This is a genomic window from Zhongshania marina (genome assembly GCF_002915595.1).
GTDB lineage: Bacteria > Pseudomonadota > Gammaproteobacteria > Pseudomonadales > Spongiibacteraceae > Spongiibacter > Spongiibacter marinus_B.
This window is the reverse complement of the sequence record NZ_PQGG01000035.1, coordinates 1-57,671: the sequence shown is the minus strand read 5'-3', so window position 1 is coordinate 57,671 and position 57,671 is coordinate 1. Positions and strand designations below refer to the sequence as shown.

The window sequence follows — 57,671 nt, the reverse complement described above, 5'->3', positions numbered from 1 at the left end:
CAAACACTGCGCCGCCGACTACGACAGGAAGGCTGTGATTACAGACTGATCAAAAACGAATTAATACGAGATACCGCGATTGGCTATTTGTTACACGACAACCGAGAGATCAAGACAATCTCTTATCAGCTCGGCTTCTCTGAACCCAGTGCATTTATTCGCTCATTTAAAAAGTGGACTGGCGTGACCCCGCACCAATATCGCGACAATCACAGCTTGGGGGCTGATTCACTCAAAAGCGGAGACAGAATTTAAATCGAGCATTGGTCAAAAATGCGACATGATCAGGCGAGAGAGCCGTGATAGAGAGCGCGAGTCCCTATAACCAACACCCAGTTGGGCACACTTATGGAACGCTTAGTTAATCTCATAGGCGCAATCGCCCGGCGCGGCCGTATGGCTTGGATATATATTTAGATTAAGCCTCAATCAAGCCAAGATGTTTAACGAAAGGTTTAAAGTCTTTATCTGAAAAAAGAAGAGGGAGTTTCTGATCAATGCAAAATGTCGCGATAATGACATCAGCGGTTTTACGCACAGTAATTCCTTTTTTTCTTAGTGTTCTAAAATTCTCTGCGCTCTTTATTGCCATTTTCTCTCCAAGCATGTCGAAAATTGTGACATCTTCAAAAACCCTGCGTGCAGCCTTGTAGTCTTTGTCGCTCCTAAAGCCCTGCAATACCTCAGTCAGAATCAGGTCACCTATAGCGACCGGCCTTATTCCAAGAATATTATCGAGCTTATCAGCTTCGGGAGAGTCCAATCCTGAGAAGTAATCAATCCATACACTGGAATCCACCAAAATCATGAATTGGCTCTCATATCATCAAGGTCACCTGTCCATTGCAGTTTCCCTCGCAGCTTCTTTATATTTTCCTGCTTATTTAGCTTAATCAAGGTCTTCAGTCCCAGCTCAACCACATCTTTCTTAGTCTTTAAGCCCGTAGCCTTCAACACCTCATTCATTAACTTATCGTCAATCTCAATATTAGTTCGCATAATTGGCCTCACGTTGCACAACCATAAAATGTGTATAAAGTATCAACTTTATACACAAATAAAGTCAAGCAAGTGTATGGGCCGACAAGGTATTTCTGAGAGATACAAAATGGGTATTCAAGGCAAGCATTCGCATTCGGTTGGCAGAGGTCACGGAATACGAGTTTAAAAGATAGACACTTACGGACAATTCGGTATCAAAGACACGTTCTAAAACCAGCGCTTAAGCATCGACACGCTTTAAGTAACTGGCATAACGCGGATTATCTATCGCCATCTTTGCGACGGTAATGCGCTCTAGAGCAGCAAGTAAATCATCTTGTCTCAGCGCTATATCTCCGCTGCGGATGTGTTCGAGCAGGCGCAGATTTACATCCCTACTTTCTGGTTTTAAGCATTCGGGATCATCGCCTAGAAACTCATTTAATTCTGATTGCTCTAAACGCCTAAAGCCTTCCCCCAGCTCTGACTCTCGCGCAATGATGCCCAATACATTCAGGGCGATTTTTAGTTTGTATTTAATGGCGTCGTCATCAACTGCCGGCGCCACCTCTGTAGTTAAAAATTCCTGTAAGGCATCACATAGCTGGCTAACATTGGGCTGATTTATTGGCATGGTTATTCTCCCCTCAATAAATCGAGAATATCTAATTCACATTCAGACACGCGGCGGCCAATTGCGACCCGTTCCAATGAACGCTCACGGCCGCTCAAGTGCATATCGCATTGATACAGGCAGATCACGCCCCACTTCAGCACGCCAAAGAGCTCCCAGAACCTTACTGCGTCGCGATCAACCTCACGACCACTTGCGCGGGCATAAGCAGAATACAAACTTTCTCTATCGCCAAAGCCACCCACGGGTTTGTCTATGCGGCCAAAGCGCCAAGAATTCACACAGAGCCAAGCCAAGTCTTCCATAGGGTCGCCGATATGAGACAGCTCCCAATCTAGCACTGCGCGAATGCCGTCTTCGCCGACCATTAAATTGCCATTGCGAAAATCGCCGTGCACCAAGGTCTGCTCACCACAATGGGGAATATGCTCAGCAATCCAGCGAAACGCATATTCAAATACCGGCAAGGTTTGCTGATAACCTCGAAATGCCTGCAAATAAAACGCGATTTGATCCGCCGCCGACGCCCGCCTTAACCCTTGCAAGGTATTTAATGGCACCGCATGAATCGTCGCCAGAATTTCACCACACTGGCCAGCCATTCGCTCTCTTGCGGCGCTGTATATCGGTGCTTTTAAAATCTTTTGCGGCAGGGTTTCACCATCGATACGCCGCATGAGAAAGCCTTCGCCCAAACCGTCGTTTGCCTGCAATTGGGCGATCACCGCTGGGGCGGGCACACCGGCGAGTACCGCCGCATTTAGCACCATGGCCTCTTCAGATTTACTCAATGCGCCACCAAATTGGCTGGCGTCATGCCCGCGCCGAAAAATTAAGCGGTGCTCGGCTCGTGAGTCAGCGGCATTAAACGACCAGGTTTGCGCCGCAGCACCACCGGTAAGACGGCGCAAGCCACTTATCACGACGGGCTCGCCCCACTCTCGCTCAAGCAGTTTTTGCAGCGGCAACTCCAGCTTTTCCGCCTCTTGGCTATCACTTTGCACCGCCGCGGCCTCCGTCACGGTGTATTTGCCCATTCGGCGTCGCGCTCACCAAAATCCCAGCCCCGACCCTTGTCGCGATAGCGTTTTAAAACCTGCTTTGCGACGGATTGGATATGCACTTCATCTGGGCCATCGTAAATCCTCGCCTCGCGGGCATGGCGATACATACGGCTGAGCGGCGTGTCGTCGGTAAGACCGGCAGCGCCGTAAACTTGAATCGCACGGTCTACAACATTGTGAAGCATGCGTGCACCAACCACTTTTATCGCGCCAATTTCTACCCGCGCCGCATCACCGCTATCTATGCAGCGCGCAGCGTGAAGTGTCAGCTGTCGGCAGGCCTGAATTTCCGCAAGACTATCAAACACATGCTGCTGCATGAGCTGCTTATCTGCCAAGCTGGAGCCAAATGCGCTGCGACTATGCAGGCGCTCACACATTAAATCGAAGGCCCGCTGAGCCTGCCCCAACCAGCGCATGCAATGGAAGATTCGACCCGGCCCTAAGCGCCGCTGGGCAATAACAAAGCCCTCGCCTCGGCCTCCCAAGAGATGATGCTCAGGCACGCAAATATCATTGTATTTCACCTCAAAATGGCCGCTATTCAGGCCGAGTAGAGGCGTATCCCGAAGGATCTCGTATCCAACACTGTCGGTGGGAACAATAATCATACTAAAGGCTTTATGATCCGGCGCATCTGGCTCGGTGCGGCACATAATGGTGGTGTAAGCCGCGATGTCCGCTCCAGTGGTAAACCACTTATGACCATTTATACGCCAATGCCCATCTTCTAAAACTGCGCGTGTTTGCAATTGGCTAGGATCAGAGCTTGCCAAAGCGGGCTCAGTCATCGCGAAACTCGGGCAAATTTCGCCAGCAACCAGCGGGCGCAAATACTGCTCCTGCTGCTGAGGTGAGGCGTATTGTTTAAGCATCAAGGAATCTTGCAAGGAATAGGTGCCGAACACTCGCTGTGCGTATTCAGAGCGACCGATCACCTCATTGATATACACATAATCGAGAAAAGGCATGCCCTGCCCACCAATCTCCTTGGGGTGCCCCAGGGCCCATAAGCCTTCGGCCTTTGCCGCTGTCATCAATTCAGCGAGCTTACGCTCCGACACTACTTTATCCGCGCCCTGCAATACTGCTTCGGCGGGGTATATACGCTGCTCTAAAAATTCTTTGGTACGCTGACGAACCTCAAACCAAGCAAGTGACTCGCTCACAAGCACTCCCCTATTTTTATATTTATAACTGCCAGCAATACAAACAAGATGGCTTTTTATTGTCAAGTAAATTGACTTTATATATGATGACTTTAATGCTAAACCCAACTAACAATAATGACGATAACAAAGACATCAGCAGCGAGATACCTATGACCTCTTCATTAAAGCCACTCAACAATATTCATCATGCCGCCTACCGCTGCCGCGACGCCGAGCAAACCCGCTGGTTTTATGAAGACATCATGGGCCTTAAATTAGCTGCCGCATTTGAGGAAGATATCGATTTTGGTGAAGGCCTTGGCCGCAATCGCAATTTTTTACACATTTTCTTTGAAATGGGTGACGGCAACTACCTCGCCTTTTTTGACGAACCTGGTATTTCGAAAGAAGAGGACTTTCGCCGCAAAGACAGCTTTGACATGCACTTGGCTTTAGAAGCAGAAAACATGGGGGACTTACTGGCTTGGCATAAACGCATTAATGACGCCGGCAAAACCTGTCTTGGCCCAGTCGATCACGGTTTTGTGCAATCGGTCTATATGTACGACCCCAACGGCATACAGGTAGAAATTACCTGTCGCGCCACCGATCCCTCTTTAATGCAAAAACACAGCGACGACGCCCGCAGCTCATTGGCGGCGTGGACCAAGAAAACCCGCCCGCTAAAAGAACAAACCTTTGGTGCGGCAAAAATAGACAAGCGAGCACGTTAAGGGCGCCACCCTATTTAACCGGGGGCACAACCACTATCGGCCCCCAGCCCTTGCTTAGCACCTGCTTGAGCTGTTTGAGTTGAGCCCTGCCAATTCGATTGGCGAGCTCATCTTCAATACCAATAACTGCTTTTTCGGCATCTTCACGAATTTTATCGGCGGCAGCGCTGAATTGAACAATCTTTGCACGGCGGTCTGCGGGATCGGGCACCAATTCCAATAAACCGTCGTCCCGCATGGCCTGCAGTAATTGATGGATAGCCTGGCGACTCACACCGAGATTGCGAGCCAAAAACGCAGGCCGGTTTATACCCACCGTCACACTAATCATGATCATTGATTTAGTGCGATTCATTCGCTCCCAGCCCGCCGCCTCGAGGCTGGCTTGTAAACTCTCATCCATCCAGAACAGGGCATAGGCCAAGGTTCCAATTAAAAAATCCTGATGTTCTGCTATTTTTTTCATTCAGTAATCCAGATATTTCCCTGATCTAGGAGGAGGCTTGAGAGAAGCATTCTATTGTATGCGCCACCCTCGCAAAACCCTTATCTTAGCAGCCTACATTTAGTAAAGATAATTGACATATATTCTGGGAATTGCTCTACTGCTCCTATACCAATTTACGCAGAAACAGCGGGTGTCGTTATGACCAATAAGAAGAAAGCCTACGAACGCATTCCCTATTTGATCTTCTACCAAGACAAAAGTCCGTTTAAAGAAACCTACGGCGGCCCAATGGATTTTGGCGCACTCAAATCACATTTATTGCGACCAGCAGAACCCAAAACAAACAGCGTTATTGTCTTTATGCACCCCGTAGGCGGTGGCGAATATTTACCAATGATTACCGCCCTCGCCTCTGCGGGCTACCCCGTTATCTATTGTCAAAGCCGTTATCCCGGCAATGACACGGCTCTGATTATGGAAAAAGTCGTGATAGACCTAGGTAATTGCATTCGTCATGCCAAGGAAAAATTTGGTTTCGACAGGGTGATTTTAGCGGGCTGGAGTGGCGGTGGTTCGCTGTCTATGTTTTACCAGAGCCAGGCCGAAAACCCGACAATCACAGAAACGCCAGCAGGCGATTCGGTTGACCTGACCATTCAAGGGCTGATCCCCGCAGACGGTATTATGATGCTAGCAGCTCACATCAGCCGCACGCACACACTAACAGAGTGGATAGATGCATCGATTCTGGACGAACAAGACCCAAGTCAACGGGATCCAGAATTAGATATTTACAACCCTCAGAATCCAAACCAGCCGCCCTATTCAGTAGCATTTTTAGAGCGCTACCGCGCTGCGCAAATTGTCCGCAATCGCAAAATAACTGCATGGGTGAAGGAAAAATTAGCAAACCTTAAAAGCAGCGGACGCCCCAACGATGAGTTCGCCTTTGTGGTACACGGCACGATGGCCGACCCACGCTGGCTTGACCCCACAATCGACGCCAACGACCGCCAGCCCCGCTGGTGCTATTTAGGCGACCCAGAAGTGGTCAACAACGGGCCAGTGGGCTTGGCGCGCTTTTGTACTTTACGCAGTTGGTTGTCGCAGTGGAGCTACGACGACTCCAATGCCGATGGCCTAGTTTGTGCAGAAACCATTACCGTGCCTGCGCTGGTCATTGGCAACAGCGCAGACGACGCCTGTACGCCCAGCCACACCACACGGATCTTTGAGGCCATTGGCCACAACAATAAAGAGATGCACGAAATTAAAGGTGCCACACACTATTATTTCGGCCAAGAACAGCAGCTTAAAGAGGCCATTGGGCTCTGCGCTGATTGGCTGGCGCGCAAAGCCTTGTTATAAACGGGGTCTAACCCACGCTCGCCATTTTCTCGCTCTGGCGCTTACTTTTGCACTGCGGAATTTCGATTTTCTGAACAGATAAGCGCCGCACCTTACCGTTTAACAAGGGCCACTCTATTTCATTGCCCTTGCGCAAACCTAGCAGAGCGCACCCCACCGGCGACAACACCGAAATTTTTAACTGCGTGACGTTGGCCTGCCAGGGCATGACCAAGGTAACTTTGGTTTGGCTTAGTAAATCCAAGTCGATAAACGTCACCTGAGAATCCACGCAGACAAAATCATTGTTGTAATCGCGGTCCGGCACGATTTCAGCCCGATCGAGTTCGGACTGCAAATCCTTGGCGGCATCTGAACGATTGCGAGCAATAAATTCTGTTAAGACCTGATAGTCGGATTGCTTTACAAAAATAGGGATATGCGACAAATCTTGCACTTTTTTCTCCATAGCAAAACTCAGTGATATTAAAAATATCAGCCACTAATTATTAAATGATTAGATTGGGAGTGTTGCGGGCGACTGAGTAAAACTCAATCGCCTTAAGAGAGGAAGGCGGCAAAAATCCCAGCGCAAACTGCGCCGAAATTGAAACCTTGAACTGTATATAACAAAGACCTTTTCATGAACCTGAGGTTAGCAGCTTTTAAAAACTTAGCAAGGCCTCAAAAGTCTTTAAAGCATATTGTTTAAAGACTTTGTGTAGGAATAAAAATTAAAGACAATATCTGCTGAATCTACTCACAAGAATCCAGAACATTTTCTTACAAATATTGCGGCAACACCGACTTACTGAGCCCTTCCAAAAAGCCTGCGGTGCTGCCTTTATTTTTTAATAATCAAAAACGTGCTCCAACTCAATGCCGGCGCTCTCTACATCCAATATCAATTGCGCCAACTCAGTTACCGCAACCATCAGGACAATGCGTTCGCGGCTGCCGTCTGACACCAAGCGCGAGCGAAACAGCTCCTGCGCCTGCAAACTGGATACATCTGCAGCCTTTGCTGCGAGCAGTGACACAGCGATTTGGTGATTTCCAGAAATATCGCTGATCGTCCACTCGGTATTGAAGAATTTAGGCATGATCTCGGTAAAACCACCCCAGCGCGGCACCGACATAATATAGTCTTCGCCACCGGTCGCCACTATCTCCGCACCCTCAGGCTCTTCTGGCAGACGAATGCTATTGCTCTGCACCCGCTGCGCAGTGAGGTAAATCCGCTTATCGGTTTCGCCATATGTAGATTGCGCGGCGTATTTAATTAATTTGGCGTATAGGGATTTCAGACCAAATTCGGCGCTAAAAAATAATTTGCGCTCCCATTTGCGAAAAGCGTGATCGCCCCACAGCGGGGTGTCAGACCATATACGATCCCGCCATGCGGCGAAGTCAAATTCATACCATGGCTCGTCAAAAATTAATTCGCTATAGGCGCGGTGCGCCCGCTGAATCAAAATATCTTCCGGGGTATCTTCGCCACCCGCCAGCCAGCGGCTAAAGCGGCCGACACTCGCCTCGTAAGCACCTTTTACCAGATACTCCAAGGTGGTACTGATGCCAATAACCCGCAACATGGTGCGGTATTCAGCATTTGCCGGATAGTTCTGCGCGCTTATCGCCACCACCCGATCATACAGAACCCAGTACTCATCAATGCTCTCAAAGAAGGGGAAGCGACTTGGGTCACTAGCAGCCGCCAAATAATCCGCGTACTCCTTGGGCTGAAACACCAAATACCACTCGGGAATGGTCAGCAGGGTTTGCTCTACAGGGCGATAATATTCCGCAATGTCCTTGCGTGTTTGGGCCATCAAATCGCTATTAAAGGGGTAGTACTTCGCCCAAAGCATATTCACAAAACGGTTGTTAGGATCGAGCCGCCATTTAAGCCCGAAATAGTCCTTGGCGCGGGGGTAGGCTGCAAGAAACTGCTCTTTGCTTGCCTGCAGTTGGTAGGGCAAGTAATAGGCGCCGCCAACCGCAATGGCCGCATCAATCATTTCGCGGCTCCATACGCCCACCGCCTGCTTGGCCTCGGCATCGGTGCCCTGCCGGTAATACACAACAAAGGCGAACACTTCAGAGCGCGCCCACGACAGCAATGTATTGGTATCTGCCTTGGCGTGCCGAATACTCACATTGATGATATTGGCCTTGTTACGCTGGAAAATTTCCCGCATTTTCGGCACAAATTCATCAAAACGCTCTACCGGCACGAAGTATTCACGCAGGCCGTAGGTGTATTCAGAGCGGTCATCTGGCTCAAGTTCAGCCACGTCATAACTGGCTTCGTAATTGCGCCATACGACTTTTTCGGGGTAATACAGTAGCGGATCGATAAGGTGCTGCCGGCTCCACTTGCCAAAGTCAGATCCTGCAACAAACTTCTCCAGCGCCACCTCTAAACGGTAATCTTGATCTGCCGGAATAAGGCGTTCGGTTTTGGTCACCGCCTTGTCGCTGGCGTACCAGCTCACATCGCGCAAATGAGTAAAATCTGGGGGATAGATATCTGCATTGTGAAAAACGACCTCGCCATTATCACGAATGGCATCATGAAAATAAGCCGCGTAATCCTCTACCGGCATCGTTCTCGTTTTGCGCTCTACTGGCAGATTGTCTTCTAACTGCAGTGTCGCCTCGACAATCACTCCCAGTCCGCCGTAGCCACCAATAGCGCCGTAAAATATATCGGCGTTCTCCTGTGGCGATGCCGCTATTATGGAGCCATCTGCCAGTACTAATTTAAGCCCCAACACCGACCCCACCAGCGGCCCCTCGCCAATATAGCGGCCGTGGACATTTACGCTGAGTGAGCCGCCAACGCTGAAGTTGGCGTAGGTTTGCATGATTTTGATCGACAAGTTATGGGGATCGATTTCGGACTGCAACTGCCGCCAGCTAATGCCCGTCTGCACCGTCACCTGCTTTTTAGCCGTATCTAGTGCCAGCACTTTATTAAAGTTACGCATATCAATATGCAAGCTGTCTGGATAAGCGGTTTGACCACCCTGACTATAGCGGCCGCCGCCAATCGAGACCCGACCATCGCTGTCGCGCAGTGCTTGCTGAATGTCTTCTACACTCTGCGGGGAAATTACCTCAGCCACCCGTACCGCGTTCAAGCGGCTTACATCGTTCACAAGCTGCGGGATTTGCGGCACCACAAATTCATCGTCACCGGAGCGCAACACCATAACCGTGGTCGCCACTCCCGCCAGCACTACTGCAAGAATCACCAGCGCTGCTACACTGCGAATTATTGTCCAACACACACCGAGGCTACGACGCCATTTTGATTTGGAAAATTCAGACAAGCTCAAACTCCCTTTTTAATGTATAACAGCAGAATTCCTGTTAACGCAGTGAGCGCATAAATGAATCATGTTTCACGACGACAATTTGTAAAATCGCTTTCGCTAGTATTTTCGGCTCTGGTGGCGCAGCGCTCACTGGGAAACAGTTCGGACAACACCGCCGCGCCCTTTCCAACAGTACCCTTATTAGTTGACGACAACTTTGGCGGCAACTTTTCCTATATTTACCGCAACAATGATTTACGCGAGCAATTCTTTAATTTTTTGGTCAACGTTTTCCACCTCTACCCCGAACACGAACTGCACGCGCTTATCCAAAGTTTTGCAGAATCCTATAGCGCAGACGAAAACGTCTATAAACAACTTCAACAGAATATTGGCAATATTAAGCCGTTTCTGTCGGAATTAACATTTGCCCTACCCGCCCTGAACAAACAAAAACGCGATATGCGCAGCCAAAGCTGCGAATTACTCGACACAAACCGTCGCTATGAAGGCTATTTAGAGATCGGTTCTACTGGCCGCTACCTCGACGCGCTTGAAGAACCCTTAGACATCGTCGGCGAGCGTTATTTCCTCGCCGAGCGAGCCCCAAACTACTCTTTGCCCGATATTCTTGATCGCGGCCAAATCATGCAGGCCGGTCACTACATCCCCTTGGCTGACTACGCCCCCGAGCTTGGCAAAGCCATTCCCGCCAATTCCTTAGATTTAGTGACGGTGTTTATTGGCTTTCACCATTGCCCCCTGCCGCTGCGGGAGCAATTTATTAGCGATATTCGCGACAGCATGAAGCTCGGTGGCTACTTAATTGTGCGCGATCACGACGCCCACAACGACGATATGCATGCGATGGTCGGCCTCGCCCACGACGTTTTTAATATGGGCACCAACGAAAGCTGGGAATACAACGCCAAGGAATTGCGCAATTTTTATAGCCTGGCATTTTTAGATGAATGGTTGAGCAATTCCGGCTTTCAGGGCAGCGGTGAAAAGCTCTATCAAGCTGGCGACCCAACCCACAATGCCTTGATGGTATATCGAAAGGTTTAGCCAGATCAGGCCAACGAGCCACCTAATTTCGGCTAAACTCAAGGAAGAACGAGGAGCGTGCATCATGATTGATATTCGCGACAACGAACACCGCGCAGAGATTATTCTGCGCCCCAACTGCTCCGCTAGCTGGGCCCAAAATCGCCGCCTCATTCTGGCGGTGATGACCGTCAACACGATATTCAGCGCGGGATTTCTCGCTATAGGCGCGTGGTTGGTGCTACCGTTTATGGGCTTGGAGCTGCTGATGATGTGGCTCATCATCAGTCGTACATTCAAAAAATTGCAAATCCAACAAATTGTCAGCCTAGACCCGCAAACTCTCAGCATCGACGAAGGGCACCAGCAGTGTGAACGCAGCTGGCACTGGCCCAGACAAAGCAGTTGCGTGCTGGTCACCGTTAAAACCCATCCCTGGGACCCGCTGCAAATCAGCCTAAGCCACTGCGGCGAGCATGTACTCATAGGCGGTTTTTTGAGCAAAGATGACAGCCAAGCCCTGCTCACCGCGCTGCGCCGACATTTGCCAATTAAACATTACTGCGAAGAGTCAGTGATCAGTATCTAAACCTTTAGGGTTCAATTAGTAGTGACAGCTCACCCAGATCGCCAAAGGACACATAATAGCGGCCTTTTTCCAAGGGCAGCATTTGCCCCAGTGCGCCAGTCAACAGCCACTGGTCTGGATAAATCACCCAGCCTTGCTCAATTCGATCATTGATTAAATTCAGTAGCATCTGCCACTGCCCACCGATTAGCGAACCGCTCTGCGCCGAAAACACGGGTTGATCGTCAATATGCAAGCCAACGGTAATGGCCTCTACATCGACACTATCTGCAGCCACCGGCGTACCGACCACAAAACTGCGCGCGGCGACATTGGCGCGAACAATCTCAAATACCGTCGGCATGCCCTGGGCTTTAAATCCTAAATCCGGCAACTCTGCCGCTGGGGCAACCACCGCGACCAATTTTTTCAAACTTGCTACGTCGGTAACCGGATGCCTTATTGCCCGCTTTAAGCGATAAGCCAGCTCTACCTCAAACATCCCCTTTTTAAAATCAGAAAGTTTGATGGCTTGGCTAGAATCTAAATGCGCCCCCGGCAACAACACCCCCATAATCGGGCGATCACTGCGAAATTGTTGCTGAGACGCCAGCGAGGTCAGCCCAGCCTTGTAACCCTCGGGCAGACGCCCGCCAAGCTTTTTATCCAGACTCAGCTTTTGCGATTGATAAGCACCGCGCCACTGCAATTTTTTAAGCGATTCGACACTGTCCTCGTCACCACTTTGGGCAAAACCCACAACAGAGCAACTTAGCAAGGCCGCCGCCAATACCATCTTATTCAAATTAAAAACTACACTAAACCACTGCATTTTTACTAACACTCAACTCTAGCGCCGGTATGGCCTACTGCTTAAAAATCAGTCTGATAAATAATATTCAACCGTGGACACCACCCGTACCTTTTTAATATGCGGGTTATTTTTGTCGCGATCACTAATCGAAAACTGGCCCTGCGAGGCCCGCTTTATTTTGCCGAGTACGCTGTCGGAATCCTCCGCAAACTTCTCAGCCACAGCACGGGCCTGACGGGTCGCCTCCTCAATCATAGATGGCTTAACCTGATTGAGTTTGGTGAATATATATTCCGTCTGGGCTTGATAATTATTGCCATTAAACGCAATGCCCTTTTTACCCAATTCAGATAGCTCGCGGCTTACTTCACGCACTTTTTCTATATTTTCCGAATAAACCGTCACCGTCTGCTCAGCGGTGTAGCGGAAGGGAGAATTACCATTATTGCCGTATTGCTGGGCAGACTTATCGGTAATCGCCGGTGCCGAGATCGAAATCTCATCACTGGAAAAACCTTTGTCTCGCAAAAATGTCTTAATGGTTGCCACCCGCTCATCCAGAAGCACGTACAGTTTTGGCAGATCATTATTCGCCTCTGTGAACTGCAGCGGCCAAATGGCAACGTCAGCGGTAAACTCCCGCTCAGATAAACCTTTAACCGTCACGCTGCGCTCAAATTGGCGGTATTGGCTCGCGGCAGTGCCTAATAACACGCCCAATACGGCAAGCCCAAGCACCAGTGAAATACCCAATATCAATGCGCTGGCTGGTGAATTCTTAGCGTTCGTCATTCCCTATTTCCCCCTTATTATCTTCAAAAGCCACACGGCTCCAATACACTGCGCTATTCAAATTAAAGGGGCAAACACCGCCCGCGTCATTGTGCATAAATCCTCGGCGGCCAACTCAAGCTCTAAACCACGGCGCCCCGCGCTTATATAAATACTTGTAAATTCCCGCGCGGAGTCATCAATCGCTGTCGCCAATAATTTCTTTTGCCCCAAAGGACTCAGCCCACCCAAAACATAGCCCGTTGAACGCTCAACATCGGCCTGCGCCGCCATGGCTGCTTTCTTAACACCCAAGGCCTTAGCGGCCTGCTTCATATTTAATTGGGCCGACACCGGAAGTACCGCAACCGCGAGCGCCTTGCTATCTAAAGCCAGCACCAGTGTTTTAAACACCCGCTCCGGTGCAATACCCAGCTTTTCTGCCGCTTCTAAACCATAAGATGCACTAGCTGGATTGTGGACATATTCGTGAACAATATGCGCTATCTTTTGCTTCTTAAGTAAATTAATTGCCGGCGTCATTATCGATCCACACCACTAAGCCAAGCCATAAGCATAAACACCTGCAATTGACCTCTAAGAAGGTTTCTAGTTCCAAAACAAGGTGATAGCGCACATTCGCCAAATCAAACGCCCCGCGCCCACCCATCAAGTAATAACTATTCTTATTTAGCCTTGAGCACATGCCAAGCACGGCAAATATTTTGCTGTGATTGAGCACTATTAACGCTATCCAACACGGAAATACCCATAAGCAATGTATGGCTTATGGGGCTGTCGTGCTAAAATTGCGCGCTTTCCCATTTTCACCACAACCCGCAAGGTAAGAACACAATATGAGCATGACAGACACCAGAAAACGGGTTGGATTCGTGAGCTTGGGCTGCCCCAAAGCCTTGGTTGATTCTGAACGTATCCTCACTCAATTGCGAATAGACGGCTACGATATTGTGCCAAATTACGACGATGCCGACGTGGTCGTGGTCAACACCTGCGGCTTTATCGATAGCGCAAAGCAAGAATCGCTGGATGCCATAGGCGAAGCACTTAAAGAAAACGGCAAAGTTATTGTCACCGGCTGTATGGGCGACGATGCCAAGATTCGCGCCGTACACCCCAATGTATTAGCCGTAAGCGGCCCAGCGGCCTACGAAGAAGTCGTCGGCGCCGTGCACGAATGGGCGCCCGCCAACAAACAACACGATCCCTTTATCGACTTGGTTCCACCCCAGGGCGTTAAACTTACACCGCGTCACTACGCCTACTTAAAAATTTCTGAGGGCTGCAATCACCGCTGTAGCTTCTGCATTATCCCGTCAATGCGTGGCGACTTGGTCAGCCGCCCCATCGGCAGCGTGCTAGAAGAAGCCAAACGCCTAGTGAATGCCGGCGTTCGCGAAATTCTGGTGGTATCCCAAGACACTAGTGCCTACGGCCTAGACACCAAATACAAACTCGACTTTTGGGACGGCCAACCCATTAAAACCCGCATGCTAGAGCTGTGCGAAGCACTGGGCGAAATGGGCGTATGGGTGCGCCTGCACTATGTTTATCCTTACCCCCATGTCGACAACGTCATTCCGCTAATGGCAGAAGGCAAAATTCTGCCCTACCTCGACATTCCCTTTCAGCACGCCAGCCCTAAAGTGCTAAAGGCAATGAAACGCCCCGCCCACCAAGAAAAAACGCTTGAGCGCATTAAAAAATGGCGCGAGATCTGCCCAGACTTAGTTATTCGCTCTACCTTTATTGTCGGCTTCCCCGGCGAGACGGAAGAAGACTTTCAAATATTATTGGACTGGCTGCAAGAAGCCCAACTCGACCGCGTTGGCTGTTTTGAATACTCGCCAGTAGAAGGCGCCACCGCCAATGAACTGGCAGACCAAGTGCCAGATGAGATCAAAAAAGATCGCTGGGAGCGCTTTATGGTGGTCGCGCAGGAAATTTCTGCTCAGCGCCTGCGCACAAAAATCGGCACTCAACAGGAAATCCTCATCGACGTCGTTGACGAGCAAGGCGCCATTGGCCGCAGTGTCGCTGACGCACCGGAAATCGACGGCAAAGTGTATTTAGATGGCTTTACCGACGTAAAACCCGGCGACGCACTAGTCGTGAATATTATCGACTCAGACGACTACGACCTTTGGGCAGAACCCGCCTAATGAACCTGCTGCTATTGCAGCCTGAAGACTTAGGCACAAACCCAAACCACATAACACTGAGCGATGCGCGCGCAGATCATATACGCAATGTACTGCGCGCCAATCTTGGCGATATGCTTAAGGTGGGTTTACTAAACGGGCTAACTGGTAACGCGACCATCACCGCTATCAGCGGCAGCAAAGTTAGCCTTGAATTTGAACTGCACACCCCGCCACCGGCCAAGCTCCCGCTGACCTTACTATTAGCACTACCGCGCCCCAAAATGGCCAGACGGATTATTCGCGCCGCCACCGAACTGGGCGCAGCCGACATCATATTGCTCAACAGCTACCGAGTTGAAAAAAGCTACTGGCAAAGCCCCCTCGTCAGCGACGACACATTGCACAAGGCAATGCTTGAAGGATTAGAGCAAGCCGGAGACACCGTCTTGCCAAGGCTGAGCCGCGCAAAGCGCTTTAAACCCTTTGTAGAAGATGAACTACCCAGCCTGCTAGAAAATAAAATCGGCTTGCTCGCCCACCCCTACGCCGAACAAAGCCCACCGCAAGCTATAAAACAAGACTGCGTACTAGCCATAGGCCCAGAAGGCGGCTTTATTCCCTACGAATGTGAAAAGCTCATCGCCGCCGGTATGCAAAGCTTCAGCCTCGGCCCGCGAATTTTAAAAACAGAGACAGCGGTATCTACGCTGATTGGTCGGTTGTTCTTATAGAAACAGGCATTTCGAAGGTATATAAAAAACAAAAAAGCTAAAACATACACTATCTAGAACTTTGGAATAATCTCGAATCATGAGCGACTATTAACAAGAACAGCAGGCAACCTTTTTTTGATGAAAACAGTACAATAAAAATGGGCCACCTGTTATGTCGCGCCACTCAGTCGGCAACTGCACATACTTGTAAATCTTAACTAGTGAACCCTTTAAGAATCTCTAAAATTATGTCAAAAGGCCTTGTTCCAAGGACGAATTTTAATCGTAAAGGGCTGCCTGCAAAAAGCCGCAGTCGGCAATGCCACCCCTGTGATTCATATTGTCGCCTTCAGTATTGAAAGCCATGATCAGCTCATGAGTATCGACACCACATCCCATGATTTTCACTAGGGCTGGCCATATATTATCGAAGACGATTTAGCTCAAATCTGGAAGAGCGCAGAGTTAATGCTGCCGAGCATTCGCCGACGCCACTGACACCGCGATCGACTTAAACTGTGGCGTATGCGAACGCGGGTCAGTTAGCCTTGAACTGAGCACGTTTGCCTCTGGGTAATAAGCCGCTACGCAGCCCCTGGGTAAATTGAATAGTTTTACCTCAAGCCCGCGCATTTCTCCGTAGTCGGAGCAAATATCGACAGTAGCTCCCTCACCCACGCCTAGCTCTAAAGCGTCTTGTTGATTCAGCAATACCGTCCAGCGATTATCTACACCACGGTAACTATCGCTCTCTTCATAAATAATCGAGTTGAACTGACCTTCGCTGCGGATGGTCATCATCGTAAATGGCCGCGTTGATTCAAGGTCAACACCAAGCTGTTGCGGAACAACAAAATGCGCCCGACCATCTTGGGTATGAAATTCCGGCAGGTGTTTTAGGCGACCACTGACATAAAACTCCTGCTTTGCCACGTCAATATCCGCTAACTCCTCCATGCCAGGCACCACCTTGGCGATGGCCTGCCGCACATTTTGGTGGTGTTTAAACTCGCTGAAATTAATTGGGCAATCCCGCAATAATTTATCGGCGATATCCGCCAAAACAGCAACCTCTGAACGCAGCGAGGCAATACGTTCAATACCACCATCACTTAAACGAACGTAATTGAACATAGATTCCTGCGTAGTCGGTTCTGGCTCTTCGTCGCGGGCACAAACCGGAAAAATCAAGGACTCACAGGCATCGACACCGGTAACATGACCACGATTAAGCGTCGTGGTTAAAAAGATTTTAAGGCCAATATTATCCAAGGCCTTTGCTGCCCACTTACTGTCTGGACTGGCCTCATAAAGGTTTCCCCCCATGATGAAAGCCGCGTCTATATCACCATCGTGAGCGCGTTCAAGAGATTCCAAGGTATGCATACCCTTGCCCTTAGGCAACGTCACCTTAAAGGTCTTCTCAATCCGACTAAATACCTCGCTAGGCAAAACGGGCTTAACACCAATCGTGCCAATACCCTGCACATTGCTATGCCCCCGCAGAGGCAATAATCCGGCGTTTAACTTACCCACCATGCCGCGCATCAAGGCCAAATTGCTGATCCATTCAATATTATCAACACCGTGCTGATGATGGGTCATGCCCATGCCCCAAGCAAAAATAGCATTTTGTGATTGGATATAAACATCAGCAACACGCAGTACATCTTCTTTTGCTATACCGCAGCGGTCGAGTAGATCCTGCCAAGACTGAGCCTGCACATGGCGCTCAAACTCTGCGTAGCCACTGGCGTGCTCACGAATAAATCGCTGGGCCGTCCCGCCCTTTTCAATCACCGCCTTGGCAATTGCAGTGAATAAGGCAATATCGCTGCCGATTTTCGGCTGCAAATAAATACTCGCCACTTCGTCCCCGCCCTTGATCAGGGAGCTGATCATTTTAGGCGCAGCAAACTGTACCAAGCCCGCCTCCCGCAGCGGATTTATCACCACCACCGTGCCGCCTCGACGGCGCAAACCGATGAGCTTATGCAGCAAGCGCGGATGATTTGAAGCTGGATTTGCGCCAATCAAAAAGAACAGGTCGCAGTGGGCAATATCATCTAACTCAACGGTTGCCGTACCGGTGCCAACGGTATTGGCCAAGGCCTCGCCAGTAGCCTGATGACAATAATAAGAACAGTTGCTGATATTATTCGTACCGTAAAGCCGTGCCATCAGCTGTAAGACAAAGCCCGCCTCATTTGAAGAGCGGCCTGAGCTATAAAAAAAGCTGCGCTCTGGACTTAGCTTTGCCAAACCTTCCGCCGCGTGATCAATCGCCCAATCCCAATCAACAATTTTATAGCGATTTTCACCTGCAGCCTTATATACGGGTTGCCCAAGCCGCCCAAGGGTTTCTAATTCCCGCGCAGAAAGCGCGCGAAATTCATCTAAAGTATGAGCAAACACCTCGGCGGGAATCGGCGCTTGAATATCTGTAGATTGAGCCTGAATACTCTTATTGCATACCGACGGAAACTCATCCAGTTCATTAGTCATACCGCCACGCTGACCGCCCATACCCAAACCGCAGGCTTTACAGGCATTTTTTGCATTCAGTGCCTTGGCCGAATTAAGTAATCCAATCTTACGTGCGGTATTTAGGGTATACAGAACCTTTTTAGGGCCGCCGCCAATGACTTTCATAGATGCGCTCATTATTTGAAAATATTAGCCGCCAACCATACTACGCCTTTCTTGCGACTTAAAATCAAAATTTAGCCTAGCAATATAAATAATCACCTTTGATATAGATATTTACATAGCATATTCACCTGCAAGCCCCGTGCAATTACACCCTATGGTTGCCTATAGCCATAAAGATTATCCAAGAAGCTTAGGCACTTAGCATGCTGTTGCTGCTAAAATAATGCCTGTTACAATCATTATTATTTTGAGGCTTAAAGTTTGACTCAGAAATCAGTAAAAACCAGAACGCCACAGGCCGAGCGCACAGCAACAATGCGGCAACGACTTTCTGAAGCTGCGTTTGAGGTAATCAAGGAAGTCGGCTACGCTAACTTTCGCACCTCGGCGGTATCAAAGGCTGCCGGGGTTTCACAAGGTGCGCAACTCCATCACTTCCCCACCAAAGATTCCTTAACCACCGCTGCTATGGAATATGCCTATGAGCGGGCTAACGGTAAATTTTTAAAAAATATTAGCTCGTTTTCCGCTAGCGACGATCCCTTAGATGCGGTGATTCAGGATGCTGAAGACTTTTTCATGTCTGATTATTTTATGGTCGCATTAGATATTTTGATGGCCGGTGGTAAAAACAAAGAACTCAGAGATGAACAGGTCAGACTTGCGGTAACAAGCCGCGCCTCGGTAGAAGAAAGCTGGGTTAAAAAACTGATAGAACTGGGCTGGGAAAAGAGCGAAGCCGAAATGATCCTCGGCATGACCTTTTGCTTAGTCAGAGGGTTTGCAATAAAGCTATTGATTAGCCATAGCCGCAGTGATTTGTCGACCATGATGACGCAATGGAAAAGCATGGTCGCAATGTTAAAAGCACAAGCTTAATTCAGTATTTTTCGGCCCCGCTGAAGACCTCAACGGGGCGTTTTATTTACGCAGTCACAGCGCTCAATAGCGGCCGTATTTCTTCTAAAATAGCCGGATCATCAATCGTTGCGGGTACTTTTACATCTTCGCCATTGGCTATTTTTTGCAGGGTCGCGCGCAAAATTTTACCGGATCGCGTTTTAGGTAAGCGCTTAACCACCCGCGCCTGTTTGAAAAATGCCACCGGCCCAATATGCTCCCGAACTAAGGCAATTACTTCTTGAACGATGCTTTCTTCGCTGCGTTCCACACCGGCATTAAGCACCAATAAGCCAATCGGTATCTGCCCTTTCATCTCATCGTTAATACCAAACACCGCGCATTCAGCCACGTCTTTGTGCGCGCTAAGTACCTCTTCCATTTGCCCAGTAGACAAGCGATGCCCCGCCACGTTTATCACGTCATCGGTGCGACTCATAATGTGGACATAGTCTTCGCTGTCGATAAAACCTGCATCGCCGGCATTGTAGTAACCGGGGTACTCAGAAAGATATTTATCAATAAAACCCTGATCGTTATTCCACAAACTCGGCAAGGTGCCCGGCGGCAGCGGTAAACGAACCGCCAAAGCGCCCATTGTGCCAGCTTCTACCATATGCCCCGCTTCATCTAGCACGACCACATCAAAGCCCGGCACGGCCTTACCGGAGGAACCATATTTAACCGGAAACAAACCTAAACCTGCGCAGTTTGCTACCGCAGGCCAACCCAATTCTGTTTGCCACCAGTGATCTATCACCGGAATATTTAACTGGCGCTCAGCCCACTGAATAGTATCGGGGTCTGCCCGCTCGCCGGCCAAAAATAATTGCTGCAAGCTAGAAAGATCAAAATCCCTAGGGCCAAGCCCATTAGGATCTTGCTGTTTAATAGCCCTAATTGCAGTCGGGGCGGTGAACATGGCCTTTACTTTATGGCGCTCAATTAAACGCCAGTACGATAAAGCATCAGGTGTGCCGACGGGCTTGCCCTCAAACATAATTGCCGTCGCGCCGCGAATAAGGGGGCCGTAAACAATATAGGAATGCCCTACCACCCAACCAATATCTGAGGCGGCCCAAAACACATCACCGGGATTGATGCCGTAGATATTTTCTAGGCTCCAATTCATTGCCACCATGTGGCCGCCGTTGTCGCGAATGACGCCTTTAGGATTCCCCGTGGTGCCAGAGGTGTAAATAATATATAGCGGATCAGTTGCCGCTAAGGGAACACAGTCAACGGCTTCGCCGGCCGCCTCAGTTTCCACCCAATCTAAATCCCGGCCTTCCTGCATCGCGGCAAGCAATTGCGGGCGCTGTAAGATTACACATTTAAGCGGTTTGTTCTGTGCCCGCTCAATGGCCTCATCGAGCAGCGGCTTATAGGCCACCAAGCGGCCGGGCTCTATGCCGCAGGAAGCCGAAATCACGACCTTGGGTTTACAGTCATCAATACGTGACGCTAATTCTGCCGCTGCAAAACCACCAAACACCACCGAGTGAACGGCGCCAATGCGCGCACAAGCCTGCATCGCGATAGCAGCCTCTGGCACCATCGGCATATAAATGACAACCCTATCGCCCTTTTCAACTCCCATAGAACGCAGGGCTCCGGCAAAGCGCGACACTCGATCAAGCAAGGCTTGGTAAGACCAGTGCTCTACCGTATCGGTAACTGGGCTGTCGTAAATAATTGCAGTCTGCTCGCCGCGACCAGCGGTCACGTGGCGATCCAAACTGTTAAAGCAGGTGTTGCACACACCATCGCTGAACCAGTTATACAGAGGAGCTTTGCTATCATCCAAGGTAAGCTCGGGCTTGCTAAACCAGTCTATACCCTCGGCAGCCTTTGCCCACAGACTAATATTCTCATCGTGATTCATTATTATCTCCCAGCCAAATACCTAGCAGTCTAAACACTATATAAAATCGAGCGCTAGGCTACCAATACCAGATATGTCTAAGGACATTTTGTCACCGGGTTTTACATACTCTAATGGCACTAAAGAGCCCGATAAAATAATGTCGCCTTTACTTAAGCTGATACCGTATTCACCGAGGGTATTAGCCAACCACGCCACACAGGTGAGTGGATTACCCAAGGCCTCTGCGCCGGTTCCAAAACTGAGCTTTTCGCCATTTTTCCACACCTGCATTTCGCAATTAATTAAATCTACTTGTTTGGGGTCTATCGCGGCGGCAGAGTTAACGGCGAAATAGCCGCAGGAGGCATTGTCGGCCACGGTGTCTTGAATTTTAATTTTCCAGTCAGCGATACGAGAATCAACAATTTCAAAGCACGGCATTACCGCCTCCGTTGCCGCTAATACGTCCGCTTCGGTAACGCCCGGCCCCTTCAGGTCACTCTTTAATAGAAATGCAATTTCACCTTCGGCGCGCGGTGCAATCATATTACTTAGAGACAGCTCACCGTCGCAGATCATTTTATCGGTCAAAAAACCAAAATCCGGCTGCCGCACATTGAGCATAGACTGCACAGCATTGCTGGTAACACCAATTTTTTTGCCAATCAGTTTCTCACCATCAGCCTCGCGCATCGCCAGCATATTCAACGATACGCGATAGGCGTCATCAATACTGATATCAGGATAGCGTGTAGTTAGAGGCGACACCGCCTTGGCCTCTCGCAAAGAGCGATATAACTCGGTACTAATATCCTGCAGTTGCTGCTGATTCATACTTGCTATTCCAATTACTCGTTATGAAATGTATGTTAAAAAATAATTTACAAAATAATGCTGATCTTTGCCTGTGGCCGTAAACCATCAAGCGCTAAAGAGCACATTTTTTTACAAATTCGTAATTGACCTTCTATATTGGCCAACTCATACAAATAGCTACCCATAAACATGTCTGTGCTACCATTTTTTGAACGGTAAATTACAAACGACGCACTCACAGAAAGTCGGCCATTTTCAAGACTATCATTCACCACAATATTACTAACTACATGCTGAACCTTTGAGCGCGGAAACTCGGCATGGCAGGTCTTTTTCTCAAGTCGAGTTACCCGCTCCTCCATACGACCACGATTATCTGCAATATAGTAAAGATGCTTTGTAGGGTCTGCTTCCGCAGCAGCTATGTCCGTCGGTGGCACATAATAACTTGCATCCTCGGTATATAAAGACAACCAGTCTTGCAAGCGCCAGTCGTCCAAACATTTAGCTTCTTCATTCAGCAATTTTTGGATACGAAAATATTGAAACATTTCTTGCAAATCAGACTCGCTAGCCATCGCCTACTTCTCCTCAAATTCGCTGACACGACGATTCCATTCACGCCAAAATGCGCGCATTTGTAACTCGTCATCAAATGAGGGAACTGCCGCCTTCATTCCCTTAGAAATATCATTCCACGGCGCATTAGCAGCAGACTTAAATCCGTTCTGGCACTGCTCCAAAGCCTCGACATCATCAGGAGTTGCAAAACCGCCAGGGCCAATAAATTCTAGGAAGTTAGATAGACGATATTCACGGCGCCAATCACTTTCACCCACCACACCCATTGCAAACCCATTCACCATCATTGAGTTTGGTGATGTTGGGTAGAAGGTACGCACCGTAATTGCCATGATGTCGTTAACGACCAAGTTGGGAAAAATAATCATATTGCGGTTTTTAGTTGCGATCTTTTCAGCGGTTTCTGCGCCGACACGCCCCACCAACTCATCGTAAACCTGATTAATTTCTTTCTTGCCGTCTTCTCCCCACATAGGTATCCACTGCGCTACCGGACGCCCCCACGGCGCGCTGTATTCAATAACAGCGTGTCCATTCCCTAGATCATAGCCTTTACCGGCAAGACGGGTTGCCGTTAAACCACCATTGGTATTCATCAAATAATCTAGGTAGGTAGCGTGAGTGGATTCTGCGTGATAACCATCAACACTGTTTTCAACCAATAACTTCCAATTGGCCTGAATGGAGTATTCTTGGGTGCCGCCGATGATTTCCATACCTTGCGCAGACTGCGCTGAAACCACATCTAAATACTCTTTAGAACCCGCTAGGTAATCCTCAAGGGGTTCAACGTCTTTATTAAAGCAAATGAAGTAGAATCCCGCGTACTGTTCCAGCCTTGGCACAGGCCGTAAATTTGATTCATCGCCTTCTTTAAAGTCTTTGCTATAAGCATTCTCACCGGAGAGATGCGCTAATTCACCGGTATTTTTAAACACCCAGCCGTGATACATACACTGAAAGGTTTTGGCCTTGCCACGCTTCTCTCTACACACAGTAGAGCCACGATGCGGACAGACGTTAAACAAGGCGCGAATCACATTGTCGCGACCGCGAACAAATAGAATATTCTGATCTGCCACCGTGCGCGCCACAAACGCACTGGCTTCCTTCAGCTCGGATTCATGCCCCAAGTACAGCCAGCAATTTTGAAATATTAAATCGCGTTCTTTTTCGAACACTTCCTGACTGGTAAACGTTTCGCGCGCTACTTTAAAACGCCCGCCGTCCCGATCATCGATAATATAAGGAGTTTCCACGTCAACCACCTCACGCTTTTGGATTTAAGAAATTAATTTTTATTTTCATACCACAAAGTGGTATAGCTCTAGTTCAGCATCGTCGCATGCAATTTCGTTATCTTCGCTCAGAGCACTAATCGGTAAGTCTTGAGCCATATCCGTTTCTGGGTCGCTGTGGGTTAAATACCGCCACATGCGCTCAAACACGCCGACTTTAACTTGTCTGTCTCGAATCTCATCAAGCGACAGCACACCCTCTTCAGGCTTAAAATTGGCACTGCGTACACTTAACTCTAGCCGCGCAGAGTCCTCTAAAAACCAAGCGTAAGACACCGCCTCTTCGATTGATTCACCAAGCACTACTGCGCCATTTCCCCGCATAACCAAGGCCGTTGCCGACCCCATCATATCGGCGAGGGATTGCGCGCGTTCATCGTCACGTAACAATCGCGGATCAGCCCACAGGGGAATATTGTTGGCAAAGTACGCGCTCAAACCATGCCGACAAGTTGGTGTTAAACCCTGCGTAGATAGCGTCATTACCGCTGGCGACATTATTCTGCAAACGGCCTTAATTTCAGGTCGGCGCTGATAAATTGCTTGATGGATTCTAACTTCGCCCAACACCCCATTTGGCAGAGGCCCCGTTACTGAAACAACCGTATTCGCTTCTTTCACGGCAATAGTGCCCATTGGCTGAGGAGCGCACACTAAAAACTGCTCATCATCTACCCTTATGCTGCAGTGACCGAAAGCGTGCACCAAGCCCGCGCGCCCCAGTGCTCTGGCTCCCATGCGCAGCTTGATGTGTTGCGTGTTTATTGCTGTTTGCGTCATGTTTTCCACGTGTTAGTTAGTTATTTATTATTTACTCGCGGGAACTGCCTAATCGCAGCCTTAAGTTAAGTTGCGAAATTTATTCTCAGCCCGTCGCACTCGCCGTCTCGGCCGTCACATTTTCCTTTGCCATTGTTAAGGCTAGGTCTTCAATCATGTCCTCTTGGCCACCCACGGTACCGCGCCGTCCTAGCTCAACCAGAATATCTCTTGCTGACACGCCGTAACGCTGTTCCGCGCGCTTAGCAAATAGTAAGAAGGAGCTATAAACACCGGCATAACCAAGAGTTAGCGCGTCGCGATCAATACGTATTGGACTATCCATCATCGGTACAATGAGGTCTTCCGCCACATCCATAATCTTGTAGAGATCTATGCCGGTCTTCATGCCCATACGATGTAAAACGGCGACCAAAACCTCTAGCGGGGTATTGCCGGCACCAGCGCCGAGCCCAGCGACTGAACCATCAATGCGCGAAGCGCCGGCATTAATGGCGGCAACCGAATTAGCCACGCCCATTGCGAGATTGTGATGACCGTGAAAACCAATCTCTACATTATCTGGCAAGCCGTTTCTCAATGTGGATATCTTCTCGGTGACTTCTTCTGGCAACATAAAGCCCGCCGAGTCAGTGCAGTAAATACAGTTAGCGCCGTAGCTCACCATGAGCTTTGCTTGCTCCAGCAAAGCCTCTGCAGAAATCATATGCGCCATCATCAAAAAGCCAACGGTGTCTAAACCCAACTTGGCTGAATAGGCAATATGTTGCTGAGATACATCAGCTTCTGTGCAATGGGTTGCGACTCTTAAGGTGCTTACGCCACAGGCCTGTGCCATGCGAATGTGGTCAACCGTACCAATTCCCGGCAATAGCAGGGCCGACACTTTGGCCTGTGTCATTTTTGGGATAACCGCATTGAGGTAGTCTTCGTCGCTGTGTGCCGGAAAACCATAATTTACCGATGCGCCGCCCAAACCGTCACCGTGAGTGACTTCTATAAGCGGCATACCCGCAGCATCTAGCGCCGTTGATACCGCGATCATTTGTTCAATGGAAATCTGATGGCGTTTTGAATGCATGCCATCGCGCAGGCTCATATCATGCAATTTCACAAATTTATTTGTCATACTCTGCACCTTTCACTGTCGGCTATTACAAGGTAGCGGCGTAAATTATTAGGCCGTAATAGCACTCGCTTCTGTGAGTTTTTGGGCAATCATTTCTGCTGTACGCAATGCCGCTGCCGTCATAATGTCGAGGTTGCCCGCATACTTAGGCAAATAATCACCAAGGCCCTCAACCTCCATATACATAGAGACGCGCTGGCCATCAAATACCGGCCCATTCACCAAGCGATAGCCCGGCACGTAGCGCTGCACTTCACCTACCATGTCATGCACCGATGCGGTAATGGCGGCTTGATCAGCCTCGCCTTCAACCAAGCAGTGAATGGTGTCGCGCATAATGAGTGGCGGTTCAGCAGGGTTAATTACGATGATTGCCTTGCCTTGCTTTGCGCCGCCCACTTTCTCCACCGCGCTAGCGGTTGTGCGGGTAAACTCATCAATATTAGCGCGGGTACCTGGGCCAATTGAGCGCGAAGATACCGTCGCTATAATTTCACCGTAGCTCACGCTTTGAACCCGCGACACCGCCGCCACCATCGGAATAGTCGCCTGACCACCGCAGGTGACCATATTGACGTTTTGAATATTGCCTTGACTGAGCGCCGCCAAATTAACTGGGGGAATGCAGTAAGGGCCTATGGCTGCCGGCGTGAGGTCGATCATCGTCACACCCAATTCATTCAGCTTGCGGCTATTCTCCGCATGGACATAAGCCGAGGTCGCATCAAAGGCGATAGTAATATCGTCTGCTTTAATAAATGGCAGCACACCATCGACACCCTCTGAACAGACTTTAATACCCATCTCAGCCGCACGTTTTAGGCCGTCAGACTCGGGATCTATACCCACCATCCACACCGGCTCAACCCACTCTGAACGCAGCATTTTTATCAGTAAATCAGTACCTATATTGCCCGGCCCAATAATAACGGCTCTCAACTTTTTACTCATAATTCACCTATCTTCAATTCTTTAGTATTTTTAAACGGTTAAAGAATCAAAAAGTTTTTAACTAGGCTTGAAAACTCAGCGGGCTTTTCTACCTGTGTCCAGTGGCCACACTCACCAAAAATATGCAGTTGCGAATTTTTCATTAGGCGGTGTGCTTTTATAGAGTTTTCCATAGGTACAATCACGTCTTCGCGGCCGTGAACCATCAAGGCTTTATGCTGAACCTGTGCGATTTCATCTTCAGGAATACCTAAACCATCTAACTTTTCCTGCATCGGTTCAGGGAATAATTTTTCGTAGGCCTCTTGATAACCAGGGCGAATACTAGCCTCGTAGCGCGATTTAATAATGTCTTCGCTCACCAAATCTTGTCGATAAGCAAAGATAGACATTAAGCTGCGCATTGCATCGACCGAGGGTTTGTAACCCCAAATTTCACGCAAACCATCGGTGATATTGAAATGAATACCCGCAGCGCCCATCATCACAAATCGATCAACTCGATTGCCATGACGTGCAGCCATCGCCAAACTAATCGCACCACCAAAAGAGTTACCTACAAAATGGGCTATTTTAACGTCAATTGCATCCATAAACTGACACATAAAGCGCAGCCAATTTTCTAAATTGTATTCAAAGCCATCGGGATTATCGGTGTACCCAAAACCGATCACATCGGGAGCAATGACGTGAAAATCATTTTCTAAGGCGGGAATAAGCAAACGCCAATTCGCATACGCTGTTACCCCAGGACCGGAGCCATGCAGTAAAATCACGGTAGGATTTTTGCGATCACCCGACTCTAAATAATTAGCCTCGTAGCCATCTGCCAGTTTAACTCGTTTACCCATTTCCGGATTCTGCGCACTCACACAACACCTCACTGCAAATAATTATTTAAATGTTAACGTTCTATTAATCAGGTTTTTGAAAACGCTTAGCGCGTGGGTTGATATAAATATCGCCGTCGATTACCTGAGTTTCAAAGCTTCGCAATGGCACCCGACAAGGCATAGTTAAAGCCGCACCGCTTCGCACATCAAATGTGCCGTTATGCCACGCGCACTCAAGAATATGGCCGTTCAACTCACCTTCGTCGTAGAAAGATGCGGCGCCATGTGTGCAGCGATCTACCGCCACGTAAAATTCGCCGTCCACATTAAATATGGCGAGATCCATTCCACCGGGATGTTTTGCGGTGCCTATTTCGCCCACTGCAACCTCGTCTGCTTTGCAGAGAAAGACCCAGTCCTCACTACTTGCTATAACATTCGTCATTATTTTTATTCCTTACAACATGGTACTGCCGCCGTTAACACTTATGACCTGCCCAGTCACAAAAGCGGCGGCGTCGCTTGCCAAATACGCAACCATAGAAGCCACTTCTTCCACTTTTGCAGCACGACCAACGGGGATAACACTTAGAAATTTTTCTGCTGTTTGCGAATCGCGCTCGACAAAGTCTTTGAGCGCGGCAGTTTCTACTGCACAGGGCGCAACGGTATTAACCGTAATATTGTCTTTGGCAAACTCTCTAGCCAAGCCGGTGGTCATACCATGAACACCGCCTTTTGCGGCGTTATAGGCAGCATGCGCCCACAGGCCATTGCGCACAGAATCTGCGCCAATATTGATCACCCGACCAAAGCCCTGCGCCTTCATTTTTGGCAGCACACACCAGCTACACCAAAGCGCAGTCCACAAGTTTCTGTCTACCGTTTGCATCAGGGTTTCTGGCGTGTGTTCAAGAAAGGGACGAATAATGCCGCCGCCTGCGTTATTGACTAAAATATCGACGCGCTCAAAGCTCGCAAGGCTAAAATGAATTAATGACTCCGCCCCCGCCTGCGTTGACAAATCAGCGGCGTGCGCCGCTACGGTGTATTTCTTTTCCACCATTTCATTTTTTAATAGTGCGAGGTTTTCGGACGATAAATCGCTTAACACTATGGCAGCACCGGTATCGGCAAGGGCGATTGCGATGGCTTTGCCAATATCGCTACAGGCACCGGTGACTATCGCAACCTTTGTCTTGGCCGCTATTTTGATTTCACTCATTGAATTCAGGCCCCGCTATTTCACCGCGCTTACAAAACTCCGGTTTTGGCATGCCGCCCCATAAATCCATAGTTTGCGCGCTGTTTTCTAACATTCGCGCCTCTCGAGGATTTTCTTCTGGAAACTCTTCCATACCAAAACTAAATTCGGCGGTCATTCCGTCTGGATCTAAAAAGTACAGAAACACACTGCCCGACGGCATATGGCGACCGGGGCCAAAAACAATATCCACCCCCGCATTAATTAGCCTATTCCTAGCGCGCCCCACGTCATCAATTTCACTGACCATAAAATTAACGTGGTGCAAACCTTGGCTGTCACTTTTCACCATCGCAAAGCTGTGATGAAAAGGGTTGGGATAACAACGCGCCCACACCGCTTTATCGACAACAAAATCTGAAGAAAGCAAACCAAAATCATTATTCATAACTGCCCAAGCCTCATCTAGCTTGTTAGTTCGAATAACGACATGGCCTAGACGCTGGATTTTTGCCAAAGATTGATCCAGCACTTTAGGCGGCTCGACCATACAGTCGATGTACTCAAAGGTGACACCGGTAATTGGCTCGTGAACTCTAAAGCCACCGGCAATGTTCAAAAACTCAATTTCTGCGGCGGGTATATCCCAACACTCATAAGACCTTGATTGGAAATGGGCTTTGGCCAGCTGCAAATCTGCAGACGAGGCGACCTGAAAACAAACTCTGCGCAATCCCGCAACGTCTTCTTGGTAGAGGACAAGACTCATTGCATATTGATCGCAGCGCAGCCCTACTTTTTCTCCCTGCCGCTCAACGTGTACATTCAAACCGAGTTGCCCACTATAGAAGGCAATAGATTTATTAATATCGGTCACATTGAGTGCAACATAGGCCAAGCGCTTATACAAAAAAGGTAGACCTTGCATTGGGGTCTTCATAGTTCTGCCCTGTTTCTATTTTTATTGGTCAAGCACGAGATGCCGTATTTCCACTTTTCGAGCAGCAAGCTCTAACATCTCGACAATAAACAAACCGTGTAAACGCATCGTAAGTTAAATACAAAATAACGTCAACGATCTTTTTAAAATAATTCCCGCCTTGAATCCGGCTTATTTTTACGCTGCATTAACTTCAATAGAGACAAGGAATGTAGCACACTTTACGCATGCTACATAATTTGCATGGAAGTATTACTAGACTTAATTATTTGCTGCACTGGCAGTCAGCAAGCTAGCCACATCGAGCAGCTCTTCTGGCTTGCTGTCAAAGCCCATAGGGCTAAACCAACTACGCCCTACCACACTGTGATGGCGGGCATAATTAATCATCAACTCCGAAGACTTGCTCTTAAACCCTGCGCTCACGTCACAGTCGGCCATTAATCGTTCAGAGGCAAAGGCGATTTTTGCGATGTCGTTGCCGGCAAGCGCGGCATTTAATTCAGCGAGCTTTTCTGCCGCAAGCTTTTCTAATTCTGCGAGAAGAATTAGCTGCTTAGCGACATCAATTAAGTTCGCTGCATTGTGCGCCTGTAACTCTCTTTCTCGGCCATCCTGCGCCATCAATGCCGCGATATGACCAATCAATAGCTGGCTTTGCTCCTGCGCCATAGACTCACTAGCGGGAATCGCCGGTAAAATAATATCCGTCATCGCACGCATCATGGTGCTTAAACGCAACTGGGTTGATGGATTCATATTAGGCCTCCTCAAGCAAACAGATAAGCTGATCCACAAAGGCGTAACCCGCTGCCGTCAGCCAACTCAGCAATATATCTTGGTGACTATGCTTGTTTCCGGCAGTACGCGCCGATGTCGCCAAACAAATAACGACACATTTGTACACGCTTAACACTTGATAGAAATACAGCGCCTGCTTGTCCACAACTCTCCCGGTCATAGCGGTATATCGCGAACACAACTCCGCCAATGGCATTAAGCCCGAGGCCAAAACCTCGCCGTCATTAGTCTTACCTTGATGACAAGCAATCCACCCTAAATCTTCGTGATAGTCACCTATATGTGCCAACTCCCAATCCAAGATGGCGGTAATTTTCTGACTCTGCTCATCAAACAAATAATTACCAGTTCGGTAGTCTGCGTGAACAATAACCAGCTCCGAGGTTTTAGGCAGGTTATCGCGCATCCAACGCTCAGCCAAACCCATTATCGGCAAGCCCTCAATCGCATCGTCACGCCATGCGCTTACCCACCAATTTAGCTGCCATCGCGCAGCTTGGTAATCATCTTGATTAGGCAGCTGAAAAACCTTACCGTCGTCAAAGTCTGGACTAATACCGTGCATTATTTGCAGGTACTTCATAAACTCCTGCGACAAGCCCGCGCGAAATGGCTCACTAATTAAGGTGCCCAAACCCGACACATTGCCCGCGTTATTACTAGGCTTGGTGACCCCGCCAATAAACCCTGTAATCAGCGCTGGTCGCCCCAAGTGCTCGCCGTGCAAATCTGCCCACAAAACCGGTGGTACCGGCAATTTATCTACTACTGCACGCATAACCCCAAACTCTTTTGCGCGGTCAGTCACCACCGCGCTTTCTAGAGGATCCATACGCAAAACGCATTTCCTAACAAATTTATCCCCTGCGTATAAATCAAAAACGAACTGTTCTTTAGACGCACCACCACCCATGCGCTTAAAACCTTCAACCCGGGCTTCCGCAAGCCCTTGCGCTGCTAAAAATGCCAATAATTTGGGCTCCATTTGCTGAGGGCTTAGCGGCTCATATACCCCTTCATTTCGAGCGCTAAAATTTGCCTGCAACATAGCTTGAATACTTGGCTCTATATCCACGCCCGATGTGAGCGCGGTCACTACACTTGATTTCATTTCTATCCCGCCTATTTCTTGTTTACGTATTCGATCAGGCTATTCATCCACAACACTTCGCAACACCCACCACCCTTTACGCCGTCGATATGGGCAATAATCGGCGATTCAAACAAGGTAATCATGGGATCGGGGCAAAGCGGAAAAGTCGCATAGGCAACGCCTTGAAAGATCGTGGTGCGTCCGGCTGAATCGTATATGGTGGCATTCACCGTACGCGTTTTTAGATCGTCATTAATATCTAGGTCGATATCTACATCGACTACTTGGGCAATGTGCTGGTTTTTATCGACAAAGCCGCGAATCAAGGTTTTACCCATCGATTCTAGCTTCCAAAAATGCACGCCCAGCTCCGGTCCCGCTTGCGCATGAACCCATTTCCAATGCTGGTTCAAACCCCAGTCGCGCACACCCCAGGAATGGTCACGCTGCGCATAGCCCTGCAAAGCAATTTCACGACCGCCCACTTTAACGTAGCCAGACACCATGCCATGCTGCTCAAAACGATCGTGCGCTATCCACTGCGGGCAACCGCCTTTATGGCTGCTGTATGCGTAAGCGGGCTGGGTGGCAGTAAAATTGTATTCAATATCGAATAGCTCGGATTTGTAACTAATCGAAGCGGTTTTCAATAATTCGCCTAGACGAAAATGCAGTTTCTTCACCCGCCAATCAAAAAAATCGGCATCCGGCGACATGGCAATACCGTCAAACTTCTCCAGCAAGGGCTCTGGGCCAATACCGGGGCCGTAAAGCGTGACCGCACTGCCCGCTAGGCCTTCACCATTAATCCAGGTATAAATAAAGCCGCCAATTTGCTCTTCTGGAATTTGAATCATATACGCCATCGACTCGCGGGCCAGCGGCCCTGTTCCGAGTTTATGGCGATTGTCATGGATTGGATCTAAGGCTCGAATATCCGTCGTTAGCGTTCTTGTCATTAGCTCTTTCCTAATTCAATTATTCTGATCACACCGTCAAGGACGATGGCTAACATTCAGAATACCAATAGGAGAATTAACGACAATGGACTGATTTCAGCTAAGCAAGATTGGCATGCACAGCCTACTCAAAGGAAAGAGCTTACAAATTTAGTTAAATAATCTGATTTATTGAACAGCGGCATTACTCCACCCCCGCGCTGAGCGACGAGGGTCTACCATCTGAAGGCCCCGCCCTTTGCGGCCGTAATGAAATTGAGCTTGTTAGACGGAAGCTCACACATAGGCCTAATGTGGTCTTGCGACTATGACTAGTCACCAAGTGTGCAAAATCAACTCAACACCTTGCTCAAACAAGGTGTGCGCTTGCGTCACGAACTCTTCTTGAGCGCGTCAGGGTCTTCTCGGACAACACTCGTCAAGCAGAGCGCCAGAAGCAAGGTCGCGAAGACACCCGATCCCCCAGCAACGCCGGAGGGTAGAAACGCGTCACGCCCAAACACAATCAGAATCGCATTGGCGAACATGGCAACAACGCCAAGCATTGCAGTCAAGCCTCCCAAAGCCTTGCCCCCTCCCGCCATCTTTGCGACACCGAAAATGAGTGCAGTAAAGCCTAACAAGAGCTTTGCTGCGTAATAGATCATAAAAGACAAGGCTACGACTCCACCTGCTAAAGGACCAAGTGCCTCGAGTTGACTCGCCGCTTCACGAAATGGCCCGAACAAAGTAAGACCAATGCTAACTTGCACAACATTGAGTACCGCACTGAAGGCAATGGCAGACCACCCCACATGATAGCTTTTAGCCTGCACCATCGCGGCGCCGGCAAACGCCGTTAGAATGGTGAAAAGAAAACACTCCACCCCCCATAATAACTGCCGCGGAACGCTAAGCTCAGCGAGGTGAAGAATGGTATAACATGCCTGCGTAGCTGCCAGCGCCAGCAGCAAATACGATGTAATTTGAACAGTTCGTTTATTAGTAAATTCCATGCTGGCACCCTTTGGTATTCCTATTTATGGCACGTCCTCATAACGCAGCTGTGATAACTGAACTCAACTTCAACACAGTGCGCTTGAGCTTATTATCAGACGGCAGCCGGAACAACTCGTCAAATTACGCGTCACGCCTATAGCTGGCGCGCCGCCTTTTTGGCGTCGCATACCCGTGATAGTTATGTGCGTTTCTTGGAAATATATTTGACATTCGCCAGCCCTTCGAAATCGCTATCTTGAGTCCAGATAGCCGCGGAGAACTTGTGAGCAGTGGCAAAAATAATACTATCAGCTAGCGGTAACTTATGGAGAACGCCAAATTTAGCTGCATCCTTGGCAAGCTCCGAACCCAGCGGAACTACCTTACCCTGCTCCATATGAGCAGTGACAATCAGCGCAGCTTCTTCCCCTCGTTGGCGCAATACGTTCTTAAAAACCTCAGTGATTGTGATGCTTGGCACCAGCAGCTCTGATAGCTTTTCAATGGGTTCCGCGAAAACCGCAGAATTACCATCGCCGGCAAAATACGACAACCAAGCTGACGAATCTACGACATTCATGCCCGGTCTTCTTCCCTAAGAACCGTAGTATCAATTCCTTCCAGAAAGCCTCTCATCTCCTTCATCGGCTTGAGAGGAATAACCTCAATTCGCCCCTGGTACGATGTAATTTGGACCTTTTGCCCAGACACAATCCCCATGGATTCACGAATTTCTTTAGGAATAACAATCTGATATTTGGGAGAAACAGTTACTGAGGTCATGGCGGCACCTATCGATAAGGGTCTAGTATTACGATACCGCTATCGATCAGGGTGGTCAAGACGCATAGCGCCTAGCTAAGCGGTGCCCTGACAAGGGTATCCGGTGGACGGCCTCCAGGCTGGGAACGAACTTAAGCGTATTGTTAAATTTCTGATGCAACAACTTTCCCGTGATAACAATTGATTTCTCGGTTTACTTCACGCAACTTTGAGTCAAGCTCAGCGTATGCCTCAAATGCTTTCTCTGCCCCCTGCATACCTTTGAGTTGTTCAGCAATTCGCCCATTTTGGGCCATTAGCTCAAGATAGTGTGCACGAAACGCGAGCAACGCATTCAACCTACCAATATCATTCGCTTTTCTCGCTTCCTTAACAGACCAGCGAGCATAAAGTGCCGAGGGCGCTGCTACTAACACCGCAATAATTGCAATAACATCACTCATTGAAATGTCAATAACGCTTTCCTTGAAATTTAACAGTTGTTATAACGACTCAGGCCATGTATCGCTTTGGCCCCGTATCAAGGAGTGGGCTTTAACATTGATTGATTATTTATAGGGGATTCAATTAGTTGGCGGCATCGCCATTAGCAAGCGCCGGACAAACGAAGACTAATTCCCTTTATTTCTGTCAAACAATCCTTTCCCTTGATCATATCGCGTTTTGTATAAATTTCAATGAGTTAACTAACTCATGACCGAGACTAGCAACCACGCGTTGTAGGCCACAAATGAAATCAACAGAATTCCACCGCTGAGTCGATTGAGCTGCCTGATTTTTTTAAATCCGAACGTCATGACAAACAAAGCAATGGTCATCAGCATCATCGCTGTCCAATCACGATTAATAATCTCGACAGGAAATGCGCTGATAGGATTAATAACGCCCGCTATGCCAATGACCGCCAGTAAATTGAACATATTAGAGCCGACGACATTACCAATGGCGATATCGTGCTCACCGCGACGAACGGCAATAATGGAAGCCGCTAGTTCGGGGAGCGAGGTACCAAAGGCAACAATCGTTAGGCCAATTATTAAATCACTCACTCCCAGCAATTGGGCTATGGTAACTGCACCCCATACCAAAATACGTGAACTAATAATCAGCACTACTAAACCCAGCACCAAGTACAACAGTGCTTTTTGTAATGACATCGCTTGCGCGGCGAGTAACTCATCCGTTTCAGTTTCTAAGTGATCGCCTCGACTGCGCATCGCCACAAATATCGTCCAGCTAACAAGCGCAATAAACCCTGCCAAGAGCAAAATCGATTCTAAGCGAGTGAGGGCGCCATCCCACAATATATAGCCGACCAAGCCGCCAATCAGTGTGAGTAGTGGCAGCTCCTTGCGCACGATATTGGAGTGCACCGTGATCGGCGATATTAATGCGGTAATTCCAAGAATCAGGCCAATATTAACTATGTTTGATCCAATCGCATTGCCTAGCGCGAGGTCTGGATTGCCGTCGAACGACGCCATTGCCGAAACCACCATCTCGGGCGCCGATGTACCAAAACCGACAACCACCATACCAATCAGTAAGGTAGGCATACCCATATATTTAGCGGTAGCGGCAGCGCCTTCTACAAAGCGGTCTGCGCTCCAAATTAGCAGCACGAATCCACCAAGAACGGCCATCAGTGCAAGTGTCATATTCTTATACTACCTATAAATGAGTAAGGGTTACGTTGATGAATCTTTATCGTGACGTATGTAGTTAAAAGCCATATCGCAGGCAAACAGTCACACAGACCTAATCCGTGTGACTTTATCCACGTTAAGGCATAAGTGCTAAGGATTCCCGAACTTCCTCGGCGCTAGGCCTAAGCTGTTTCAAGCCTTTTTGCTCGCGCCATACACCCAGAAAATACAAGATTGGCGAGGCAATAAAAATTGACGAGCTTGTGCCAACAATAATGCCGAATAGCATGGGCTTGGCAAAGCTCGATACCGCATCACCGCCGGCCACAGCCATTGGCAGTATAGCTAATAAAGTGGTTGCCGATGTAAATAGTGTGCGCGTCAAGGTTGAGGAAATACTTTCGTTTAGAACACGTAGCAGCGGCGCATCGGGATTGGCGCGCAGCCCCTCTCGCACCCGATCAAACACAACCACTTTGTCATTAATTGAATAGCCAATAAGCGCGAGCAACGCGGCAACGGCGGTTAGGTTGAACTCCAGGCCCGTTAAAGCAAAAAAGCCAATGGTTTTGGTGATGTCTAAACCAATAGTGGCGATGGCTGCGGTGGCGAAATGTGACTCGTATCGAATCCATAAATACACCAGCATCCCCGCCGCAGCTAATAGCACGGCAAGTATGGAGGCGTCGGCAAAGCCGCCGCTGATTTTGGGACCCACCATATCCACCCGCGGAAAGCTCGCCGTAGCGTCTTCGCTGAGAATGGCGGCTTTTAGCGAGTCAATTTCGTTAGCGCTTAACTGCTTATCGCCGCTTTGCGCGGGGAGCCGAACCAAAAATTGACCCGCGTCGCCAAACTCCTGAATCGTCACACGATCAAAGTCATGGGCCAGCAGATTACTACGCAAACCCTGCACCGAGAGCTGCTCCGTTTTCACATTCACCAAGGTTCCACCAGTGAAGTCGACGCCATAATTTAAACCGCCCCCAATAAATAGCGCCACTGAACCCAGCGACAATATTGCGGACAAAGCCAAGCCCATAAACCGCCCGCCGAGGAAGTTTGTATTGCGCTTACTAAGCCGATCCAGCATGGCAAAACCAGAGAAAGACAACACATCTCTTTGGCGCTTACGTATATGCCATTTAATCAATACGCGAGTCACCGCGATAGAACTAAACATGGACGTAACTAAGCCAATGGCAATTGTCACCGCAAAACCGCGAATAGGGCCATTGCCGAACATAAATAACAGACTAACCGCGATAAGGGTGGTGACATTGGCGTCGATAATCGTGGCATAGGCTTTATCAAAACCGGCATTGATGGCGGCCATTGCGCGCTTGCCGCGTGCCGATTCCTCGCGGATACGTTCGTTAATAAGAATATTGGCATCAACGGCCATACCAATGGTTAAAATAATACCGGCTATGCCTGGCAGGGTGAGCGTTGCGCTTAGCAGGCTTAATATGCCGAAGATCAGACCAATATTAATGGTCAAACTTGCGCAGGCAATTAAGCCCCAGCCTCGGTAGATAACCGTCATAAATACTAATACCAAAGCGGCACCTAATACACCGGTGAACAAACCCATTTGAATGGCATCGCTGCCAAGGTCTGGGCCTACAGTGCGCTCTTCAACAACCGCCAAAGGCGCAGGTAACGCGCCGGCTCGGAGTAGCAGAGCAAGATCACTCGCTTCACTGGATGTAAAATTACCGGTTATTTCACCGCGACCACCACCAATAACGCCTTGTATTACCGGTGCTGTAATCACCTTGTTATCAAGAACAACTGCCAGCGGCCTACCAATGTTATTGCGGGTCATTTCGCCAAAGAGTTTGGCGCCGACATGGTCGAGTGCAAAGGTGACTATTGGCTCGCCAGTGTTTTGATGAAAGCCTAAACTCGCGTCACTAATATGCTCGCCTTTCATGGCGACTTGTTTTTCTAAGGTATAGGCTTGCTGGTCTTGACTGCTTAGCACCGTCATTGTCGGTATTATGCTTTGCGGGCGCGCTACCCAGTGAAAAGACATCTGCGCCGTTGTGCCCAATAATTGACGAATATACGCAGGATCGCTAACACCTGGCATTTGAATTAGCACGCCATCGTCACCTTGCTTGCTGATACTGGGCTCAACCAAGCCGGTTTCATTGAGCCGCCGCCTAAGCACTTCGAGACTGCGGTCTAGGGCGTCTTTCTTAATTTCCGCTATATATTCTTCCGTTAGGGAGATACTCAAGATGTTTTCTTGGCCTGCGACTTTAAACATTCGTACGCCGGTAGCTGTCCTATTGTGCTCAGTGGCCAGTGCCTTGGCTTTTCGCAAATTGTCAGCATCTCGCAGGCTTACTTGCCAGTGGGGGCCCTCAAGCTGCGCTTTTGCATAGGCGATTTTACCTTCTCGCAACTGCGTTATTATTTGTTCTGCAACGCGCTCTACCGCGCCATTTATAAGCGGAGCAGTATCAGCGCTCATCAGTAAATGTGAGCCGCCCTGCAAGTCTAAACCCAGTTTTAAGGTGTTGTGCGTAAACCACGCTGGTAGCTTTGCTTGCGCGTTCGTATTCAAAAAGTTAGGAACCACGCTGCATAAGCCAAGCAGTATGAGCAGCAAATAAATTACCGCCCGAGTATTAAAGAATCGCATGAATAATCCTTTCAAATTAATGAAATAAAAATCGAAATACAAAAATTGAGGAGGATTAGTTAAACGGAGGTGCGCGCAGCGGCGGCCGGAGGTGAACTAGCGCCTGTAATGCGGGTGCCCAATTGGCTGTTGGTGATACCAGACCAATAAAGCGCCAACTGGGTTGGCTGCCAGTAAAAACACTCGCTTTGGATGTACTAAAGCTATGATCATTGTCATCACGCTCAGAAACAAGCATGGCATTGCTGCCGCTGGAAAAGACAAAAATCTGAGATGAGTCATGCTTATTAAAATTTCTGTCGGTATCCAGTGCCGCGGCTTGTAAGTTTACCCCCGTGGCGAGCATCCCAATAAGTGCAAAAAGCCAGGCAAGCATTGGCGACGCCGTGCGCTTGTCTAGTTTTGTACTAAGTGATGAGGTGGGCATGGTGTTTAATTACAGTGTCCGCAGTTCGCGGATTATTGGGGCGAATCATTCGTAAATCAAGCACAGTTTCTAGCTAGAAATTGCCAAACCTTAAAACTCAATTTAGTGACGAATCCAAGGTCGCGAGCAAAGACGTACGACTATGAACTCGAAACTTACGATAAATACGCTTTAAATGATTTTCTATTGTGTATTCAGACAAACCTAGTGCGGCGGCAATTTGCTTATTGCCGTGCCCGCCGCGAAGCCCTTCCACCACCTGGGTTTCTCTAGGAGTCAACACGGCATCTGTGGCGGCAGAATGGCATATTTTGGCATCATCAGCCCATACCACTTGATCTGCATGCATCTGCTGGCGAACTAGCTGTGCGATATAATCTTCAGACGACTGTGTGAGTAAATTTTCGAGATCCGCAGACACCCTACTCGCTGTGATATGCACACCCCGAATGCAGTTCTGCCGCATAACACCTGCAACCATGTGCAAGCCCGGAGCAATACAGTGGGTCGCGGCGACAATCTCTCGGTAGCCAATTAAATCCATATAGCGCCAATAGGGTTCGCAACTGCGCTGCTGATCAGAAGCCTCTAATTGCCGGCGCTCCAGCACCCGCGTTCCCGGCGCAGAACGGCCATCGCTACAAGAATTAATATTGCGAAGAAAGGGATCATAGGACCACAGATGATTACTGTATTCTGTGCGTACTCGATCAGTCATGCCCTGGTTATACAAAAATCTAACTGCGCGCTTTGTCGGCTTGGTGTCATACAAAAATACGCATAAATTGCTTACCTTTGAACGCGCCAAGACCTGTGCAGCCAATCCACAAACGTCAGAACTTAACTCCATTCTGGCACCTCCCGCTGGTATTTATATTATTAATTATTTGACTACGCGCTCGAGAAAACGACTAATAACAACTTTCTGATAACTCTTTTTGCATTTACAAAATAAAAAAGGCGCTATGCAGTTAAAACTCCATATCGCCTGATAAAACTAGCTCCGAGCTATGGCGTGACTAAACCTTCAACACTGCCTTAATACAGCTACCTTTGTGCTGCGCGGCAACAGCGTCGTTGATGTCTTTAAAGTCGAAGGTTTGGCACAGCTTATCGAAGGGGAATTTCCCCTCCATAAACAGATCAACCATGACCGGAATAAATTCGGACGGGATTGCATCACCCTCACAAATACCTTTTATATTTACGCCGCACAGCAGCATATTCAATACACCAAACTCTACATCTGGCTTATCTGGTTTTGGTACACCAACTAGACCAATGGTGCCAGCCGCAGCCATTGCGTTATAAACAGAGGTAATCGCAGACTGTAATCCAGTGGTATCTAAGGCGTAATCAATACCATTCGGGCTTATTTCACGTAGTTTTTCAGTTACATCTTCGCCATTCAAAGGATCAATAACGTGTGTTGCACCCAATGACAAAGCTAATTCACGACGATTCGCATGGGGTTCAACAACAACAATGGGATTACAACCCTGCACTACCGCACCTAGAACCGCGCTCAAACCCACTGCGCCTCCTCCGACAACCGCAGCAGCAGAACCCGCTTCGCAAGCAAATGAACGCATCATGGTGCCCGCACCGGTTTGAATACCGCAGCCCAAGGGACCAAGTAACTCAAGCGGCGCGTCGTCGCGAACCTTAACAACATTATTTTCATAGGCAAGCGCGTAACTCGCAAAAGACGACTGCCCAAAGAAATGACCAGCAACACGCTCGCCATTTTTACTTAATGCACTGCTGCCATCGGCGCGCATGCCTACAAAATTTAGCGGCGCAAAACTTTGGCAGTAATTAATATGGTCGTGATCGCAGGGCTTACACTGTTCACAAAAGGTATATGACAACACAACGTGATCACCAGGTTTTACCGACGTGACGTTGCTACCGACTTTTTCTACGACACCAGAACCTTCATGCCCCAATACGGCGGGTAACTGGGTTGGCACCTCTTGATCACGCGCGGCAATATCAGTATGACAAACACCTACACCAACAATACGAACTAAAACCTCATTGTCACGCGGCTCTTCTAACTCAATATCTTCAATTGTAAAGTCAGCGCCAATTTCACGAGTCACTGCAGCAGTAATTTTCATATTTTTCCCTAATAAGACTTGCGCTAAATGCTCGATAGCCAGCGCGGATTTTATTACTTACCCCCCGCCGCTTATGCTGCAAAGGGTAAGGTTTGGAAATACTTAAAAAGTCTAGTCTAACAGTGCACAAACAGATTTAGACTCGGTGTACATCAACACACCTTCGTCGCCCACTTCGCGACCAACGCCTGACTCTTTAAAGCCGCCAAATGGCATTGCAGCATCGACAACAAAATAGGTGTTCAACCAAATGGTACCGGCATGAATGCCCGCCGCCATTTTGTGGCAGGTATTCATGTCTTTACTGTAGATATTGGCGCCCAGACCGAAGCGAGTTTTGTTTGCCAGCGAAATAGCTTCGTCCATGTCTTTAAACTTGGTTGCCGCTAACACTGGGCCAAAAATTTCTTCGTTAAATACGCGCGAATCTGCGGTCGCATTGGACAAAATAGTGGGTTCGATAAAATAACCTTCGCTAGGCAAAGGACTACCCGCCGAGATTGCCTCTGCGCCCTCTTGCTGACCAATATCAATATAACTTTGAATACGATCTTGCTGCTTTTTATTGACCACGGGGCCAATCATGGTAGTAGGGTCTTGACCGTGACCAATCGGCAGCGCCTTAGCGACTTCTGCAATACCAGCAATAACAGTGTCGTAAATCGACTCGTGACAAAGCAGGCGCGAGCCAGCAAAGCAAGTTTGTCCAGAGTTAAAGAAAATGGCCATTGCGGCGTCAGGAATCGCACGCTCGAGGTCGGCATCTGGCATGATGATGGTTGGTGATTTACCGCCAAGCTCTAAGCTTACGCGGCGCATATCATTCGCTGCCGTGCGCATAATGTGTTTACCAACGGGAGTCGAACCTGTAAACGCAATTTTGTCGACGTCTGGGTGAGTAATCAGCGCCTCGCCCGCAGATTGGCCATCGCCGGTAACAATGTTGAGCACGCCCGGTGGTACACCAGCTTCAAGCATCAGCTCGCCAAGACGCAAGGCAGTTAAAGATGTCACTTCAGAGGGTTTGAGTACCATTGTACAGCCTGCAGCCAATGCCGAGGCGATCTTCCAAGACGCCATTGCCAATGGGTAGTTCCAAGGCACTATTGCACCTACAACGCCAATCGGTTGGCGCAGTGTATAAGCGTGATACTGGCGACCATCACCAGACACCGGCAGCGTTTTGCCATAAATCTTAGTGCACCAGCCCGCCATATAGCGAAAGACTTCGACAGCGGATGGAATATCGACCATCATCGCCAAATGCTTAGGCTTACCGTTGTCCAAGCTTTCTAATAGGGCCAACTCTTCAGCATGTTCTTCAATTATTTGGGCAACACGCTCTAATAATTTACTGCGATCAATAGGGCGCATTTTAGCCCAACCCGGAGATTCAAAGGCAGCGCGCGCAGCTTTTACCGCGGCATCAACCTCTTCTGCCCCGCCCGCAGCCACGCTTGCAAATGAACGACCTGTTGCAGGGTTAATTACTTCTAGGGTTTGGCCACTTTGCGCAAACGTCCAGTTTGAACCAATCAGCATTTTTCCTGAGGGAATAACTGCATCTTCGATAGTATTCATAATGTGTTCCTGTTCTTATTAAAGAAGTAATTAAAACTGCAAATGGCTTGGGCCGAATTCCCACCAGTATCAGTGGATCAGCGCCAAGCCGTACCCAACTTTAGTTTTGTCGCGCAAGGCCATGACTGGCGTCTAAAAATTTATCAGCGTGAATATTTTCTGAAACAATGCCTAGTTTTAAGACGGTGTCAGTCACCGCATCGATCATTGGCGGTGGCCCACACAGGTAAACCTGCGTTTCGTTAGATAAATGCTGGGCGGCCACTTGCTCTATCACGGTGTTTACAAACCCAGTATGTCCAGTCCATCCACTGCCCTCGGGCTCATTGGACAGAACCGGCACAAAGGTAAACGCGCCATCCCATTTCGCGGCAATCTCTTCAATACGCTCTAAGCAATACAAATCTTCCTGGGTTCGAGCACCAAACAGCATAATGCAGGGTCGGCCAAGCGGAGATTTAGCTGCCTGCTCCAAAAGACTTACAATAGGCGCTAAACCACTGCCACCGCCCACACAAATGATTGGCCCCTTGCCATCCCGCAGCCAGAAATTCCCTGAAGGCCCATGCACCTTGACACTTTTGCCATCTAACTTGCCGTCAAACAACATACCGGTAAACTCGCCACCCGGTACCTGCCGAATAAATAACTCAATTTCTCGACAGCCGTCTTCTGCAGGAGGTAGGGCGAATGAGTAAGAGCGTGCAGCCAGACCTTCTTCTACTTCTAATTGCACGTACTGACCCGCGTCGAACCAGATTGGCCTATCTAATAAGATGCTGACTTTCTTGGTGTCGTGGGTGAGATTTTCTGTTTTAGTGATCTTGCCGTCGTAATCTTCCGGCGGATGCAACTGTTTTAGCTCAAAATTCGGGATATTAAGGGTAACGTCGCTTTTCAAGGCACTTTGACACGTCAATATAATGCCGCTCTGTAATTCATCGGCTTCCAAGACATAGGCGAAATCAGTTAATTCCTTTATTTTGCCTTCGGCCAATTTGCACTTGCAGCTGCCGCAGGTACCCACCGTACAGCTATGAGGCATGGCGTAACCATGAGAAAGCCCAGCCTCTAACACCGATTGCCCCGGCTTTACGTCAAAACTGACGCCCGCTGGCAATATAGTGACCGTCTTTGCGGAGGGTTTTAAAAAATCAAAAAGTGCCACACCTTACTCCTGACCACCAACTTGCATATACGCTGCCATTGGTTCATAAATTAATAATTAGGTTTATATGGTTAATATAAGTAAGCGTACTTTTTATGTCAACACGAACTCACACAATTTCAGCATAGCTCAAAACCATTCTACCGCGGCCAAATTCACCCTCTTAATAAAGTAGCAGTGGGCCGAAAGGCCCCGCCAAAATTCACTTTAACAAGTTGTAAGCCAACATATATTTATGCATACTATAAGCTAGCGTATAAAATACATAGCACGCAGAACAACACGATTAGTCGGTGCAACGGTTTGCAATCGGCCCACCCTAGGAACATGTATGAGCAATGCAACCAACACACAGGTTTTGTTAAATTCGCGCCCTAAAGGTATACCCCAGGCGGAGAATTTCACAATATCTGAATGCCCGATCATCCCACCTAAAGATGGGCAAGTCCTTATACGCAATCACTATCTCTCTGTAGAGCCCGCCATGCGCGGCTGGATATGCGACGCTGGCAACTACTCAGAACCCGTTGGTATTAATACAGTGATGCGTTCTTTAGCCGTTGGCGAAATTATTGAATCCAAAAGCCCTGATTACCATGTCGGTCAGCATGTACTAGGCATGTTTGGCTGGCAAAGCCATACCACCACCGACGCCACAAACATCGACCGCGTCATCGACACTAGCCAACTCCCCATTTCTACCGCACTTGGTATTTTAGGGATTAACGGGCTTGCCGCCTACTTTGCACTACTTGAAGTGGGATTACCCAAGCCTGGCGATACCGTATTAGTGTCGACAGCCGCCGGAGCCGTGGGATCTTGTGTTGCGCAAATTGCCAAAATTAAGGGCTGCAAAACCATTGGCATTACCAGCAGCCCCGAGAAGATTGAACTTTGCATTAATGAGTTTGGCTACGACAAAGCCGTTAGCTACAACTCCCCCAACTTTGTCGAAGAACTCGCCAATGCCTGCGCCGACGGCATCGACGTTTATTTTGACAATACCGCGGGCCGTATTAGCGACGCGGCGTTAACGCTTCTCAATCAGCGCGCTCGGGTTGTTATCTGCGGCACCGCGTCAATTTCTCAATGGAGCCCGATCCCACTCGGCCCGCGTGTAGAGCGCCACTTACTCGTCAAGCGTGCGCGTATGGAAGGTTTTGTAATTTTCGACTACGCCGATCGCTATCACGAAGGCGTCAAGCAGTTAAGCGAGTGGATACTCGAAGGTCGACTACACTACAGAGAAGAAATAAAACACGGCATAGAAGAAGCCCCAGACTCAATCGCCGCACTTTATCGCGGCGACAATCTTGGCAAACGTTTAATTAAATTGGCAGATTAAACCAACTAAATATCATCACTAAGAGATAACACTATGTTTAAAGACTCTACACTTGCGAACAAACGCGTACTCATCACCGGTGGCGGCACTGGTCTCGGCAAAGAAATCGCGAAAGGCTTACTAAGCTACGGCGCTGAAGTCTACATCTGCGGTCGTCGTGAATCAGTATTGCAAGAAACAGTTGCTGAGCTAGCAAAAATAGGCTCTGGCAAGATTCACTACCGCGTAACCGACATTCGCGACCCAGATGCGATTGAGACAATGGTGGCGTCTATTTGGGAAGAAGGCGCATTAACCGGTCTAATTAACAATGCCGCCGCCAACTTTATTTCGCCCACCAAAGACCTATCTCCACGCGGTTATCAAGCCATACGCTCCACCGTTATGGACGGCGCGTTTTACACCGTGCTCGCTATTGGTAAGCGCTGGATAAAAGAAGGCATTAAAGGCTCTATCGTGAGCAATTTGGTAACGTGGGTATGGACTGGCTCAGCCTATGTCGTACCGTCCGCAATGGCTAAAACCGCCATAGACTCCATGACCAAATCGCTCGCGGTTGAATGGGGACGTTACGGCATTCGCGTAAACGCCGTTGCCCCCGGCCCCTTCCCAACTGAAGGCGCTTGGGACAAGCTGAACCCCACCGGTACATCAACTGGCGCCACCGACGCCAGCACCGTACCAATGGGACGCTACGGCGAGATGCAAGAACTAGCGAACTTAATGACTTTCTTACAAGCCGACGGCTGTGACTATATTACCGGTCAAACCATTGGTATAGACGGCGGTCACCACCTAGCTGCGCCAAGCACCTTTGCAAGCTTAGGTAGCTGGTCTGATGACGACTGGTCATCGGTTCGGGACTCCATTAAAGCGTCTGCTGAAAAAGAAAAAACCCAGCGCAGCGTCGGCTAACCAAGAAAAGTATTTGGAGTAATCAAAATGAAGTTGGAATCATTTTTATTTGAGATCCGCAATAACGTTGGGCACATTACCTTAAACCAACCAGAACGCGGCAACCCGTTTGACGCTAGGTTTTGCCGAGAGTTTAAAGAAATTGCTAACGAGTGCGACGAAAATCCCGAGGTGCGCGCCGTACTTATAGACTCAAATGGACCGTATTTCAGCGTTGGCGGCGATCTTAAAACTTTCTTAGGTGATCGCGATGGATTGCCAAGATTTATTAAGTCTGCAACCAGTGATCTACACTCGGGTGTTTCGCGCCTGGCACGGGGTGACGCACCGGTTATACTCGCCTGTGACGCCCTAGCCGCAGGCGGTGCGGTTGCAATTGTCGCCGCCGCCGACTACGCCTTACTCAGTGAAAAAGCGAGCGTCTACGCCGCATTTAGCGGTATCGGCTTTTCCTGCGACAGCGGCTCTTCGTATTTTATGCCGCGCCGCGTGGGCCAACGCAAAGCCTTTGATTTTTATCTCAGAAATCAAAAGTGGTCTGCCGAGCAATGCTTAGAATACGGACTCGCCAGCGAGATTATTCCAAGTGAACAACTGGCTGAAAAAGCTCTAGCACTGGCAGAAGAACTGGCACAAGGCCCAACCTATACATATGGGCAAATTAAAAACTTGTTCCACTCCAGCCAAGAAAACACCCTAGAGGCACAGCTTGAGCAAGAGGCCCGCGCCCTTGCTGATTGCACCCGACGCGACGATACCTGGAATGCCGTCAACTCCGTTGCAAAAAAACAGAAACCCGTTTTTAACTACAAATAAATAACAAGAGACCAAATATCATGTGGCCCTATCCCGAAATCAAAAACGTTGCAGATATTGTTCGTTACAATGCAAAGAACTACAGCGACAAACCCAGCACCATATTTTGTGATCACAGCCTTAGCTGGTCAGACGTCCATGAACTATCGAGTCGCATGGCAAATGGCTTAAGCGCCGAAGGCGTGGTAGCAACGGATCGCGTTCTTTATTTTGCGGGTAATGCAGACGATTATTTTTTAACCATTTACGCCTCTGCAAAAATTGGCGCGGCATTCATCCCCTTGAACTGGCGACTGAGTGTTCCCGAAATTACCGCCATTGTCGAAGATAGCGCGCCAAAAATCGCGCTGGTAGATCTCATTTACAAAGCAACATGGGAAGAGGTACAGACCAAACTTACGCAAAAAATCAAGACGATTTACATTGATCCAGGTAAGCAGGCTGACAATCCATTTTGGCAATGGGCCAGTAAATTTGATAACTCAGATCCGCACTTTATTTGCGAAGGCGACAGTACTGCATGGCAAATTTATACCTCTGGGACCACGGGTGCCCCCAAAGGTGTAGAACTAACTCATGCTGGCATAATGAATATGCGCCTATGTGAGCATTTAGAGCCGGCATACACCTGGGGAGCGAATGATCGCTACCTATTCTGCGTACCGAGCTTCCACCTGCTCGGACTAGGTCTGTCTATGCAAGCCATGTATAACGGCGCATGCATAGTTATAGCGCCGCGCTTTGACCCCGAGGAAGTACTGGCCGTTATTAATGCCCACAAGCCGACTCTAATGGGATTGGCACCGGTAATGATCCAATTTCTACTGGATCACCCAAATTCTGCAAACACCGATTTTAGTGGTATTCGCGAAATTTTATACGCGGGCTCTCCAATTTCTAAGGGCTTGCTAAAACGTGCCATTGAAGCAATCCCCTGCAAATTCATGCAATTTTATGGCGCCACTGAGTCTGGTGGCGCGATTACGCTATTGAGACCAGACGATCATTATTCAGACGACGACAATATTCTCACCTCATGTGGCAAGCCACTTCCACTCATTGAGATTAAAATTCTCGATAGTGAAGGCAATGCGCTTCCCGCCAATAGCCCTGGCGAAATGGTCATTCTCAATCCAGCAATTACCAAAGGCTACTGGAATAAACCTGAGGCTTGGAGTGAGGTATACAACGACGGCTGGTATAAAACTGGCGACATTGGCTACTACGACGACAATGGCTACTTCTATTTAATTGACCGCGCAAAAGACATGATCGTCAGCGGAGGCGAGAATATCTACTGCTCAGAAGTAGAAAACTGCCTGTCACTTCACGGCGCCGTTGCTGCCGCCGCCATCATTGGCATACCAAGCGAAAAATGGGGCGAAGAAGTGAAAGCATTTATTATGCTAAAACCCGGCCAATCAACAACCGAAGCCGAACTCATTGCCCATTGCAAAGAGAATCTAGCAGGGTATAAATGCCCCAAAAGCGTGGATTTCGTTGATGACTTCCCTCGCACCGGCGCCGGAAAAGTTTCTAAAAAGGATTTGAGAGCACCTTATTGGCAAGGCCAAAAGCGCGCAGTGTAAACCGCGCGTTCAGACAAAAAAATACCCGCAACCTCTGCAAGGCTGCGGGTATTTTTTTGCAATTAGCGTAAAGCTACTAACTAATTTTACCCTTCATTGCATCAAGGTTTTTATTCAGCTTTCTCAACATTTCAACACAGCCACGAACTTCGTCAATACTGATTCCCGCCAACATATCCTCGTTCGCTTGAACCGTTAACACCCGCATTTCTTTAATAACGCGGCGGCCTTCTGGCGTGAGGTGTATACGCTTAATACGACGGTCACTAGCATCTGCACGGCGCTCTACCATGCCAACATCTTGCAGGCGATCAATCAAACCACCTAAGGTAACCTTACCCAAGCCCATCTCATCAGCAAGATCTGACTGAGGCACACCATCACGGCGCGATAAATACGCCATTGCCCACGCCTGTGAACGAGTAACCTTTAACGGTTTGAACAAATCATCGATGACTATGCGGCGAAGCCGAGCAGCGTCATGAATAATAAACCCCAAACGCAATACCAAATCTTCCTCTGATTCGAGAAAGTCATTTGACAGTGCAGCGTCATACCCGAGCGACTTTCCTTTTGCAGCCATCACCGACCTCATTGTGTATATACGAAAATATTAACTATAACTATGCTAATCATACACTATATACGCAAAATACAATTCACTTTAATGAATCTGTAATATTTCACCCCAGCAAACAACGATCATATCTGCACACACAATAATAGGACCACATGCAGCAAGCAGCGGAGCCAAAAAAAAAGGCCGCTGTATAGCGGCCAAAGATACACTCACCTGGAAGTAAGTTCGCAATTAATACGGGCAAATATTTTGCACCGCAAAAAATTTGTGTGAGAACACCAACTCTTGACTTATGCTTGCACAAATTTAGTAATAAAGCAAACTATATGCAAGGTTACTCAATATATTACCTTTGCTGCGCTACTTTGATCAAAGAACTAAAGAATCCATGGCCTTTAATACATCTATGGACTGAATTATATCGCTAGCTTACAATATGCTTAATACCTAAAAATCAGCAAGTTCAAAATCGGAACCCAAGTTATGACAGCTACCTCGACTCTGCCGCTCTGGTCACCATCAAAAGACGATATAGCACTTGCTAAATTGAGCAGCTTTGCCAAAGGCATCGAAGCCACCCATAAGCTCAGCTTTAATCACGACTTTCGCGCCCTACATCAGTGGTCTATACAAAATCCCGAAGCCTTTTGGACGGAATGCATTAGCGCATTTGGTCTTGTGTATGACGGCGACATACACCCCGCCCGAATCAACACCGAACAAGCACCATTTGCCCGCTGGTTTCCCCAGTTAAATATTAACTACGCAGAAAACATGCTGCGCTGGCCGGGCCACTGGACCGCACTTATTGAAGCCGGTGAAGAAGGTGAAGGTCGGCACTGGAGCTTTTCAGAATTACGCTGCAGAGTTTCTCAACACCAACGAGCACTCCGCGAACTCGGCGTTAGCGCGGGCGATTGTGTCGCCGGTGTATTACCTAATGCTGGTGAAGCTGTAGCAATCATGCTTGCCGCCGCCAGTATTGGTGCCAGCTGGGCCTCGGTGTCGCCAGATTTTGGGGTCGCCGCCGCTCTCGACCGACTCGGGCAAGTAAATCCTTGTGTCTTATATTCGGTGGCGGAATATCGCTTTAATGGCAAGAGCTATAATGTAGCGGCTAATATCGACAAGATTGCCGCCGACTTACCAAGCCTGAAGCGCTTAGTAAAAATTGGCGGCGGCTGGCCCGAAGGCAGTGTCGGTGTACACTTAGAGGACGCCCTCCCCTCAGACAACACACAACAGCCTGACTTTATTCGCCTGCCCTTTCACCACCCCTTATTTGTACTCTTTACCTCTGGCACAACCGGCGCGCCAAAATGTATTGTTCACGGCCACGGCGGCACCCTAATCCAGCTCACCAAAGAGCACCAATTGCACTGTGATATTAGCGCGCAACAACGGGTAATTTTTCCCTCTACCCTTGGCTGGATGATGTGGAATTGGAGTATTAGTGCCCTAGCTAGTGGTGCCACAGTCATACTTTATGATGGCTCCGTCGTCGCGCCGGATGAGCTGTCTATTTTCCGGCTTGCGCAGCAGCTACGAGTTAACACACTTGGCCTACCAAGCGCCTTTTTAGAACGCTGCGGTCAAAAGCAAATTGATATCAAAGGCCAGGTGCCGCTCAAGGATTTAAAATTAATTTTTGCCGGCGGCTCAGTCTTATCTCCAGAAGGATTTGAATACGTATACGAGCACGTTTCACCCCAAGTCCATCTGACTACCGGCTCTGGCGGTACAGATATTGTCTCTTGCTTTATGCTTGGCAATAAATGGCAGTCAGTCTACGCCGGAGAAATGCAGGGGCCAGCCCTTGGTATGGACGTGCAAATTTTTAATGAAGACGGTAATCCTGTCATCGGCGAACGCGGGGAACTGGTTTGCTGCGCACCTGCACCGAGCATGCCGGTACGCTTTGCCAACGATCCCGGCAATAAGCGCTTTACCAAATCATATTTTGCAGGCTTTCCCGACGTATGGACCCACGGTGACTTTGCAGAGGAAACACTGAATGGCGGCTTTATCATTCACGGCCGCTCCGACTCCGTTTTAAACCCCGGTGGCGTCCGCATCGGCACCGCAGAAATTTACCGCCAAGTCCAAAAAATAGAATGTATCGAGAACTGTGTCGTCGCCGGCCAACAATACGACAATGACGTTCGCGTTGTACTGTTTGTTGTTTTGGCGCAAGGTCAACAACTAAGCGATGAATTATGCGCAGAAATTCGCCAGCTTCTCCGCGAAAATGCATCGCCGCGACATGTACCAAAGTTCATTATTGCCGTTGATGACATTCCCAAAACTCGCAGCGGAAAAAATGCTGAAACCGCCGTATCTGCACTTATTAATGGCCGCGAACCATCACAGATACACGCTTTAGCCAATCCAGAATCCTTGGAGCACTTTCGCAATCGCGCCGAACTTGCCAAATAAATTAAGGGATACAAAATGAACACCGCAGCTGACATAGAACAACTCGCCGCCCACTTTCAACCTGGCGATACTGTGTTCATACCTGGTAGCGCCGGCGAACCGAGTGAACTCACCGAGATGTTGGTAAATAATCCAGACCTTGCACCCGGCGTCACATTCATTACCAGCTTTGTCCCGGGTATCAACACTCGCAATCTTTGCAATATTGAAACAAAACGCAAAATGGCGGTGTTTTTTATGCAAAGTCATTTTCGCAAAGACTACGAAAAAGGCGGGATAAAATTTCGGCCAATCAGTTTTAAACAGATACAACAATATCTTTGCGCCGCCAGCACCCGTATCGACTGGCTTGTCGTGCAAGTTGCCGATGCAGTCGATGGCCGCCACTCACTCGGCCCCCATGCCGAGTTTCTTCCTGGCTTGATCGCCCGCGACTGCAAAATACTTGGCCTGATAAACCCAAACACCCCCAATACGCCATCAGCACCCAGTTTGGCTGCAAGCCGACTAACGGCGACAGCTAGATCAAACACCCCGCTAGAAAGCTACGACGCGGGTAGTAGCAACGCCACATCAGAAGCCATTGCACAGCACATCGCGGCACTCATTCCCAACGGTGCCACGCTGCAAATCGGCCTAGGAAAAATTCCTTCCCAGCTTTTAGCGGCGCTGCGCGATCATCGCGAACTTGGATTTCACACCGGCATGTTATCTGACTCGATACTGCCACTAGCAAGCAGTGGCGCACTGCGCGAAAAAAATGCCTTAACAACCGCGGTATTTGTGGGCTCAGAAAACTTATATAAACAACTTCCCACTCTGCAATCCCTAAACATTGCCGGTGCGGAGTTTACCCACGACCCAGCAGTACTGGTCAAAGTACCCAAACTTCACGCCATTAACTCTGCGCTGGAGGTAGATGTATTGGGTCAAGTAAACGCTGAGACCTTGAACAACAAATACGTCAGTGCACCAGGGGGGCTCCCCGACTTTGCTGCCGCCGCCAGCCGCCAGCAAGATGGCCTGTCAATTGTAGCCCTCCCGTCGACCGATCCCAGCGGCAAGCACTCGCGTATTACCGCGAAATTTCGCAGTGGCACCCCCGTGAGCGTACCTCAGTTTGATGTCGATTATGTCGTTACGGAGTTCGGAGCCGCCTATTTGCGGGGCGCCACCCCGAGTGAGCGACATGAGCGCATTATTGCTATCGCCCACCCGGACCATCGCGAAAGCCTTGAATCAAAGCTGGCTGAGTGAGACCCAAAGCGCGGGCGCAAGTTGATATAAGTGTTTGCATATTGTAATCATGCGAACAGTTAATGTAGTATAGATATCATTTGCAGTCAGGGTGTTTTCCTTTATCAAACTCACCCTTTAATAGTTCGTAAAGTAGGAGTTTATCAACACATGAAAGGCTTAAATGGAAAGGTTGCCATCGTTACCGGTGGTGGCAGCGGCATTGGTGAAGCAATAGTTTTACGTCTAGCCGAAGAAGGCTGCAAAGTCGCGTTATTCGACATCAATGGCGCAGCAGCAGAGCAAGTTGCCGCCAAAGCTAGCTCGGCAGCGGGCAGCGTAACGCCTTTTATTGCTGACATCACCAATATGGATGCCGTAGAAGCTGCCGTAGCCCAAGTTGAAGAAACGCTTGGACCAATCTGGATGTTGGTAAACAATGCGGGCTGGGATCAAATCACGCCTTTCCTCAAAACCACGCCGGAATTGTGGCAAAAAATTATTAATCTAAACCTTTACGGCCCAATACACATGCACGCAGCAGTCTGCAAACGCATGGCCGAACGCAACGCTGGACGCGTCATCAACGTCGCCTCTGATGCAGGTCGTGTTGGCACCAGCCATGAGGCGGTATATTCAGCCTGTAAAGGCGGCACAATCGCATTTGGTAAATCAATCGCACGCGAATTAGCGCGCAACAATGTATTAGTAAACTCCGTTTGCCCTGGCCCAACCGATACTCCTGCAATGGCAGCCGTAGCAGGTACTGGTGAAGAAGCGCAAAAATGGAAGGACTCAATGGCTAGAGGTATTCCACTGCGCCGTATGGGTAAAGCAGATGACTACGCAGGCATCATCGCCTTCCTTGGTAGCGACGACGCTGACTACATCACCGGACAGACCATTTCTGTTTCCGGCGGCTTAACAATGCACGGCTAAGTCCCGTTTAAACACAGCTTTAAAGAGGTAAATTACTATGTTTGCAAATACACCTTATGAAGACATTACCTACGAAAACCGCAATGGGGCAGCGTGGATTACCATTAACCGTCCCAAGGTTTACAACGCCTTCCGTGGCAAAACCATCGAAGAACTTATTCACGCCTTCTTGACCGCCGCTAGCGACAAAAGCGTGGGCGTAGTGGTACTAACCGGTTCTGGCGACAAAGCGTTCTGCACCGGTGGCGACCAGTCTAACCACGACGGCGACTACGATGGCCGCGGTGTGGTAGGCCTGCCAATTGACGAGCTGCAATCTGCCATCCGCGATATTCCCAAGCCCGTTATTGCAGCGGTAAATGGTTTTGCGATTGGTGGCGGACACGTGCTCGCCACAATTTGCGATATGACTATTGCGGCTGATACCGCAAAAATGGGCCAAGTAGGACCTAAAGTTGGTTCTGTTGATGCCGGCTGGGGCACGGCCTATTTAGCGCGTATCGTTGGCGAAAAGAAAGCCCGCGAAATTTGGTATATGTGCAAGCGCTACACTGCACAAGAAATGATGGATATGGGCTTGGTAAACAAGGTCGTTCCCGCCGCTGAACTAGAAGCTGAAGTAACAAGCTGGTGCGAAACTATCATGGAACACAGCCCCACTGCGCTGGCACTGGCTAAGCGTTCATTTAACTGCGATTCCGAGTCTATTCGCGGTATCAGCATGATGGGCCTCAATGCCGTAAAATTGTATTACGATACAGAAGAGTCGAAAGAAGGCGTAAACGCGTTTAACGAAAAACGTAAGCCTAACTTCCGTCAATTCTAAATGATAAAGCAGCCTCGCCATCTTGCGGGGTTGCTTTATACCCTTACCAAAGCGCGATAAAATTCCTCACACCCATGCGACGTTAAACACTCCAGATAAAACTATAATTGGGGTAAACAATGAATAGCTATACGCAGCAATTTCAGGCCGCCGATAAACAGTTTTCAAACAACATAATGCGGATCACTAGGGCCAATCATATCGCCTTAATGCTTTACGATCGCAGCACCCCCCAACACCCTATTACTTTTTTATTTAATGACGGCATACCAGCCACCCTCGCCGCCAATTACAGCAAGCGAATCTGTCTACACGACCCACTACTTCCCCACGCCGGTACAAGCGACACCGACAATATCCGCCGAACGGACATTGGCCAAACAAACACAAAACGCCAACAACTAGAAAGCACGCTAAATTCCGACGCTTTATACCAAGATGTTCTCAGCCATGCGGGTTACCGAGAAACGGCTGCCTACACACATGGCATTAGCAAGAACTTGCACTTGGTTGTGGGGCTACTCTTATCTAAGGGGGCGCGGAACAGAACTCAGCTACAACTAGATGCTGCCAGCCAACTTGTAGAAAACTGGTTAGAGGTCTGCGCAGACACTCTCATCGAATCGTCAATTCGGCAGCGACTTCACAATGAACCGCAGCACGCTATTATTGACGCTACAACAATTTGCCGTGGAGATTACGGTCTAAGCCAGCGCGAGGCGGATGTTGTGAATGAATTAGTCAGAGGAAAAAGCAACAAAAAAATCAGTGCGACCTTAAACCTTTCCGAATACACGATTGAAAATTATCTGCGAAATATCTACAAAAAATTTAGTGTTCACAGCCGCACAGAACTAATAGCGACGCTAGCCCAGCTGCCAAAATAATACGCTGTGCGACGCCGACACCATCAATAAATGATCTCACAGTGCGGCTCAAAATCTTTGCCGGTTTTGAGCCGCACCCTTACTATATTAAAAGCTATTCAAAGCATCTAAATCGTCTATAGCGTGAGTCATTCTGCCAATAAACTCTAAAGAGGTATCTCTTGGCTGCATATCTGGCACATCAGGATTAGGGCTAAGCACCGGCGTCCACCACGCTAAAGCACCAAACAACTGCTGCCGATACTGGGTCCACGCCTCATCAAAGGACGTTTCAGGACCGCCATTGGCCTTTAACTCAGCCAAATAATGAATAATTAAGTCTTTTTCCCATGCTCGACGATCTGCCGTCGCCAATCCAGTAGAGAGTGCATAGGCGATGTCTCGACTCCAATGCCCAACACACATGCACTGCCAGTCACTCAAACCCATATGATTGTCAGCGGTGATATACCAATTTTTCAAATGCACATCAGAATGAACAAGGGTATGGGGAAGCTGCGCGTGGCGCGCCACACTTTGCAAGGTTGCAGGCCAGACCTTGTCTGCTTGCTTAAATAAGCGCGCAGGAATGACCTCTCTCGCCTCTTTAAAGCCGATATCAGCCTGTGGACCAAATCCCGCTTCATTGGCGGTAATTGTAAAAAAATCTTCCCAGGTATTCAGGTAAGACAACTCACCTTTAAAGGCATCACTTTCGTAGTATTTGCCATGCAATTTAGCCAGCAATGAAACCTGTTCAAGCGCCATTTTTTCGGTGACCACAGTGCGGTGATCACAGAAGGTAACGTCATTACTCATATCTTCTAGCATGACAATGGAGTTGAGGGTTTCGGGATTAAAATTGGCGAATAAGCTCTTCGGCGCTTCTAATTGTAATTGTGGACGAATGATGTTGTAGAAGTTCACCTCGCCCTCAATGGCGCCATTCATACCTAACAAGCAGCGGCTTGCCAGTGTAAAAGTCGATTTGCAGAACACGCTACTCGGTAGACCAGACTCGGGCTTATTGTATTCTAGAAAAATTCTACGGCGACTAGATGTTCCCTCGTCTTCATCACCTAAGCGCCAATCAACTACTTCTGTACCGGTCTGGTTTTTACAAAGTACATCCGTAAACCATTCCTTGCTGAGCAAATCGTAGGCCATAGGAATTTGGTCCGCGCGGGTAACCACACTGCGCGCGGCATTTTCCACATCAAAACGAGATTTTATTTCTTCAAATGATAATTTCATTACTCTAAACACCTAGGTAATTATATTTAGTCGATAAGCGATATAGAGATACTAACAAGCATTGATCCCACACTCGATAGACGGATTCCCGTCTACTTGCGGGGTACAGAGAAGTAAAAACATAGGATAAAAACTAGCTTTGTCGGCACAAAATCGACCCGCATTCAAAGCAGGCAATTTACTCGCTATAAGGGATAGGGTGCTAAAACAAAAAAGGCGCAGCGAGTAACATTACTCGCTGCGCCTTTTATTTACATTACATGTAGAAGTCTCGATCTGATCTGACATATCTTCTTGAAGAAGAGAGAGTTACCCGTTTTGATAAAGGTGTCGAATCTTAAATCAAAACAAAAAGGTAACTCTCATGCTCCATACTAGCAATCCCATCATTAAACACAAAGCAGGTCTGCTAAATTTAGCGGAAGAGCTCGGTAACGTCTCTAAAGCATGCAAGGTCATGGGCGTATCGCGGGATACGTTCTATCGCTATCGTGAGCTGGTTGATGATGGCGGGATCGAGAATTTGATTAACAAAAGCCGCAGAACCCCTAACACCAAAAATCGAGTCGATGAAACGATAGAACAAGCGGTCATTAGTTATGCCATTGAGCAGCCAGCCCATGGTCAGCACAGAACTAGTAACGAACTGCGCAGAATAGGCGTCTTTGTTTCTGGCAGTGGTGTTCGGTCAATCTGGTTACGCAATGGTCTTGAGAACTTTAAAAAGCGGCTTAAAGCACTGGAAGAGCGAGTCGCTACTGACGGGATAATTCTGAGTGATGCCCAGGTTGCAGCCCTTGAAAAGAAGAAACATGATGACGAAGCATGCGGGGAAATTGAAACCCATCATCCCGGTTATCTTGGCTCTCAAGACACCTTCTACGTGGGCAATCTCAAGGGTGTTGGTCGGATTTACCAGCAGACATTTGTCGACACCTACAGCAA

At 48.7% G+C, this 57,671-nt stretch carries 58 protein-coding genes (1 of these 58 running past the window's edge); 18 read left to right on the top strand and 40 right to left on the bottom strand.

Translation table 11 applies throughout. The annotated features are described in order from the left end of the window. A protein-coding gene (locus C0068_RS15360; RefSeq protein WP_103685363.1) for an AraC family transcriptional regulator crosses the window boundary here: on the top strand, positions 1-255 show its end. It extends 780 nt beyond the left edge of the window; 255 of the gene's 1,035 nt are visible here — the last part of the coding sequence; its start codon lies beyond the left edge, outside the window; its stop codon occupies positions 253-255. Between the two features lie 163 nt (positions 256-418). Here C0068_RS15360 and vapC read toward each other — a convergent pair whose 3' ends face one another. From vapC to C0068_RS15335, 5 genes are all read right to left on the bottom strand, one after another. After that, positions 419-808 (bottom strand): type II toxin-antitoxin system VapC family toxin, encoded by a 390-nt coding sequence (gene vapC / locus C0068_RS15355; RefSeq protein ID WP_103685362.1) that lies wholly within the window; start codon positions 806-808, stop codon positions 419-421. Then, positions 805-999 carry a type II toxin-antitoxin system VapB family antitoxin gene (locus tag C0068_RS15350; RefSeq protein WP_103685361.1) on the bottom strand — a complete coding sequence of 65 codons (195 nt, stop codon included), beginning with the start codon at positions 997-999 and terminating at the stop codon, positions 805-807. The genes vapC and C0068_RS15350 overlap by 4 nt, the downstream gene beginning before the upstream one ends. A gap of 223 nt (positions 1,000-1,222) precedes the next feature. Next, on the bottom strand, positions 1,223-1,615 hold the full coding sequence (locus tag C0068_RS15345) for a DUF6285 domain-containing protein (protein WP_103685360.1): 393 nt from the start codon (positions 1,613-1,615) through the stop codon (positions 1,223-1,225). Positions 1,616-1,617: 2 nt separating this feature from the next. Next, positions 1,618-2,652 carry a phosphotransferase family protein gene (locus C0068_RS15340; protein WP_103685359.1) on the bottom strand — a complete coding sequence of 345 codons (1,035 nt, stop codon included), beginning with the start codon at positions 2,650-2,652 and terminating at the stop codon, positions 1,618-1,620. After that, positions 2,634-3,848: an acyl-CoA dehydrogenase family protein gene (locus tag C0068_RS15335; RefSeq protein ID WP_199176200.1), complete on the bottom strand. Its 1,215-nt coding sequence runs from the start codon at positions 3,846-3,848 to the stop codon at positions 2,634-2,636. Before C0068_RS15335 ends, C0068_RS15340 begins: the two co-directional genes overlap by 19 nt. An 83-nt stretch (positions 3,849-3,931) precedes the next feature. Here C0068_RS15335 and C0068_RS15330 point away from each other — a divergent pair, with 83 nt between their 5' ends. Beyond that, positions 3,932-4,564, top strand: a complete 633-nt coding sequence (locus C0068_RS15330; RefSeq protein ID WP_233208836.1) for a VOC family protein — start codon at positions 3,932-3,934, stop codon at positions 4,562-4,564. A gap of 10 nt (positions 4,565-4,574) precedes the next feature. On the opposite strand, the gene C0068_RS15325 is transcribed toward C0068_RS15330, so the two are convergent. Next, positions 4,575-5,030, bottom strand: coding sequence for a MarR family winged helix-turn-helix transcriptional regulator (locus C0068_RS15325; RefSeq protein WP_103685357.1), 456 nt, complete (start codon positions 5,028-5,030; stop codon positions 4,575-4,577). Between the two features lie 180 nt (positions 5,031-5,210). Here C0068_RS15325 and C0068_RS15320 point away from each other — a divergent pair, with 180 nt between their 5' ends. Then, positions 5,211-6,380, top strand: a complete 1,170-nt coding sequence (locus C0068_RS15320) for an alpha/beta hydrolase (RefSeq protein WP_103685356.1) — start codon at positions 5,211-5,213, stop codon at positions 6,378-6,380. A 7-nt stretch (positions 6,381-6,387) separates the two neighbouring features. Here C0068_RS15320 and C0068_RS15315 read toward each other — a convergent pair whose 3' ends face one another. Continuing rightward, positions 6,388-6,816 carry a GreA/GreB family elongation factor gene (locus C0068_RS15315; protein WP_158250007.1) on the bottom strand — a complete coding sequence of 143 codons (429 nt, stop codon included), beginning with the start codon at positions 6,814-6,816 and terminating at the stop codon, positions 6,388-6,390. A gap of 394 nt (positions 6,817-7,210) precedes the next feature. After that, entirely contained in the window at positions 7,211-9,697 is a 2,487-nt protein-coding gene (locus C0068_RS15310) for an FAD-binding oxidoreductase (protein ID WP_233208835.1), read from the bottom strand. Positions 9,698-9,757: 60 nt separating this feature from the next. On the opposite strand from C0068_RS15310, the gene C0068_RS15305 reads away from it, so the two are divergent. Then, positions 9,758-10,750: a class I SAM-dependent methyltransferase gene (locus tag C0068_RS15305; protein WP_103685354.1), complete on the top strand. Its 993-nt coding sequence runs from the start codon at positions 9,758-9,760 to the stop codon at positions 10,748-10,750. Between the two features lie 64 nt (positions 10,751-10,814). Further along, positions 10,815-11,318, top strand: a complete 504-nt coding sequence (locus C0068_RS15300; RefSeq protein WP_103685353.1) for a DUF2244 domain-containing protein — start codon at positions 10,815-10,817, stop codon at positions 11,316-11,318. A 4-nt stretch (positions 11,319-11,322) separates the two neighbouring features. On the opposite strand, the gene C0068_RS15295 is transcribed toward C0068_RS15300, so the two are convergent. Genes C0068_RS15295 through ybaK form a run of 3 tightly spaced genes read right to left on the bottom strand, consistent with a single transcriptional unit; the run spans position 11,323 to position 13,425 of the window. Beyond that, complete coding sequence (locus C0068_RS15295) at positions 11,323-12,129, bottom strand: 2-keto-4-pentenoate hydratase (protein WP_146047911.1); 807 nt, start codon at positions 12,127-12,129, stop codon at positions 11,323-11,325. 48 nt (positions 12,130-12,177) lie between these two features. Next, positions 12,178-12,903 carry an SIMPL domain-containing protein gene (locus C0068_RS15290; protein ID WP_103685351.1) on the bottom strand — a complete coding sequence of 242 codons (726 nt, stop codon included), beginning with the start codon at positions 12,901-12,903 and terminating at the stop codon, positions 12,178-12,180. Positions 12,904-12,960: 57 nt separating this feature from the next. Further along, positions 12,961-13,425 carry a Cys-tRNA(Pro) deacylase gene (gene ybaK, locus C0068_RS15285; RefSeq protein ID WP_103685350.1) on the bottom strand — a complete coding sequence of 155 codons (465 nt, stop codon included), beginning with the start codon at positions 13,423-13,425 and terminating at the stop codon, positions 12,961-12,963. A 320-nt stretch (positions 13,426-13,745) separates the two neighbouring features. Here ybaK and rimO point away from each other — a divergent pair, with 320 nt between their 5' ends. Both rimO and C0068_RS15270 read left to right on the top strand, forming a co-directional pair. After that, the gene (gene rimO / locus C0068_RS15275; protein WP_404810257.1) at positions 13,746-15,065 is read left to right on the top strand and encodes a 30S ribosomal protein S12 methylthiotransferase RimO; all 1,320 of its coding nucleotides are present in this window, start codon (positions 13,746-13,748) and stop codon (positions 15,063-15,065) included. After that, positions 15,065-15,778, top strand: a complete 714-nt coding sequence (locus tag C0068_RS15270) for a 16S rRNA (uracil(1498)-N(3))-methyltransferase (RefSeq protein ID WP_103685347.1) — start codon at positions 15,065-15,067, stop codon at positions 15,776-15,778. Before rimO ends, C0068_RS15270 begins: the two co-directional genes overlap by 1 nt. Before the next feature lie 261 nt (positions 15,779-16,039). On the opposite strand, the gene C0068_RS19805 is transcribed toward C0068_RS15270, so the two are convergent. Both C0068_RS19805 and C0068_RS15265 read right to left on the bottom strand, forming a co-directional pair. Further along, the gene (locus tag C0068_RS19805) at positions 16,040-16,168 is read right to left on the bottom strand and encodes a hypothetical protein (RefSeq protein ID WP_269844903.1); all 129 of its coding nucleotides are present in this window, start codon (positions 16,166-16,168) and stop codon (positions 16,040-16,042) included. A gap of 57 nt (positions 16,169-16,225) precedes the next feature. Next, positions 16,226-18,412, bottom strand: coding sequence for an FdhF/YdeP family oxidoreductase (locus C0068_RS15265; RefSeq protein WP_233208834.1), 2,187 nt, complete (start codon positions 18,410-18,412; stop codon positions 16,226-16,228). Positions 18,413-18,673: 261 nt separating this feature from the next. On the opposite strand from C0068_RS15265, the gene C0068_RS15260 reads away from it, so the two are divergent. Beyond that, positions 18,674-19,291, top strand: coding sequence for a TetR/AcrR family transcriptional regulator (locus tag C0068_RS15260; protein ID WP_103685345.1), 618 nt, complete (start codon positions 18,674-18,676; stop codon positions 19,289-19,291). Positions 19,292-19,337: 46 nt separating this feature from the next. On the opposite strand, the gene C0068_RS15255 is transcribed toward C0068_RS15260, so the two are convergent. The 25 genes from C0068_RS15255 to C0068_RS15135 form a co-directional block, all read right to left on the bottom strand. Beyond that, positions 19,338-21,197, bottom strand: a complete 1,860-nt coding sequence (locus tag C0068_RS15255; RefSeq protein ID WP_103685344.1) for an AMP-binding protein — start codon at positions 21,195-21,197, stop codon at positions 19,338-19,340. Between the two features lie 36 nt (positions 21,198-21,233). Next, complete coding sequence (locus C0068_RS15250) at positions 21,234-22,013, bottom strand: fumarylacetoacetate hydrolase family protein (RefSeq protein WP_103685343.1); 780 nt, start codon at positions 22,011-22,013, stop codon at positions 21,234-21,236. A 47-nt stretch (positions 22,014-22,060) separates the two neighbouring features. Then, entirely contained in the window at positions 22,061-22,573 is a 513-nt protein-coding gene (locus C0068_RS15245) for an aromatic-ring-hydroxylating dioxygenase subunit beta (protein ID WP_103685342.1), read from the bottom strand. A 3-nt stretch (positions 22,574-22,576) separates the two neighbouring features. Then, positions 22,577-23,836: an aromatic ring-hydroxylating oxygenase subunit alpha gene (locus C0068_RS15240; RefSeq protein WP_103685341.1), complete on the bottom strand. Its 1,260-nt coding sequence runs from the start codon at positions 23,834-23,836 to the stop codon at positions 22,577-22,579. 45 nt (positions 23,837-23,881) lie between these two features. Next, on the bottom strand, positions 23,882-24,655 hold the full coding sequence (locus C0068_RS15235) for a class II aldolase/adducin family protein (protein ID WP_199176199.1): 774 nt from the start codon (positions 24,653-24,655) through the stop codon (positions 23,882-23,884). Between the two features lie 85 nt (positions 24,656-24,740). Beyond that, the gene (gene dmpG / locus C0068_RS15230) at positions 24,741-25,784 is read right to left on the bottom strand and encodes a 4-hydroxy-2-oxovalerate aldolase (RefSeq protein WP_103685340.1); all 1,044 of its coding nucleotides are present in this window, start codon (positions 25,782-25,784) and stop codon (positions 24,741-24,743) included. A gap of 48 nt (positions 25,785-25,832) precedes the next feature. After that, positions 25,833-26,735 carry an acetaldehyde dehydrogenase (acetylating) gene (locus C0068_RS15225; RefSeq protein ID WP_103685339.1) on the bottom strand — a complete coding sequence of 301 codons (903 nt, stop codon included), beginning with the start codon at positions 26,733-26,735 and terminating at the stop codon, positions 25,833-25,835. Positions 26,736-26,773: 38 nt separating this feature from the next. Beyond that, the gene (locus C0068_RS15220) at positions 26,774-27,607 is read right to left on the bottom strand and encodes an alpha/beta fold hydrolase (RefSeq protein WP_103685338.1); all 834 of its coding nucleotides are present in this window, start codon (positions 27,605-27,607) and stop codon (positions 26,774-26,776) included. A 43-nt stretch (positions 27,608-27,650) separates the two neighbouring features. Then, positions 27,651-28,013: a non-heme iron oxygenase ferredoxin subunit gene (locus C0068_RS15215; RefSeq protein WP_103685337.1), complete on the bottom strand. Its 363-nt coding sequence runs from the start codon at positions 28,011-28,013 to the stop codon at positions 27,651-27,653. 12 nt (positions 28,014-28,025) lie between these two features. Continuing rightward, positions 28,026-28,793 carry an SDR family oxidoreductase gene (locus C0068_RS15210; RefSeq protein ID WP_233208833.1) on the bottom strand — a complete coding sequence of 256 codons (768 nt, stop codon included), beginning with the start codon at positions 28,791-28,793 and terminating at the stop codon, positions 28,026-28,028. Next, positions 28,786-29,712, bottom strand: coding sequence for a VOC family protein (locus C0068_RS15205; protein WP_103685336.1), 927 nt, complete (start codon positions 29,710-29,712; stop codon positions 28,786-28,788). Before C0068_RS15205 ends, C0068_RS15210 begins: the two co-directional genes overlap by 8 nt. A gap of 261 nt (positions 29,713-29,973) precedes the next feature. Further along, positions 29,974-30,471, bottom strand: coding sequence for a hypothetical protein (locus C0068_RS15200; protein ID WP_103685335.1), 498 nt, complete (start codon positions 30,469-30,471; stop codon positions 29,974-29,976). Between the two features lies 1 nt (position 30,472). Continuing rightward, positions 30,473-31,624, bottom strand: a complete 1,152-nt coding sequence (locus tag C0068_RS15195; RefSeq protein WP_103685334.1) for a phosphotransferase family protein — start codon at positions 31,622-31,624, stop codon at positions 30,473-30,475. 11 nt (positions 31,625-31,635) lie between these two features. After that, the gene (locus C0068_RS15190; protein WP_103685333.1) at positions 31,636-32,565 is read right to left on the bottom strand and encodes a DUF7064 domain-containing protein; all 930 of its coding nucleotides are present in this window, start codon (positions 32,563-32,565) and stop codon (positions 31,636-31,638) included. Positions 32,566-32,936: 371 nt separating this feature from the next. Continuing rightward, positions 32,937-33,560 (bottom strand): thiamine biosynthesis protein ThiC, encoded by a 624-nt coding sequence (locus C0068_RS15185; protein WP_103685332.1) that lies wholly within the window; start codon positions 33,558-33,560, stop codon positions 32,937-32,939. A 182-nt stretch (positions 33,561-33,742) separates the two neighbouring features. Then, positions 33,743-34,123, bottom strand: coding sequence for a type II toxin-antitoxin system VapC family toxin (locus tag C0068_RS15180; protein ID WP_103685331.1), 381 nt, complete (start codon positions 34,121-34,123; stop codon positions 33,743-33,745). After that, positions 34,120-34,326 carry an AbrB/MazE/SpoVT family DNA-binding domain-containing protein gene (locus C0068_RS15175; protein WP_103685330.1) on the bottom strand — a complete coding sequence of 69 codons (207 nt, stop codon included), beginning with the start codon at positions 34,324-34,326 and terminating at the stop codon, positions 34,120-34,122. The genes C0068_RS15180 and C0068_RS15175 overlap by 4 nt, the downstream gene beginning before the upstream one ends. 143 nt (positions 34,327-34,469) lie before the next feature. After that, positions 34,470-34,769 (bottom strand): hypothetical protein, encoded by a 300-nt coding sequence (locus tag C0068_RS15170; protein ID WP_103685329.1) that lies wholly within the window; start codon positions 34,767-34,769, stop codon positions 34,470-34,472. A gap of 243 nt (positions 34,770-35,012) precedes the next feature. Further along, positions 35,013-35,984 (bottom strand): calcium/sodium antiporter, encoded by a 972-nt coding sequence (locus tag C0068_RS15165; protein ID WP_103685328.1) that lies wholly within the window; start codon positions 35,982-35,984, stop codon positions 35,013-35,015. Positions 35,985-36,108: 124 nt separating this feature from the next. Beyond that, positions 36,109-38,625 carry a protein translocase subunit SecD gene (secD, locus tag C0068_RS15160; protein WP_103685327.1) on the bottom strand — a complete coding sequence of 839 codons (2,517 nt, stop codon included), beginning with the start codon at positions 38,623-38,625 and terminating at the stop codon, positions 36,109-36,111. A gap of 55 nt (positions 38,626-38,680) precedes the next feature. Further along, positions 38,681-39,001, bottom strand: coding sequence for a hypothetical protein (locus C0068_RS15155; protein WP_103685326.1), 321 nt, complete (start codon positions 38,999-39,001; stop codon positions 38,681-38,683). Between the two features lie 148 nt (positions 39,002-39,149). Further along, positions 39,150-39,902, bottom strand: coding sequence for a helix-turn-helix transcriptional regulator (locus C0068_RS19585; RefSeq protein WP_199176198.1), 753 nt, complete (start codon positions 39,900-39,902; stop codon positions 39,150-39,152). A gap of 169 nt (positions 39,903-40,071) precedes the next feature. Then, complete coding sequence (locus C0068_RS15145; RefSeq protein ID WP_103685325.1) at positions 40,072-41,175, bottom strand: NAD(P)-dependent alcohol dehydrogenase; 1,104 nt, start codon at positions 41,173-41,175, stop codon at positions 40,072-40,074. A 111-nt stretch (positions 41,176-41,286) separates the two neighbouring features. Next, positions 41,287-42,756 (bottom strand): aldehyde dehydrogenase family protein, encoded by a 1,470-nt coding sequence (locus C0068_RS15140; RefSeq protein ID WP_199176197.1) that lies wholly within the window; start codon positions 42,754-42,756, stop codon positions 41,287-41,289. A gap of 100 nt (positions 42,757-42,856) precedes the next feature. Continuing rightward, the gene (locus C0068_RS15135; RefSeq protein ID WP_103685324.1) at positions 42,857-43,924 is read right to left on the bottom strand and encodes a 2Fe-2S iron-sulfur cluster-binding protein; all 1,068 of its coding nucleotides are present in this window, start codon (positions 43,922-43,924) and stop codon (positions 42,857-42,859) included. A 331-nt stretch (positions 43,925-44,255) separates the two neighbouring features. On the opposite strand from C0068_RS15135, the gene C0068_RS15130 reads away from it, so the two are divergent. Genes C0068_RS15130 through C0068_RS15115 form a run of 4 tightly spaced genes read left to right on the top strand, consistent with a single transcriptional unit; the run spans position 44,256 to position 48,589 of the window. After that, a complete protein-coding gene (locus C0068_RS15130; protein ID WP_103685323.1) occupies positions 44,256-45,269 on the top strand; it encodes an NADP-dependent oxidoreductase in 1,014 nt (337 codons plus the stop codon). A gap of 33 nt (positions 45,270-45,302) precedes the next feature. Further along, complete coding sequence (locus tag C0068_RS15125) at positions 45,303-46,184, top strand: SDR family oxidoreductase (protein ID WP_103685322.1); 882 nt, start codon at positions 45,303-45,305, stop codon at positions 46,182-46,184. A 27-nt stretch (positions 46,185-46,211) separates the two neighbouring features. After that, the gene (locus C0068_RS15120; protein WP_103685321.1) at positions 46,212-47,000 is read left to right on the top strand and encodes an enoyl-CoA hydratase/isomerase family protein; all 789 of its coding nucleotides are present in this window, start codon (positions 46,212-46,214) and stop codon (positions 46,998-47,000) included. A gap of 20 nt (positions 47,001-47,020) precedes the next feature. Beyond that, positions 47,021-48,589 (top strand): class I adenylate-forming enzyme family protein, encoded by a 1,569-nt coding sequence (locus tag C0068_RS15115; protein ID WP_103685320.1) that lies wholly within the window; start codon positions 47,021-47,023, stop codon positions 48,587-48,589. 76 nt (positions 48,590-48,665) lie between these two features. Here the strand turns inward: C0068_RS15115 and C0068_RS15110 are convergent, their stop codons facing one another. Next, the gene (locus C0068_RS15110; protein WP_158250006.1) at positions 48,666-49,172 is read right to left on the bottom strand and encodes a MarR family winged helix-turn-helix transcriptional regulator; all 507 of its coding nucleotides are present in this window, start codon (positions 49,170-49,172) and stop codon (positions 48,666-48,668) included. A 480-nt stretch (positions 49,173-49,652) separates the two neighbouring features. Between C0068_RS15110 and C0068_RS15105 the strand changes: the two genes are divergently transcribed. The 5 genes from C0068_RS15105 to C0068_RS15085 all read left to right on the top strand — a co-directional run bounded on the left by C0068_RS15105 (position 49,653) and on the right by C0068_RS15085 (position 55,493). Continuing rightward, complete coding sequence (locus C0068_RS15105; protein ID WP_103685318.1) at positions 49,653-51,605, top strand: acetoacetate--CoA ligase; 1,953 nt, start codon at positions 49,653-49,655, stop codon at positions 51,603-51,605. Between the two features lie 15 nt (positions 51,606-51,620). Continuing rightward, on the top strand, positions 51,621-52,862 hold the full coding sequence (locus C0068_RS15100; protein WP_103685317.1) for an acetyl-CoA hydrolase/transferase family protein: 1,242 nt from the start codon (positions 51,621-51,623) through the stop codon (positions 52,860-52,862). 150 nt (positions 52,863-53,012) lie between these two features. Then, positions 53,013-53,780: an SDR family oxidoreductase gene (locus C0068_RS15095; protein WP_103685316.1), complete on the top strand. Its 768-nt coding sequence runs from the start codon at positions 53,013-53,015 to the stop codon at positions 53,778-53,780. A gap of 37 nt (positions 53,781-53,817) precedes the next feature. Then, positions 53,818-54,606 (top strand): enoyl-CoA hydratase-related protein, encoded by a 789-nt coding sequence (locus C0068_RS15090; protein WP_103685315.1) that lies wholly within the window; start codon positions 53,818-53,820, stop codon positions 54,604-54,606. Positions 54,607-54,725: 119 nt separating this feature from the next. Beyond that, a complete protein-coding gene (locus C0068_RS15085) occupies positions 54,726-55,493 on the top strand; it encodes a helix-turn-helix transcriptional regulator (protein WP_103685314.1) in 768 nt (255 codons plus the stop codon). An 87-nt stretch (positions 55,494-55,580) separates the two neighbouring features. Here C0068_RS15085 and C0068_RS15080 read toward each other — a convergent pair whose 3' ends face one another. Then, the gene (locus C0068_RS15080) at positions 55,581-56,726 is read right to left on the bottom strand and encodes a phosphotransferase (protein ID WP_103685313.1); all 1,146 of its coding nucleotides are present in this window, start codon (positions 56,724-56,726) and stop codon (positions 55,581-55,583) included. Between the two features lie 364 nt (positions 56,727-57,090). Here C0068_RS15080 and C0068_RS15075 point away from each other — a divergent pair. Further along, on the top strand, positions 57,091-57,671 hold a 581-nt coding region (locus C0068_RS15075), incomplete at its 3' end, for a helix-turn-helix domain-containing protein (RefSeq protein WP_146047869.1).

Excerpts from the sequence above, each read along its gene's own strand:
- C0068_RS15110 (WP_158250006.1), bottom strand. The coding sequence starts at position 49,172 with ATGGCTGCAAAAGGAAAGTCGCTCGGGTATGACGCTGCACTGTCAAAT.
- C0068_RS15345 (WP_103685360.1), bottom strand. The coding sequence starts at position 1,615 with ATGCCAATAAATCAGCCCAATGTTAGCCAGCTATGTGATGCCTTACAG.
- C0068_RS15290 (WP_103685351.1), bottom strand. The coding sequence starts at position 12,903 with ATGACGAACGCTAAGAATTCACCAGCCAGCGCATTGATATTGGGTATT.
- C0068_RS15090 (WP_103685315.1), top strand. The coding sequence starts at position 53,818 with ATGTTTGCAAATACACCTTATGAAGACATTACCTACGAAAACCGCAAT.
- C0068_RS15200 (WP_103685335.1), bottom strand. The coding sequence starts at position 30,471 with ATGAATCCATCAACCCAGTTGCGTTTAAGCACCATGATGCGTGCGATG.
- C0068_RS15350 (WP_103685361.1), bottom strand. The coding sequence starts at position 999 with ATGCGAACTAATATTGAGATTGACGATAAGTTAATGAATGAGGTGTTG.
- rimO (WP_404810257.1), top strand. The coding sequence starts at position 13,746 with ATGACAGACACCAGAAAACGGGTTGGATTCGTGAGCTTGGGCTGCCCC.
- C0068_RS15185 (WP_103685332.1), bottom strand. The coding sequence starts at position 33,560 with ATGGAATTTACTAATAAACGAACTGTTCAAATTACATCGTATTTGCTG.
- C0068_RS15165 (WP_103685328.1), bottom strand. The coding sequence starts at position 35,984 with ATGACACTTGCACTGATGGCCGTTCTTGGTGGATTCGTGCTGCTAATT.
- C0068_RS15170 (WP_103685329.1), bottom strand. The coding sequence starts at position 34,769 with ATGAGTGATGTTATTGCAATTATTGCGGTGTTAGTAGCAGCGCCCTCG.
- C0068_RS15195 (WP_103685334.1), bottom strand. The coding sequence starts at position 31,624 with ATGAAATCAAGTGTAGTGACCGCGCTCACATCGGGCGTGGATATAGAG.
- C0068_RS15120 (WP_103685321.1), top strand. The coding sequence starts at position 46,212 with ATGAAGTTGGAATCATTTTTATTTGAGATCCGCAATAACGTTGGGCAC.
- C0068_RS15175 (WP_103685330.1), bottom strand. The coding sequence starts at position 34,326 with ATGACCTCAGTAACTGTTTCTCCCAAATATCAGATTGTTATTCCTAAA.
- dmpG (WP_103685340.1), bottom strand. The coding sequence starts at position 25,784 with ATGACAAATAAATTTGTGAAATTGCATGATATGAGCCTGCGCGATGGC.
- C0068_RS15155 (WP_103685326.1), bottom strand. The coding sequence starts at position 39,001 with ATGCTTGCCTGGCTTTTTGCACTTATTGGGATGCTCGCCACGGGGGTA.
- C0068_RS15130 (WP_103685323.1), top strand. The coding sequence starts at position 44,256 with ATGAGCAATGCAACCAACACACAGGTTTTGTTAAATTCGCGCCCTAAA.
- C0068_RS15250 (WP_103685343.1), bottom strand. The coding sequence starts at position 22,013 with ATGAATCAGCAGCAACTGCAGGATATTAGTACCGAGTTATATCGCTCT.
- C0068_RS15265 (WP_233208834.1), bottom strand. The coding sequence starts at position 18,412 with ATGAAAGTCATTGGCGGCGGCCCTAAAAAGGTTCTGTATACCCTAAAT.
- C0068_RS15325 (WP_103685357.1), bottom strand. The coding sequence starts at position 5,030 with ATGAAAAAAATAGCAGAACATCAGGATTTTTTAATTGGAACCTTGGCC.
- C0068_RS15255 (WP_103685344.1), bottom strand. The coding sequence starts at position 21,197 with ATGAATCACGATGAGAATATTAGTCTGTGGGCAAAGGCTGCCGAGGGT.
- C0068_RS15140 (WP_199176197.1), bottom strand. The coding sequence starts at position 42,756 with ATGAATACTATCGAAGATGCAGTTATTCCCTCAGGAAAAATGCTGATT.
- C0068_RS15105 (WP_103685318.1), top strand. The coding sequence starts at position 49,653 with ATGACAGCTACCTCGACTCTGCCGCTCTGGTCACCATCAAAAGACGAT.
- C0068_RS15180 (WP_103685331.1), bottom strand. The coding sequence starts at position 34,123 with ATGAATGTCGTAGATTCGTCAGCTTGGTTGTCGTATTTTGCCGGCGAT.
- C0068_RS15245 (WP_103685342.1), bottom strand. The coding sequence starts at position 22,573 with ATGGCTAGCGAGTCTGATTTGCAAGAAATGTTTCAATATTTTCGTATC.
- C0068_RS15225 (WP_103685339.1), bottom strand. The coding sequence starts at position 26,735 with ATGAGTAAAAAGTTGAGAGCCGTTATTATTGGGCCGGGCAATATAGGT.
- C0068_RS15305 (WP_103685354.1), top strand. The coding sequence starts at position 9,758 with ATGAATCATGTTTCACGACGACAATTTGTAAAATCGCTTTCGCTAGTA.
- C0068_RS15270 (WP_103685347.1), top strand. The coding sequence starts at position 15,065 with ATGAACCTGCTGCTATTGCAGCCTGAAGACTTAGGCACAAACCCAAAC.
- C0068_RS15295 (WP_146047911.1), bottom strand. The coding sequence starts at position 12,129 with ATGCAGTGGTTTAGTGTAGTTTTTAATTTGAATAAGATGGTATTGGCG.
- C0068_RS19585 (WP_199176198.1), bottom strand. The coding sequence starts at position 39,902 with ATGGAGTTAAGTTCTGACGTTTGTGGATTGGCTGCACAGGTCTTGGCG.
- C0068_RS15100 (WP_103685317.1), top strand. The coding sequence starts at position 51,621 with ATGAACACCGCAGCTGACATAGAACAACTCGCCGCCCACTTTCAACCT.
- C0068_RS15330 (WP_233208836.1), top strand. The coding sequence starts at position 3,932 with ATGATGACTTTAATGCTAAACCCAACTAACAATAATGACGATAACAAA.
- C0068_RS15080 (WP_103685313.1), bottom strand. The coding sequence starts at position 56,726 with ATGAAATTATCATTTGAAGAAATAAAATCTCGTTTTGATGTGGAAAAT.
- C0068_RS15190 (WP_103685333.1), bottom strand. The coding sequence starts at position 32,565 with ATGACAAGAACGCTAACGACGGATATTCGAGCCTTAGATCCAATCCAT.
- C0068_RS15300 (WP_103685353.1), top strand. The coding sequence starts at position 10,815 with ATGATTGATATTCGCGACAACGAACACCGCGCAGAGATTATTCTGCGC.
- C0068_RS15115 (WP_103685320.1), top strand. The coding sequence starts at position 47,021 with ATGTGGCCCTATCCCGAAATCAAAAACGTTGCAGATATTGTTCGTTAC.
- vapC (WP_103685362.1), bottom strand. The coding sequence starts at position 808 with ATGATTTTGGTGGATTCCAGTGTATGGATTGATTACTTCTCAGGATTG.
- secD (WP_103685327.1), bottom strand. The coding sequence starts at position 38,625 with ATGCGATTCTTTAATACTCGGGCGGTAATTTATTTGCTGCTCATACTG.
- C0068_RS15215 (WP_103685337.1), bottom strand. The coding sequence starts at position 28,013 with ATGACGAATGTTATAGCAAGTAGTGAGGACTGGGTCTTTCTCTGCAAA.
- C0068_RS15145 (WP_103685325.1), bottom strand. The coding sequence starts at position 41,175 with ATGAAAATTACTGCTGCAGTGACTCGTGAAATTGGCGCTGACTTTACA.
- C0068_RS15235 (WP_199176199.1), bottom strand. The coding sequence starts at position 24,655 with ATGACGCAAACAGCAATAAACACGCAACACATCAAGCTGCGCATGGGA.
- C0068_RS15210 (WP_233208833.1), bottom strand. The coding sequence starts at position 28,793 with ATGAGTGAAATCAAAATAGCGGCCAAGACAAAGGTTGCGATAGTCACC.
- C0068_RS15085 (WP_103685314.1), top strand. The coding sequence starts at position 54,726 with ATGAATAGCTATACGCAGCAATTTCAGGCCGCCGATAAACAGTTTTCA.
- ybaK (WP_103685350.1), bottom strand. The coding sequence starts at position 13,425 with ATGACGCCGGCAATTAATTTACTTAAGAAGCAAAAGATAGCGCATATT.
- C0068_RS15125 (WP_103685322.1), top strand. The coding sequence starts at position 45,303 with ATGTTTAAAGACTCTACACTTGCGAACAAACGCGTACTCATCACCGGT.
- C0068_RS15320 (WP_103685356.1), top strand. The coding sequence starts at position 5,211 with ATGACCAATAAGAAGAAAGCCTACGAACGCATTCCCTATTTGATCTTC.
- C0068_RS15205 (WP_103685336.1), bottom strand. The coding sequence starts at position 29,712 with ATGAAGACCCCAATGCAAGGTCTACCTTTTTTGTATAAGCGCTTGGCC.
- C0068_RS15095 (WP_103685316.1), top strand. The coding sequence starts at position 53,013 with ATGAAAGGCTTAAATGGAAAGGTTGCCATCGTTACCGGTGGTGGCAGC.
- C0068_RS15340 (WP_103685359.1), bottom strand. The coding sequence starts at position 2,652 with ATGGGCAAATACACCGTGACGGAGGCCGCGGCGGTGCAAAGTGATAGC.